The sequence below is a fragment of the Marinobacter fuscus genome (genome assembly GCF_003007675.1).
Classification (GTDB): domain Bacteria; phylum Pseudomonadota; class Gammaproteobacteria; order Pseudomonadales; family Oleiphilaceae; genus Marinobacter; species Marinobacter fuscus.
On the sequence record NZ_PXNP01000096.1, the window covers coordinates 1 to 57,671 of the forward strand.

General features: G+C 56.5%; 47 protein-coding genes and 1 riboswitch. Of the genes, 25 read left to right on the forward strand and 22 right to left on the reverse strand.

The genetic code is table 11. From position 1 onward, the window contains the following. From tnpC to tnpA, 3 genes are all read right to left on the reverse strand, one after another. The coding region (tnpC, locus tag C7H09_RS12545; RefSeq protein ID WP_106761478.1) for an IS66 family transposase at positions 1–1,571 on the reverse strand (1,571 nt) is incomplete at its 3' end. A gap of 57 nt (positions 1,572–1,628) precedes the next feature. Next, positions 1,629–1,997, reverse strand: coding sequence for an IS66 family insertion sequence element accessory protein TnpB (tnpB, locus tag C7H09_RS12550; protein ID WP_106761477.1), 369 nt, complete (start codon positions 1,995–1,997; stop codon positions 1,629–1,631). Beyond that, a complete protein-coding gene (gene tnpA, locus C7H09_RS12555; RefSeq protein WP_106761476.1) occupies positions 1,997–2,314 on the reverse strand; it encodes an IS66 family insertion sequence element accessory protein TnpA in 318 nt (105 codons plus the stop codon). Before tnpA ends, tnpB begins: the two co-directional genes overlap by 1 nt. 72 nt (positions 2,315–2,386) lie before the next feature. On the opposite strand from tnpA, the gene C7H09_RS12560 reads away from it, so the two are divergent. Further along, on the forward strand, positions 2,387–3,106 hold the full coding sequence (locus C7H09_RS12560) for a glycosyltransferase family 32 protein (protein WP_133166235.1): 720 nt from the start codon (positions 2,387–2,389) through the stop codon (positions 3,104–3,106). On the opposite strand, the gene C7H09_RS12565 is transcribed toward C7H09_RS12560, so the two are convergent. The 6 genes from C7H09_RS12565 to C7H09_RS12590 form a co-directional block, all read right to left on the reverse strand. After that, positions 3,103–4,017 carry a glycosyltransferase family A protein gene (locus C7H09_RS12565; protein ID WP_106763181.1) on the reverse strand — a complete coding sequence of 305 codons (915 nt, stop codon included), beginning with the start codon at positions 4,015–4,017 and terminating at the stop codon, positions 3,103–3,105. The genes C7H09_RS12560 and C7H09_RS12565 overlap by 4 nt on opposite strands. After that, a complete protein-coding gene (locus tag C7H09_RS12570) occupies positions 4,014–4,844 on the reverse strand; it encodes a glycosyltransferase family 2 protein (RefSeq protein WP_240616585.1) in 831 nt (276 codons plus the stop codon). Before C7H09_RS12570 ends, C7H09_RS12565 begins: the two co-directional genes overlap by 4 nt. Positions 4,845–4,886: 42 nt before the next feature. Continuing rightward, on the reverse strand, positions 4,887–5,495 hold the full coding sequence (locus C7H09_RS12575) for a sulfatase-like hydrolase/transferase (protein ID WP_240616586.1): 609 nt from the start codon (positions 5,493–5,495) through the stop codon (positions 4,887–4,889). Then, positions 5,464–6,438, reverse strand: coding sequence for a DUF3413 domain-containing protein (locus C7H09_RS12580; protein WP_106763188.1), 975 nt, complete (start codon positions 6,436–6,438; stop codon positions 5,464–5,466). Before C7H09_RS12580 ends, C7H09_RS12575 begins: the two co-directional genes overlap by 32 nt. Continuing rightward, a complete protein-coding gene (locus C7H09_RS20555) occupies positions 6,371–6,574 on the reverse strand; it encodes a DUF3413 domain-containing protein (protein ID WP_106763190.1) in 204 nt (67 codons plus the stop codon). Before C7H09_RS20555 ends, C7H09_RS12580 begins: the two co-directional genes overlap by 68 nt. A 141-nt stretch (positions 6,575–6,715) precedes the next feature. Then, positions 6,716–8,134, reverse strand: a complete 1,419-nt coding sequence (locus C7H09_RS12590) for a mannose-1-phosphate guanylyltransferase/mannose-6-phosphate isomerase (protein WP_106763349.1) — start codon at positions 8,132–8,134, stop codon at positions 6,716–6,718. Between the two features lie 127 nt (positions 8,135–8,261). On the opposite strand from C7H09_RS12590, the gene C7H09_RS12595 reads away from it, so the two are divergent. Then, positions 8,262–9,062 carry a glycosyltransferase family 2 protein gene (locus tag C7H09_RS12595; RefSeq protein WP_106763192.1) on the forward strand — a complete coding sequence of 267 codons (801 nt, stop codon included), beginning with the start codon at positions 8,262–8,264 and terminating at the stop codon, positions 9,060–9,062. Positions 9,063–9,121: 59 nt separating this feature from the next. Here C7H09_RS12595 and C7H09_RS12600 read toward each other — a convergent pair whose 3' ends face one another. Genes C7H09_RS12600 through lpxL form a run of 3 tightly spaced genes read right to left on the reverse strand, consistent with a single transcriptional unit; the run spans position 9,122 to position 12,140 of the window. Continuing rightward, on the reverse strand, positions 9,122–10,222 hold the full coding sequence (locus C7H09_RS12600; RefSeq protein WP_106763194.1) for a glycosyltransferase family 4 protein: 1,101 nt from the start codon (positions 10,220–10,222) through the stop codon (positions 9,122–9,124). Next, the gene (locus tag C7H09_RS12605; protein WP_106763196.1) at positions 10,219–11,178 is read right to left on the reverse strand and encodes a mitochondrial fission ELM1 family protein; all 960 of its coding nucleotides are present in this window, start codon (positions 11,176–11,178) and stop codon (positions 10,219–10,221) included. Before C7H09_RS12605 ends, C7H09_RS12600 begins: the two co-directional genes overlap by 4 nt. Then, positions 11,175–12,140: an LpxL/LpxP family Kdo(2)-lipid IV(A) lauroyl/palmitoleoyl acyltransferase gene (gene lpxL, locus C7H09_RS12610; protein WP_106763199.1), complete on the reverse strand. Its 966-nt coding sequence runs from the start codon at positions 12,138–12,140 to the stop codon at positions 11,175–11,177. Before lpxL ends, C7H09_RS12605 begins: the two co-directional genes overlap by 4 nt. Before the next feature lie 101 nt (positions 12,141–12,241). Between lpxL and waaA the strand changes: the two genes are divergently transcribed. Continuing rightward, complete coding sequence (gene waaA, locus C7H09_RS12615) at positions 12,242–13,495, forward strand: lipid IV(A) 3-deoxy-D-manno-octulosonic acid transferase (RefSeq protein WP_106763201.1); 1,254 nt, start codon at positions 12,242–12,244, stop codon at positions 13,493–13,495. 48 nt (positions 13,496–13,543) lie between these two features. On the opposite strand, the gene C7H09_RS12620 is transcribed toward waaA, so the two are convergent. Then, a complete protein-coding gene (locus C7H09_RS12620; protein ID WP_106763203.1) occupies positions 13,544–14,905 on the reverse strand; it encodes a TolC family outer membrane protein in 1,362 nt (453 codons plus the stop codon). A 196-nt stretch (positions 14,906–15,101) separates the two neighbouring features. Next, positions 15,102–15,215, forward strand: a riboswitch (TPP riboswitch). A gap of 77 nt (positions 15,216–15,292) precedes the next feature. Here C7H09_RS12620 and thiC point away from each other — a divergent pair. The 4 genes from thiC (at position 15,293) to cpdA (ending at position 19,335) form a co-directional block, all read left to right on the forward strand. After that, positions 15,293–17,170: a phosphomethylpyrimidine synthase ThiC gene (thiC, locus tag C7H09_RS12625; protein ID WP_106763205.1), complete on the forward strand. Its 1,878-nt coding sequence runs from the start codon at positions 15,293–15,295 to the stop codon at positions 17,168–17,170. Positions 17,171–17,319: 149 nt separating this feature from the next. Then, complete coding sequence (locus C7H09_RS12630) at positions 17,320–17,940, forward strand: NUDIX domain-containing protein (RefSeq protein WP_106763351.1); 621 nt, start codon at positions 17,320–17,322, stop codon at positions 17,938–17,940. Beyond that, positions 17,937–18,422 carry a DUF1249 domain-containing protein gene (locus C7H09_RS12635; RefSeq protein WP_106763206.1) on the forward strand — a complete coding sequence of 162 codons (486 nt, stop codon included), beginning with the start codon at positions 17,937–17,939 and terminating at the stop codon, positions 18,420–18,422. The genes C7H09_RS12630 and C7H09_RS12635 overlap by 4 nt, the downstream gene beginning before the upstream one ends. 106 nt (positions 18,423–18,528) lie before the next feature. Further along, positions 18,529–19,335, forward strand: a complete 807-nt coding sequence (gene cpdA, locus C7H09_RS12640) for a 3',5'-cyclic-AMP phosphodiesterase (protein WP_106763208.1) — start codon at positions 18,529–18,531, stop codon at positions 19,333–19,335. A 114-nt stretch (positions 19,336–19,449) separates the two neighbouring features. On the opposite strand, the gene metE is transcribed toward cpdA, so the two are convergent. Beyond that, positions 19,450–21,720, reverse strand: a complete 2,271-nt coding sequence (gene metE / locus C7H09_RS12645) for a 5-methyltetrahydropteroyltriglutamate--homocysteine S-methyltransferase (protein WP_106763210.1) — start codon at positions 21,718–21,720, stop codon at positions 19,450–19,452. Between the two features lie 113 nt (positions 21,721–21,833). Here metE and C7H09_RS12650 point away from each other — a divergent pair, with 113 nt between their 5' ends. Both C7H09_RS12650 and gcvH read left to right on the forward strand, forming a co-directional pair. Beyond that, positions 21,834–22,724 (forward strand): LysR family transcriptional regulator, encoded by an 891-nt coding sequence (locus C7H09_RS12650; RefSeq protein WP_106763212.1) that lies wholly within the window; start codon positions 21,834–21,836, stop codon positions 22,722–22,724. Positions 22,725–22,771: 47 nt separating this feature from the next. Beyond that, a complete protein-coding gene (gene gcvH / locus C7H09_RS12655) occupies positions 22,772–23,164 on the forward strand; it encodes a glycine cleavage system protein GcvH (protein WP_106763215.1) in 393 nt (130 codons plus the stop codon). Between the two features lie 54 nt (positions 23,165–23,218). On the opposite strand, the gene C7H09_RS12660 is transcribed toward gcvH, so the two are convergent. Next, a complete protein-coding gene (locus tag C7H09_RS12660; RefSeq protein ID WP_106763354.1) occupies positions 23,219–23,875 on the reverse strand; it encodes a histidinol-phosphatase in 657 nt (218 codons plus the stop codon). Positions 23,876–24,045: 170 nt separating this feature from the next. Between C7H09_RS12660 and C7H09_RS12665 the strand changes: the two genes are divergently transcribed. The 3 genes from C7H09_RS12665 to C7H09_RS12675 all read left to right on the forward strand — a co-directional run bounded on the left by C7H09_RS12665 (position 24,046) and on the right by C7H09_RS12675 (position 28,237). Beyond that, the gene (locus tag C7H09_RS12665; protein ID WP_106763217.1) at positions 24,046–24,576 is read left to right on the forward strand and encodes an RNA pyrophosphohydrolase; all 531 of its coding nucleotides are present in this window, start codon (positions 24,046–24,048) and stop codon (positions 24,574–24,576) included. Between the two features lie 12 nt (positions 24,577–24,588). After that, positions 24,589–26,895: a phosphoenolpyruvate--protein phosphotransferase gene (gene ptsP, locus C7H09_RS12670; protein WP_106763219.1), complete on the forward strand. Its 2,307-nt coding sequence runs from the start codon at positions 24,589–24,591 to the stop codon at positions 26,893–26,895. A gap of 100 nt (positions 26,896–26,995) precedes the next feature. Next, positions 26,996–28,237 (forward strand): patatin-like phospholipase family protein, encoded by a 1,242-nt coding sequence (locus C7H09_RS12675; protein ID WP_106763221.1) that lies wholly within the window; start codon positions 26,996–26,998, stop codon positions 28,235–28,237. Positions 28,238–28,335: 98 nt separating this feature from the next. Here the strand turns inward: C7H09_RS12675 and hslU are convergent, their stop codons facing one another. The 6 genes from hslU to C7H09_RS12705 form a co-directional block, all read right to left on the reverse strand. Then, on the reverse strand, positions 28,336–29,667 hold the full coding sequence (gene hslU, locus C7H09_RS12680) for an ATP-dependent protease ATPase subunit HslU (protein ID WP_106763223.1): 1,332 nt from the start codon (positions 29,665–29,667) through the stop codon (positions 28,336–28,338). 14 nt (positions 29,668–29,681) lie between these two features. After that, positions 29,682–30,212 (reverse strand): ATP-dependent protease subunit HslV, encoded by a 531-nt coding sequence (gene hslV, locus C7H09_RS12685; protein WP_106763225.1) that lies wholly within the window; start codon positions 30,210–30,212, stop codon positions 29,682–29,684. Positions 30,213–30,409: 197 nt separating this feature from the next. After that, entirely contained in the window at positions 30,410–31,060 is a 651-nt protein-coding gene (locus tag C7H09_RS12690) for an SPOR domain-containing protein (RefSeq protein WP_106763227.1), read from the reverse strand. A gap of 7 nt (positions 31,061–31,067) precedes the next feature. Continuing rightward, positions 31,068–32,753, reverse strand: coding sequence for an arginine--tRNA ligase (gene argS / locus C7H09_RS12695; protein WP_106763229.1), 1,686 nt, complete (start codon positions 32,751–32,753; stop codon positions 31,068–31,070). 213 nt (positions 32,754–32,966) lie between these two features. Next, on the reverse strand, positions 32,967–34,769 hold the full coding sequence (locus C7H09_RS12700; RefSeq protein ID WP_106763231.1) for an Ig-like domain-containing protein: 1,803 nt from the start codon (positions 34,767–34,769) through the stop codon (positions 32,967–32,969). Positions 34,770–34,977: 208 nt separating this feature from the next. Beyond that, positions 34,978–37,152 carry a primosomal protein N' gene (locus tag C7H09_RS12705; protein ID WP_106763233.1) on the reverse strand — a complete coding sequence of 725 codons (2,175 nt, stop codon included), beginning with the start codon at positions 37,150–37,152 and terminating at the stop codon, positions 34,978–34,980. 233 nt (positions 37,153–37,385) lie between these two features. On the opposite strand from C7H09_RS12705, the gene rpmE reads away from it, so the two are divergent. Both rpmE and C7H09_RS12715 read left to right on the forward strand, forming a co-directional pair. Then, entirely contained in the window at positions 37,386–37,607 is a 222-nt protein-coding gene (gene rpmE, locus C7H09_RS12710; protein WP_106763235.1) for a 50S ribosomal protein L31, read from the forward strand. Between the two features lie 215 nt (positions 37,608–37,822). Continuing rightward, positions 37,823–39,088: a malic enzyme-like NAD(P)-binding protein gene (locus C7H09_RS12715; RefSeq protein ID WP_106763237.1), complete on the forward strand. Its 1,266-nt coding sequence runs from the start codon at positions 37,823–37,825 to the stop codon at positions 39,086–39,088. A gap of 79 nt (positions 39,089–39,167) precedes the next feature. On the opposite strand, the gene C7H09_RS12720 is transcribed toward C7H09_RS12715, so the two are convergent. Then, the gene (locus C7H09_RS12720; RefSeq protein ID WP_106763239.1) at positions 39,168–41,717 is read right to left on the reverse strand and encodes a penicillin-binding protein 1A; all 2,550 of its coding nucleotides are present in this window, start codon (positions 41,715–41,717) and stop codon (positions 39,168–39,170) included. A 238-nt stretch (positions 41,718–41,955) separates the two neighbouring features. Between C7H09_RS12720 and C7H09_RS12725 the strand changes: the two genes are divergently transcribed. The 11 genes from C7H09_RS12725 (at position 41,956) to hemE (ending at position 57,590) form a co-directional block, all read left to right on the forward strand. After that, positions 41,956–43,020 carry a pilus assembly protein PilM gene (locus C7H09_RS12725; RefSeq protein WP_106763241.1) on the forward strand — a complete coding sequence of 355 codons (1,065 nt, stop codon included), beginning with the start codon at positions 41,956–41,958 and terminating at the stop codon, positions 43,018–43,020. Beyond that, on the forward strand, positions 43,020–43,583 hold the full coding sequence (locus C7H09_RS12730; RefSeq protein WP_106763243.1) for a PilN domain-containing protein: 564 nt from the start codon (positions 43,020–43,022) through the stop codon (positions 43,581–43,583). Before C7H09_RS12725 ends, C7H09_RS12730 begins: the two co-directional genes overlap by 1 nt. Continuing rightward, on the forward strand, positions 43,583–44,194 hold the full coding sequence (locus tag C7H09_RS12735; protein WP_106763245.1) for a type IV pilus inner membrane component PilO: 612 nt from the start codon (positions 43,583–43,585) through the stop codon (positions 44,192–44,194). The genes C7H09_RS12730 and C7H09_RS12735 overlap by 1 nt, the downstream gene beginning before the upstream one ends. 2 nt (positions 44,195–44,196) lie before the next feature. Continuing rightward, the gene (locus C7H09_RS12740; RefSeq protein WP_106763247.1) at positions 44,197–44,739 is read left to right on the forward strand and encodes a pilus assembly protein PilP; all 543 of its coding nucleotides are present in this window, start codon (positions 44,197–44,199) and stop codon (positions 44,737–44,739) included. 14 nt (positions 44,740–44,753) lie between these two features. After that, a complete protein-coding gene (locus C7H09_RS12745) occupies positions 44,754–46,871 on the forward strand; it encodes a type IV pilus secretin PilQ (RefSeq protein ID WP_106763249.1) in 2,118 nt (705 codons plus the stop codon). A gap of 129 nt (positions 46,872–47,000) precedes the next feature. Continuing rightward, positions 47,001–47,591: a shikimate kinase AroK gene (gene aroK, locus C7H09_RS12750; RefSeq protein ID WP_106763251.1), complete on the forward strand. Its 591-nt coding sequence runs from the start codon at positions 47,001–47,003 to the stop codon at positions 47,589–47,591. Continuing rightward, entirely contained in the window at positions 47,560–48,657 is a 1,098-nt protein-coding gene (gene aroB, locus C7H09_RS12755; RefSeq protein ID WP_106763254.1) for a 3-dehydroquinate synthase, read from the forward strand. Before aroK ends, aroB begins: the two co-directional genes overlap by 32 nt. Positions 48,658–48,687: 30 nt before the next feature. Then, positions 48,688–50,259 carry an AAA family ATPase gene (locus tag C7H09_RS12760; RefSeq protein WP_106763256.1) on the forward strand — a complete coding sequence of 524 codons (1,572 nt, stop codon included), beginning with the start codon at positions 48,688–48,690 and terminating at the stop codon, positions 50,257–50,259. 204 nt (positions 50,260–50,463) lie between these two features. Next, on the forward strand, positions 50,464–54,912 hold the full coding sequence (gene gltB / locus C7H09_RS12765) for a glutamate synthase large subunit (protein WP_106763258.1): 4,449 nt from the start codon (positions 50,464–50,466) through the stop codon (positions 54,910–54,912). A 69-nt stretch (positions 54,913–54,981) separates the two neighbouring features. Further along, positions 54,982–56,400: an FAD-dependent oxidoreductase gene (locus C7H09_RS12770; protein WP_106763260.1), complete on the forward strand. Its 1,419-nt coding sequence runs from the start codon at positions 54,982–54,984 to the stop codon at positions 56,398–56,400. Positions 56,401–56,525: 125 nt separating this feature from the next. Further along, positions 56,526–57,590, forward strand: a complete 1,065-nt coding sequence (gene hemE, locus C7H09_RS12775; protein WP_106763262.1) for a uroporphyrinogen decarboxylase — start codon at positions 56,526–56,528, stop codon at positions 57,588–57,590. The last annotated feature ends 81 nt before the right edge of the window (positions 57,591–57,671 follow it).

Consider the following 57,671-nt stretch of genomic DNA (forward strand, 5'->3'; position numbering starts at 1 on the left):
GGCAACTCGGCATTCCAGGGCAGCAACGCTTCGAGCTTCTCCAGCGTGTCGGACTCAGCAATGCGTTCCAACACATGGTGGATATAAGCTGAAGGCTCCAGGCCATTGGCCTTGGCGGTTTCGATGAGCGAATAGCAGGTGGCGCTGGCTTTCGCCCCTTGTGAGGTATCGGCGAAGAGCCAGGCCTTTCTGCCGAGGGCAAACGGGCGGATGGCGTTCTCGGCTCCGGCATTGCTGATCTTCAGGTCACCGCGCTCACAGTAGCCGACCAGGTAGTCCCATTGGTTCAGGGTGTAATCCATGGCCTGACGGGTAAGCAGGCCTTTCATCACCTTGGGGGCATTTTTCTCCAGCCAGGCTTTAAAGGCGTTCAACAACGGCAGACTCTTTTCCTGGCGAACCCGATATCGCTCCGCGTCGCTCAGATCCCGGGCGGCCTTTTCAATGGCGTACAGTTTGCGGATGTGGCTCAGGGCTACATCCGCCTTTGAGGGTTGGCCTTTTTTGCCTTTGGCCGGTGCCGCCCGGGACGCCTCCACGTACTTACGTCTCGCGTGATCCCAACACCCGATCCGCGTCAGCTTGTTCGTGGCACAGACCTGCCCATAGCCGGAATAGCCATCGGCTTGCAGAATGCCCTGGAAGTCATCCAGCAGACGCACCGGTACCTTGCCACCTCGTGATGGATCATACTCGAACAGAACCGAAGGTTTTCCCGGTGGACCACCCCGGGTGACCCACATCCATTTGTCGGATTGGGCGGTCTTACCGTCTTCCTTGAGCACCTGGATCCGGGTTTCATCGGCTTGCAGGTAATCACCGCTATTCTGGGTTTCCCGCATCAGGTTGATCAGCGGCTGGAAGACGTCATTCAGCCGGATGATCCAGTGAGCCATGCTGGTGCGACTCACTTCATGCCCCAGGCGCTGGAACATTTGTTCCTGACGGTACAACGGCAGACCGTCGGCATACTTGGAGGTAATGAGGTAAGCCAGCAGTGACGGGGTGGCGATGCACTTGCCCAGCGGGCGCGCCGGACGGGCAGCCGCAACAATGCGCTCTTCGCCGTCCTGCTCGAACACCGCCTTTTCCTGCCAGTACTCCAGCACTTTCAGTTGAGCGGGAATGTACTCCAGCTCTTCCTTCACCTTGGTGAAGAAGGTCTTGCTGGCACCGGCTTTCTCTTCGTCGCTGAGGGTTAATTCAATACGCTCACGCAGCAGCGTATCGGAGAAGCCACGTTGGCGGCGCTTGCGGGAACGGCGGGGCGTCTCTTCCTCTTCGACATCGTCCGGCAGCTCATCGCGCAGTTCATCAATCTCGACTTCCAGCTCGACCTCATCGAACAGCAGGATCTGATTGGGCAGCTTTTCACTGCTGGCGGCGAACTGCTGGATCTTCTTATGGCGCAGCAGTTCTTCGAGGATCTCGATGCGAGCGTCTCGTCGCTGGATGGCGTCTTCTTTGGAGGCGAGTTGCTGCTGAAGGCCGCTGATAACCGCCACCATCTCAGCGGTCGATAAACCGTTGAGATCCGGGGTTTTGAGGGCGTTATCAGGCGTTGATTTCATGGCGGAATTATAGCAAAAACAATGCCCTGGCACACCTAAAACGTAATGCAAAAAGGGCTATCCGACACTCTCATAGTGCAGGGTTTTATGGCCCCGCAACAGACTGATGTCGTAGCCGTCCAACAACCAGTTGATCTGTTCACCGGTCAGCGGCATCAGCTCATCCGCAGGCCCTGGCCACTTGAATTTTTCCTCAGCCAAGGCTTTGTAATAGAGCACAAAGCCGTTGTCTTCCCACATTAGACATTTGATCTTGTTCCGCTGCCGGTTGGTGAAGGCGTAAAGTGCACCGGAGAATGGGCTGTGCCCCAGTTCCTGTTCAACCAGCAGGGCCAGGCCGTTGGCCTGCTTGCGGAAGTCGATGGGCTTTCGGTACAGGTAGATCTCCGGCAAATCCCTGGAAGGGCGCAGATAGCGGTGACGCATCACAGCTGTCTCAAGACGGCACCCAGCAAATCGATATTACCGGCATGCAGACCGGTGATCGATACGCCGCCGGGCAGTGACACGGTCAAACTGACTCCGGCATCCGGAGTCGGAGTCGGAGTCACGCGAGTGAATCCGGATCGAGCGTGAACCGGTTCATCACTGGATTCGACACGACCGGTCAGCTTCTGCCGCCAGTAGACAAACCGATGATAAACAAGCGACTCTTGTTTGCAGTAGGCTGCACCGGACAGGCCCGAGGCCTGCCAGTCCGACAGCGTCTCTTGCCAGAACTGGTGTAAATCAGGGGTAGTCATCGGATTCCTCTTTAATGTGAAAGCAGGAATCAGTGTGGCGAAACTCGGGCGTCAGCTACAGGTGCGGATTTATTGGCGCTTACCTTTCACTTTATTTGGGTGGGTGATGAAAGTCGCCGCCCAGATGCCTGTTTTGAAACGTGGCGGTCATTGAATCCCGAATTTACATTGAAAGTGTGGGGGAATCGGGAATACGATGAATTTCCATGGCGAACCAAACGACACATGGATGCGATGAGGAAAACAGGGCAGCTTTTCGGCGTGGCAGACTTGATGCGGTGGGAAATACTTTTTAATGAGGGAGGTTTTGCTCTGGATGCTGATTCAATAGCCCTTTCTCCTTTGCCAGACTGGTTGTTTGATTGCACCGCATTTGCGTGCTGGGAAAATGAACTGATTTCCCCGGGCCTAATTGCCAACGGTTATTTTGCCTCCCACCCTGGTGATCGGTTGATTGGGCAACTACTGGAAAAGTTCCTTTCCAGCAAGTACTTGGCAAGCAAGTTTGTCTGGTACAAGTTGAAACATAAACCAGTTGCTGCTTGGAAAACAGTTGGTCCGAGAGTTTTGACCGAGACGGTTCGAGAAATGGGTTATAGTGACTTAACGGTTCTTCCAAGCAATTTTTTTTGCCCAAGGCATCTTAGCGGAGAAACCTATAGAGGATCGGGACCTGTCTTCTGCGACCAACTATTTGCAAGTAGTCGGCCTAACGGTTATCAAGAGCTAAAGTTAAATCAAGAAACTGCAGAATCACTGATCGCCATGGCACGAGAGCGCTTGGGGCGCTAATCTGAATTTTGCCGGATTCGCTTGATGAAAGCCTCGATTTTCGCCAGTTTTCGGAGAAGCCGATACCGCCTTAAGGGATCATAAATCCATGGTGATTTAAGGCCTTTTACTTTCACCGTCAGGAAGTCTTCCGCGATTGGAACCTGATCTGTTGGCCTGCTACGCAACCTTTGTATTGCTGACTCATCCATTATGTTGAAGGGATAAAAACCCGCCTTATTGACGATTTCAGCAAGCCGGAATGTGAAGCTTTTTTTCTTGTTTCGGTAAGCAGGCGGATTGGGTAGCCACATGGCAAACGGTGCAAAAAGGTAACCCATTTCCAGAAAATTCTGTTTTGCCTGTTGTTCGTTCTCAAATTCCCCCGGCACAAATTTCCAGTCAACTGAACGCAAGCGGTCGCTTCTGGTTACGGAGATGTCGGAATAGTAAACGCCTGCCACTTGTTTATTGCTGCGGTGCTCGCAGACGTAAACGCCACGATCATCGCGATATATAAATCGATCCAGCGTCCGCTGACGAGTAATTCGTTTCTGGAACACGGGTGCAAGAAATCCAGCATTCGGGAATTGGTCAAACTGGTTGTTCAGAAATTCCAGATCCTGATCATCGATAGGTCGTATTAGCTGCGTATCATCCTGGAGAAAGCATATCAGCGTGACTTCTTCCAAGGAATCAACGGCTCTCTGCATGTTCGTATAGAGAGCCCCGTGCTGGTCGCCGGATTTTTTATCATCTCTGGTGCGCACTTCGTGCTTTTTCGCAATCTCGCCAAGAATCTGAATAGTCTCAGGATCATTGCTGGCGTCGTCATAGATTATGATACGATGTTTCGGGGCGCAGATTTCAATCGATTCGACACAGTTTCGTAGGTGAGGCCCGCGATTGTAGGAGAAAACGAAAAATATCAAGAGATCGCTCCTTGTCGGGGCTCGCTGATGTGTAAATTGATACCATGTGGCGTTTGGGTGATGCCTTGGTTTTCAACTCGGATTCTGTGCTCCTTGTTCGCCCTGACAGTATCAGGATCAACATACCCCCTTGCATGATCGAGATGAATAACAATTGCGTTATACCTCACATGTTTCGGTTTGATGCCCAGATTAACTAACCGAACTCCAAATTCTCTGTCTTCACCGCCATAGGCCATGGTTTCATCAAAGCCGTTAACTGCAAGCACATCTTTTTTCCACGCCGATCCATTGGAGCCTTTGAAGCGGCAGCGTGTTGGGGTTAGGGTGTTGAACAATCGGGCCTTCCAGCCACGAGCAGTTAGCTTGCTGTTCTTGTACGTGGAACCCAGTCCATGCGCTTTGAGCCATTCGAGTTCGAAACACCGCCCGGCCAGAATGTCTTCACGAGTTATCGCTTTGCTCGTCGCCATGGGCAGCTTGTGGTAGCCGCCTGACAGGTAATAGCCAGGCTCTGCTTCGGTTGCATGTACCTCAAGAAAGTCTTTGCGAGGAATACAGTCGCCATCGGTGAATATCAGATATTCTGCCTGAGCTTTGAGTACCGCTTTATTCAGGATTCGGCACTTCTGAAAACCGTCATCCTCCTGCCATACATGGGTTATCGTGAGACCGGTCTCATCTCTCATGCGATCAATAAGCTGACGTGTTTCATCTTTTGAACCATCATCTGCAATGATGATCTCAAAATCCTTGTGGGTTTGTGCGCTGTATCCCCACAGGACTTTTTCCAGCCACTCAGGTGAGTTGTAGGTGCTGATGATCACAGAAAGCTTCATAAGTAGTGTTCGCGTACCTTGATATGACAGTTATTCATAAAACCGAGATATTTCCTCCAGAACCCGAATGGCTATAGAGGGCTTAAGCTCATAATTCCGGACCGGCTCCAAACTCCGGCTTACCACATCAACATTACCAGAAGCATGGGTAACGACGGCCAGCTCTTTCGTCAAAAGCGCATAGTCCATATAACTATGGGCTATGCTCCATGGACGTTCTTGAGGTTCGAACAAGCCATTTCCGGTAGCGTAATGGCTTGGGTCTGAACTCTGACAGCCCAGCAAGTCACCCATAAGCGTTGGAGCTATATCAAAATTCTCGGTTCTGTAATCAATTCGTTGTGCCGGTTTGTTAGGCCAGTGTACCACCATTGGCACCCTAAGCTGATAGTCGCCGAAGTTGCTGCCATGTCCCCAGTAGTTTTTCCCATAGTCGTTAAACTCCTGGCCGTGGTCGCCGGTAATCATAACTACGGTTTGATCAAGCAAGTCTCGGCCCATAAGGTCGTCAAGAACGCTGCCGATCAAATTGTCCACGAAGTGCAGGGTAGATTTGTAGTTATTTTTGATGAGCTCGGGGTCGAAGTCTGCATTGAGTTGCAGCTTATTAACGGACTCCCAGTAGGGCTGGAATTTCACAGGGTAATCGTCCGGCACCATATGGTTGTGGGGGGGCATAAAACAGAAAGCCGAAGAACGGGTTGGCTGGGTCAAGTTCATGCTCGGTGAATTCCAGCCAATCTTCGGTGATCCGGCGGTCCCTGTCCCATGGGTGGTTACCAGGTGTTTTGAGGCGAAGGTTTTTTATGGACGAGAATACGTTCTGATCAAAAGCGGGGCTTACCAGCGTGGCAGAACCCAGTACTTTGGTTTGATAGCCTAGCTCCTGCATTCTGTTGATGGTAACCGGCGGTTTTTTGCTCGCGGTGAAGGCGTCCCAATAACTGGCGGGCAACGAATAGAACAGGGTGAAAATGCCGGGCTTGGTGGCGTTTCCGTTGCTGTAATGCTGCTCGAACGTCAGGTTATTCTGAGCGAATTCATAAATGTTGGGCATCCAGCGCGGGTCGAGCATGTCCCATCGAGCCCCGTCTATGACGATCATCAGAACATTCAGTTTGCGGGCAGGTTCTGAGCATTGCAGTGGCTGAATCGGGTAGTTGAGCGGCCCTGTCTGATTGGAAGGGGCCAGCCCTTGGGCGGACTGATTATCTCGGGCTTTTTGCTGGTCAACCCATCCGTGTTTATTCATGAACCGCTTGGCGGTGGCGCCATAATAAAGCGGAACGTGTCGGGTGATGCCGGTAACTCGGGAGTCGTAGTTTGCGTCGGCCCATGCATGCCAGGCATGAGCGCCAACCTGCAGCCCGATCATGATTGCAAAGCTGGCTGCTAACCACAGACCGCGAGGGCGTCTGCGCCACAGCAGGACGGCTATGATGGTTTCAATGATGACAATGCCGCAAACAATGCCCAGGGTTGACGCCCAGAACTGCCAGGAGAACGCAAAGATTTCACTTCCACCGCGAAACGCCAGCTCCAAAACAAAGGACGAAAGGTGAAAACGGAAGAAGTCCAACATAGGCTGCGGTGCTGGTATCGGGGATGTTCATCCAGGGTAAATAACGCAGCCCGATCAGAAGTGCGATAACCCCGTTAGCAAAGATAAACCAGGATGCCCAGGCGGTTCTTTGCGCGGAAAGAGCGTGGCGTCGCATGATGTTTCGAACTCCGGTGATTTCGGGGGAGCGGGGCCCCAAAAAGTTCGATACTATCGTTTTTTTGTTAGGTAGCTAAGTCCGTGCTTTCCGCTAACGTACGTCTCTTCCATTGGCTGGCAATGTATGTGCAAAGTGGCGTTAGCCTCTGCCGTAAACGTCTTCGAGCCGCACAATATCATCTTCCCCGAGGTAGGAACCGGACTGAACTTCGATCAATTCAAGATCTATCACACCGGGATTTTCCAGTGAGTGAATCTGGCCCACAGGAATGTAGGTGGACTGGTTTTCGGTCACCAGGTAGGTTTTTTCCCCATTGGTGACTTTGGCCGTGCCACTAACCACAATCCAGTGTTCAGCCCGGTGGTGATGCATCTGTACCGAAAGCTTGGCGCCGGGTTTAACGGTGATGCGTTTTACCTGATAGCGCTTGCCGTTGTCGATGGAGTCGTAAACGCCCCAGGGGCGATACACTTCCCGGTGGTTCATGTGTTCATGTCTGCCATCGCTTTTGATGGCGTCGACCACCTTTTTAACGTCCTGAACCTGATTCTTGTTTGCAACGAGCAGGGCGTCTTTGGTCTCGATAATGACGAGATCTTCTACGCCAACGGTGGCAACCAGTCGGCTTTCGGCACGAACAAGCGAGTTTCTGGTGTTGTGGGTAATGACGTCTCCCGACGCACAGTTACCATTCGTATCTTTGGCGCTGGTTTCCCACAGTGCCGACCAGGAGCCGATGTCGCTCCAGCCAGCATCCAGGGCGACTACCGCCGCGTTGTCTGTGTTCTCCATAACGGCCGTATCGATGGCGTCTTCCGGGCATTCGGAGAAGATGCTTTCGTTCAGCCGGGTAAAATGCAGGTCTTCGCTGGCCTCGTCCAGGGCTGCCTGGCAAATGGCCAGTATACCCGGGCGGTGTTTTTGCAGTTCTTGCAGATAGGTGCGGGCGCCCAGCAGGAACATGCCGCTGTTCCAGAGGTATTCGTTGGAGTCCAGGTATGCCTGGGCTGTTTCCTGGTTTGGCTTTTCGACAAACCGGCTTACCTCAAAGCAACCGGACGCCAGCTCCGAACCCTGCTGAATATAGCCGTACCCGGTTTCTGCGTGCCCGGGCACGATGCCAAAGGTAACCAGTTTGCCTTGCCCGGCCAGGGGAATTGCTTTTTGAATGCCCGCCTGAAAGGCTGCCATGTCTTGGATGAGGTGATCCGCTGCCAGTACCAGCATCAACGGATCTCTGGTTTCTTCCTGGTTTTTGATGAGCTGCAGGGCTGCAAGTGCGATCGCCGGAGCTGTATTGCGGCCGCAGGGCTCAAGAATAATGCGGGCGTCCCGATAGCCGGATTGCCGCATTTGTTCAGCGGCAAGAAAACGATGTTCTTCGTTGCATATAAGCAACGGATCCGCCGTTTCCAGCCCGTCGAGCCGCGCAACGGTCAGTTGAAGCATCGACAAATGCTCGTCGGTCAGCTTCAGGAACTGCTTTGGGTTCAGTTGCCTGGACAGTGGCCAAAGGCGTGAGCCGGTGCCTCCGGCGATAATGACGGGGTGGATCATGGGATTGCTCCAAGACTGGCTTTCATTCAGCATAAGCGGGTTTTCAAAGGCGGGATATTAGCACATCCGGGGGGCTGCCACAGTGTTCTGATGTGCGTGATTTGTACGTTTTGACAGGATACCGTTCATGAGATTGCCTCTGTCTGTTTACTACATTACCTGTAATGAAGAAGCGCGTTTGCCGGAGTCTCTGGCCAGGGTGAAGGCACTGGCGGATGAAATTATTGTGGTGGATTCCGGTAGTACCGATCGAACCTGCCACTTGGCCGAAGCGGCAGGGGCCCGTGTGGTTCATCGAGACTGGGAAGGCTATGCCTCCCAGAAAGCTTATGCAGCCAGCCTGTGCCGGAACGACTGGGTTCTGGATCTGGATGCGGATGAAGTGCTGAGCGATGAGTTGGTTGCGAATATTCAGGAGCGTTTTTCTCAACCGATCAGCGAGCAGGTGGCCGGGTTTCGAATGACCTGGGTGTTGAGCCCGCCAGACCCGGAGCACCCTTTTCGTTATGAGCGGCCAAAGCGCATCCTGAGGTTGTACAATCGGCAAAGGGCGGTGATTCGCCCCGAGAAAGACAGCAATGATGATCGGCCGAAGGTGGTTTCAGGTAGGGTGTTGGATCTGCCAGGTAACGTCTTGCACAAAAGTGTTGTGTCACTGCAGCAGGCGGAGGCCAAGTTTATCCAGCTTTCTACCGAACAGGCCCGTTATCTGGCGGCCAAAGGGCGGAAGGTATCCACAGCGCGCCTGTTGTCTGAATTTCCCCTGAAGTTTCTCAAATACTATGTTCTGAGGCGCCAGTACCGTAATGGCTGGTTCGGCTTCAGCTACTCGATTCTGTCAGCCAACCGGAATTTCATGCGCCTGGCGAAGGCGCGGGAGCTCCAGCTGATGGCAGCTCTTCGCGCCAGGCGAGCCGCCGGGGATTAGCGTTTCGCCTGTTTGATTTGCGGTTTTGTCCCGTGGCCGCAGATCCAAACCGCTGCGCGTCAGCTGCTGACGGCTTTGGTATACACCTCCAGTGTGCGCTCGGTCTGGGATTCCAGCCAGAATTGCCTGGGTACGATGATGTCTGGTGACGGCACTTGCAGCAGGTGTAAAACAGTACTGGCGAAAGCGCCGGTGTCATCGGGGCTAACCAGTCCATCCCGAAAGCACGCCTGCAGGGTTTCCGCTGCGCCACCCCGATTATAGGCCACCACCGGCGTGCCGGATGCCAGAGCTTCTGTGACCGTTCGCCCGAAAGGTTCCGGTTTGGTGGACATATGGCAGACCACATCGGCCAGAAGGTACAGGTTGTTCATGTCATTTCTCTGGCCGAGGAAGGTCACCTTATCGGTCAACCCCAGCCGGGAGCGTTCCTTTTCGAGTTCCTGCAGGAAGCGCTCCTTGCCGGGCTCGGCGCCACCCACAATGATGCCGTGGCAGTCCGGTCTCTGGCGGGTAATGCGGGACATAGCTTCCAGGAAGTGCAGTTGGCCTTTCCAGCGTGAGATTCGCCCGGGCATCATAATGATTTTCTTGCCTGCCAGTTGCGGAAATCGCCCGAGAATATGCTGAAGCCACTGTTCATTGATCGCACGATCCCGAAACGCGGCAATGTCTACGCCCCGCTGAATGACGGTCAGCTTTTCTTCTGCGACTGGAAAGTGCTCTAGGACGTAGTCTTTTACGCAATTGGACACTGCAATCACCTGATCCGCTCTTGCCATGACTGCGCTGTAGGGGTTCACCGAGTACATGCCGTGAAAGCTCGACACGATGGCGGGGCGTTGCGCCTCCGGCAGGGTTTTCAGGGCCAGGTGGATGATCCAGGCGGGCATTCGGGAGCGGATATGGACAACATCCGGTTTGAGGTCCCGAAGCAGCTTGCGCATGGGCAGAACCTGCCCGAATGAAGACGGGGACTTGCGGTGAATGGGCATATGAATATGGGTTGAACCCTGGCCCCGCACCTGTTCTGCCATAGGCCCGCCATTGGACACTACAAAAGACTCATGGCCACGCTTTACCAGCTCTGCGGCAAACTCAACGGTGCCCCGCTCAACGCCGCCACTGTGTAGTGCCGGTAATGCCTGCAGAACTCTCATGCCTTTGGTTTCCTGTTGTTGTGTTGCGAGCGAAGGTAGCGATCAATAAGCCACCGGGCTGCCCGGTCGGCCTCCCAGAGTGTTTGGCGCTGCTCAGCCTGCGGCGCCATCACAGCGGCATGATCGGCCCAGGGAGCAATCATGCCCTGTTGCAGCAATCTCTCAATGCCTTTGACAACCCGGCTGCCGGGCCGGGCGGGCAGGGTCAGTAATCCGGTGGGTACGCCCGAGGTTGCGGCTTCGCATACCATCGACAGGCTGTCTGGTGTCACCCAGACGGCCCTAGACGCCGCCAACTGATGGTTAAGCCAGCTGTCATGGGTTTGCTGATGGGACACGACGGTCACCTTCAATCGCTGTAGTTCTGAAAGCCGTTGCGTGAGTGACTCGGGGGTGCGGCGGGAGTCACTGATGGTCCATCGCCAGTCGGGATACCGGGCCATCAGCTCACTGATCTGAGCCAGCAGTGTATCGTCGTCCCATTGATAATGCCGGGAAGGCCCGCCCAGCAGAATCAGTGCTTCCGGCTTGTCGGTCAGTCTGGCCAACGGGGTGACTGCATTGATCACCCCTTCGGTAATCAGGATGTTACGGGTTGGCTTTATATCATCATGGGCAGGAACAACGGCGGCATGAACCCACGCAAGCGGAAAAGCAGGCTTCATTAAAACAATTGAGCGGGCATGTTTGCTTCGTCGCAAGGCCAGCAACAGCCGGTGTGTGCCGGTGCCTGCCGCAATAATCAGATCCGGCGCTGGTAGTTGGGGCCGGGGTGAGGGCAGCCTGCCCACAAGGGCCCGCCACAGAGGAACGGCAAACTCCTGAGCATTTACCCAGTGCAACTCCGCACCGGCCAGCACGCGCAGTCGATTGCCCAGGCCTTTCAGCTGGTTTCTATGGCCTGCTTTGTGGTCGGTAATCAGCCAGACAACCGGAGCGCGGGTGGTGTCGTTCACGATTTTTTCTTTTTCCGTTTGGGCTTGTAGAAACCCGGGTCGTTGGGGTCTGGCCGGGTTTTGAAGCGGCGATGCATCCAGAGATACTGGTCTGGTGCTTTGCGAATTTCCTGTTCGATAACTGCGTTGATGCGGGTGGCATCTTCCAGGTCATCTCCGCTCGGGAAGTTTTCCAGAGCAGGGTGAAAGTAGATCTCGTAACCGGGGCGATCATCCCGCCGGAAGTGACTGAATGGTACCACTTTGCACTGGCTGCGCTCGGCAATGCGCGACGTGGCGGTAATGGTGCCGGTGGGGATATTGAAAAATGGCGCGAAAACAATATCTTTTCGCCCGTAATCCTGGTCGGTGGCGTACCAGACCGCCCGATTCTTTTTCAGTGACCGGAACAGCCCTCGCAGCTCTCTGGCCCCCAGTACGGTGCCGTAACGACGGCCCCTGGCGCGGGTCATCACGGCGTTCATCAGTGGGTTATTGTGGTCCCGCTGCATCACATCGGCTTCAATAAATTCCGTTACCAGACTTCCGCCGAGATCGAGGGTGCTGTAGTGCCCGCCCAACAACAGAACACCGTGGCCGGAGGCCAGAGCCTGCTCAAAATGCTCCAGGCCATAAACGCGGGTAATGCGGGTCAGTTTGGCCGGGTCGCGAAACCAGGCGATACCCAGTTCAATGGCGCCAATGCCATTGGCAATAAAGGCTTTGCGCACCAGGGCTGCCTGTTGTTGTTCGGTTAGCTCCGGAAAACAAAGCCGAATATTGGTCTCTGTGATCGCGCGGCGACTGCTCGCGAATTTCCAGGCCAGAAGACCAATACCTTTGCCTAGCCACCATTGAAACCGGAGCGGAAGTTGGGCGATCAGCCACATTGCACCGATGCCCAGCCAGGTTGGCCACCAGCGAGGGTGGCGGTAGGCTGAATAGTCGGTATTGCGGGGGAGTTTGCGGTACTTCTTTTTCAAAATCGTTGATCCTGCATCGACAAACGGTTTGCCGGGGGGCAAGATGCAACCCCTCGACAAATTTCGCCTATGATAACGCACTGTTTTGCCGGGAGTCCTGCGTGTTCCAGTTTATCTATTCCCAGCTTATTCGCCTTGCCTTGCCGTTTATTCTCGTCCGGCTCTGGTGGCAGGGCCGAAAAGCACCCGGGTTGCATCAGGATTGGCAACATCGCCTGGGGCGGGTGCCGCCTATGTCCGGCCCGGTTATCTGGGTGCACGCGGTGTCTGTGGGCGAGACGATCGCGGCCGGGCCTCTTGTGCGCCGGCTGTTGGCCCGCAATCTGGGTGCCACTATTCTGATGACGGCCATGACGGACACCGGCCTGGCGCAAGCGCGGAAAATGTTTGGCGACAAGGTCGCTTATGCCTACGCACCATACGATACACCGGGTGGCATCCGGCGTTTTCTCGAGCGTATCAATCCCCGGATTCTGGTTATCATGGAAACCGAAATCTGGCCCAATATGATAAGGCAGTGCCGTCGGCGCCGGGTGCCGGTATTTTTGATCAACGCCCGCCTTTCAGAGCGTTCTGCCGTGGGCTACGAACGTGTCAAAGGCCTGGCAGCGCCGATTATGAAGAGTATTACCTGGGTGGCCGCCCAGGCAGAACGGGACGCCGAGCGGTTTCGCCGGATAGGCGTTGCGGCCTCCCATGTAGAGGTAACCGGAAGCGTCAAATTTGATGTCGACATCCCCGAAGGCGTGCGTGGCGCTGCCCGGGCGTTGCGAAATGAACTGGGTGAGCGACCGGTCTGGATTGCCGGTAGCACCCATTCCGGTGAAGATCCGCAATTGTTGTTAGCTCATCGGCAGATACTGAACGCACACCCGGGAGCCTTGCTGATTATTGTACCCAGGCATCCGGAGCGCTTTGACTCTGTTGCTGAGCTCGTTGCAAAAGAGGGGCTTATCCTTGCGCGCCGATCGCTTGACCAGGCACCAGGTGATGCACAGGTTTACCTGGCGGATACCATGGGCGAGTTAATGACTCTGTATGGCGCCAGTGACATTGCTTTTGTGGGTGGTTCGCTGATCGAACGGGGAGGCCACAACCCTCTGGAACCGGCTGCCTGGGGTATCCCGGTATTTTCCGGCCCTCATGTGTTCAACTTTGAAACCATCTATGAGCGCTTGCTGGCGGACGGTGGGGTGCAGATGGTAGCGGGTACGGATGAACTGGCGGATCGGATTGGCCGTTTGATGGCCAACGACGACGAGCGGCGTGCCTACGGCGAGCGGGCGCTGGCAGTGGTTATGAAAAACCGCGGGGCACTGGATCGGGTGGTTGAAGGGATTATTGATCGGGTGTAGCCGGGCAGAGACCACTCCGACGGTTGTTTGTCGGAGTGGTCGCCGGGTTTACCGGGTGGGGTCGTCCAGTGTCTGGCTCTGCTCGGCCAGGGCCTCGATGCCCCGGGCGTCTTCGTTCAGCCAGTTGTTCAGGTCGATCAGGTCTTGCGGGCTAAGCGTGCCCGCCGCCTGTTTGAGCTGCAGGGTGTTGATTACATAGTCGTAGCGAGCGTTGGCATAGTCACGCAGTGCCACGTAGTATGCGCGCTCGGCGTCCAGCACTTCCACAATGTTCCGGGTGCCTACATCATAACCGGCCCGGGTGGCATCCAGGGCGCTGCGGCGGGAAATGATGGTCTGCTCCAGAGCAGAGGCTGTTTCCACGTTGTTGTTGACAGTCAGGAACAGGCTGCGGGTATTTACCTGTACGTCCCGGCGAACGGTTTGCAGATCCTGCTCGGCGGAAGTCACAAGTGCCCGTTGCTGGCGCACGCCCGCCTGGGTGCCGCCGCCCATATACAGGGGCACGTTAAGTTGCAGGCCGATCACGCCCTGCGTGCCCTCCTGCTGATTGGATTTGGCACCGTCCAGTTCGGTTTCGCCATAGGAGGCAGTCAGTGCCACTGTCGGCAGGTGGCCGGACTTGGCAACTTTCAGGTTGGCTTCACTGGCGTTCAGTTGGTACAGGGCAGACTGAATGGACCAGTTCTGATCCAGTGCCGTGGTTTCCCAGGCCGTTGGGTCCATCGGGTCCGGGCGGCCCAGGGGGAAGTTCTCCCGCAGGTTTTCCAGGTCAACGGCGTACTTGCCGGTCAGGCGGGCCAGTTGTTCCCGGGCTACGTTACGCTGGTTTTCCGCTGCGATACGGCGGCTCTTGCTGTCGTCGTAGCTGGCACGGGCCTCGTACACTTCCGTAATAGCAATCAGGCCAACATCAAAGCGCTCCTGAGCCTGCTCGTACTGGCGCTGAATTGCCGCTTCGGTGGCACGGGCGGTGGTTACCGTATCCTGGGCCCTCAGCACGTTGAAGTACGCGGTGGCAACCTGCAGGATCAGCTGTTGCTGTGCTAGGTTGTACTGGGCCTGGGCCGCTTCGGTCTGGAACTGGCTGGCGTCGTAGCGGAACCAGCTGTCGGCCCGGAACAGCGGCTGAGACAGTTGCACTCCGTAATTCAATGACTTGTAGCTGTCGCCCGGGCCATTCTTGGCGTCAAAATCGGTGTGGTTGGCATTGGCGTAGCCGCTTACCTGGGGCAGCAAGGCGCTTTTGCTGACGCTGCTGGCAGCCTGCTGGGCTTCAAACCGTGCCTGGGCCGATGCGATGCCGGAGTCGTAGGAAAGTGCCTGCTCGTAGGCTTCAACAAGATCCAGAGAAAACGCAGGCTGGGCTGCGAGCAAGGTGATCAATCCTGGAAGTAACCGTTTTTTCATCTTTTCTCCTGACAAACTATCTCCGGGCATCCGTGGTCTGGATACAGGAATCGGAAGGTCATGGCGTAGAAAGCGGGGCTTGTCCATCGGTGACCCAAAGGTATAGGTCGACCATTATGGACAATAAAGGTTCCCGTCTCTACACTTGTTAAGTTCATCCACTTGATCCACTTGGGTGAGTACAACAAAAATTTATCGCGTCTTGACGGGGTGCTGATACGCCAAAAACCGGCGATCGGCTGAGATTGTTCTGCAGAACCCGCAACCTGATCCGGATAATGCCGGCGTAGGAATTAAGACAGACCAACCAGTGCCTGCCCGTTCAGGGGCAATCTGCAGGCACCTTCCGTCATACGCGACCCAACTTCTGATTATCGGGAGCCTATGATGACGGATTTACCAGCCTACCTCAGCGATTCTGCCAAGGTAGATTCAGCAGCAATCAAACCATTACCAAGCTCACGAAAAATCTACGTGCAGGGTAGCCGACCCGATCTGCGGGTGCCTATGCGGGAAATTACGGTGGCGGATACGCCCACCGAGATGGGTGGCGAGAAGAATCCGCCGGTGGTGGTATACGACACCTCCGGCCCCTACACAGACCCGGAGGCCACCATAGACCTGCGTAAAGGCCTCGCCCCCATCCGCGCCAACTGGATTGCCGAACGGGGAGACGTCGAGCAGCTTGATGGCTATACCTCCGAATACACCCGCCGCCGGATGAAAGATCCTCAGCTTGACCCGCTGCGTTTTATGGACGAACGCAAACCGCTGCGGGCGAAGCCGGGCCAGAATGTCAGCCAGATGCACTACGCCCGCAAAGGCATTATCACGCCGGAGATGGAGTTTATTGCTATCCGCGAGAACATGAAGCTGCAGGAAGCGCGGGAGCAGGGGCTGTTGAATGATCAGCACCCGGGCCAGTCCTTCGGTGCCAGTATTCCCGCCGAGATCACCCCGGAATTTGTGCGCGAGGAAGTGGCCCGGGGCCGCGCCATCATTCCTGCCAACATCAATCATCCGGAAATTGAGCCAATGATCATCGGCCGCAACTTTCTGGTGAAGATCAACGGTAATATCGGTAACTCTGCCGTCACCTCGTCCATTGAAGAGGAAGTGGAGAAGCTCACCTGGGGCATTCGCTGGGGTTCCGACACCATCATGGATCTGTCCACCGGCAAGAACATCCATGAAACCCGTGAGTGGCTGATCCGTAACTCGCCGGTGCCGGTGGGCACTGTGCCCATCTACCAGGCGCTGGAGAAAGTCGGTGGCGTGGCCGAAGACCTGACCTGGGAAATCTTCCGCGATACCCTCATTGAGCAGGCCGAGCAGGGGGTGGATTACTTTACCATCCACGCGGGCGTGCGCCTGCATCATGTGCCGCTTACCGCCAAGCGGACCACCGGTATTGTCTCCCGCGGCGGCTCGATCATGGCTAAGTGGTGCCTGGCCCACCATAAGGAAAGCTTCCTGTACGAGCACTTTGAAGACATCTGCGAGATCATGAAAGCTTACGATGTCTCGTTCAGCCTTGGCGACGGCCTGCGCCCGGGCTCCATCGCCGATGCCAACGACGCCGCCCAATTTGGTGAACTGGAGACCCTGGGCGAACTCACCAAAATCGCCTGGAAGCACGACGTGCAGTGCATGATCGAAGGGCCGGGCCACGTGCCTATGCACCTGATCAAAGAGAACATGGACAAGCAGCTGGAGTGTTGTGACGAAGCACCGTTCTACACCCTCGGGCCGCTGACCACCGACATTGCACCCGGTTACGACCACATTACGTCCGGTATCGGGGCTGCCATGATTGGCTGGTACGGCTGCGCCATGCTCTGTTACGTCACGCCGAAAGAGCATCTGGGTTTGCCCAACAAGGACGATGTTAAAACCGGCATCATCACCTACAAGATTGCCGCCCACGCGGCCGATCTGGCCAAGGGGCATCCGGGAGCGCAAATCCGGGACAATGCGTTGTCGAAAGCCCGCTTCGAGTTTCGCTGGCAAGACCAGTTCAATCTGGCGCTGGATCCGGACACCGCCCGGGCCTTCCACGACGAAACCCTGCCCAAGGAATCCGCCAAGGTGGCGCACTTCTGCTCCATGTGTGGCCCCAAGTTCTGCTCCATGAAAATCTCCCAGGAAGTTCGGGATTACGCGGCAGAACATGGAATGGACGAAGTGTCAGCCATCGACGCAGGAATGCAGGCGAAATCCCGCGAGTTCTTGGATTCCGGAAGCAAACTGTACGATAAGGTCTGATCGTACTGGTGCGGTTCGCGGGGCAGATTGATGCTCCGCGAACCGCCGAACCTGCTCTGTACCGTCCTCCGCCTGCGGGTAAACGCAGGCTTGCAGCACCCCCTGCCAAGCGGCTATCGTTCAACATCGATTTCAGACAAGTTGCGATTATGCCCAAGCCGTTCCAGTTCACCGCAAACGACGTACAGGTACAAAAGCGCGATACCGTGTTTCAGGGCTTTTTCCGCATGGACAAGCTCTGGCTCAGCCATCCTCGCTTCGATGGCCGTGCGATGCCCCTGTTCACCCGGGAGCTCTTTATCCGTGGTGATGCTACCTGCGTGTTGCCCTACGACCCGGTGCGTGACGAAGTGGTGTTGCTGGAGCAGTTCCGTCTTGGTGCCCTGGGCCGTGATCAGTCGCCCTGGTTGCTCGAGCTGGTGGCGGGCATGAACGAAGACTGTGAAACTCCGGAACAGGTGGCCCAGCGGGAGGGGCAGGAAGAGGCCGGGTTGTCATTCCAACGCCTCGACAAAATCTGTGATTATCTGGTGTCGCCGGGTGGAAGCACCGAGATGATTCACCTCTATGCGGGCCAGGCCAGTACCGAATCCGCGGGCGGCATATTTGGCGTTGAGCACGAACACGAGGACATTCGTGCCCACGTGGTACCCGCCGACGAGGCGATAGCGATGATCCAGGATGGCCGCATCAACAACGCTGCGGCCATTATTGCCATTCAATGGTTGCAGTTGAACCGGGACAGGCTGCGCCGGGAGTGGCGGGCATGACCGAATGGGTGAAGCGGCCAAAGGCCTACGTGCCGGATCTTCGGCAGCTAGGGGCTTTGTGCGACGGCAACTACCAGCGCCTGAACAAGCTCCGGCAGTTGGAAAGTGCCGATGCGGCTGTGTGTGAGTTCGAGTTGCACCGGGAACACCAGTACCTCGGCCGTGTGCGAATTCAGGTGCTACAAACCGCCAAATACACCGAAACCTTGCTTCTGGAGCAGGTGCACAACAGCGGCCGCTGGCTCAACAACCCCCAAATCACGGTGCGGGTTTACCACGATGCCCTGATGGCGGAAGTGGTGAGCTGCTATCGCCAGCGCCAGATTGCACCGGTGAACGATTACCCCAACCGGTTTATGCACCACCCGGATGAAAAAGTTCAGGTAAATGGATTCCTGGCCGACTGGCTGGATTACTGCCTGCGTTTCGGGCATTTGCCACTCGAGCATGCGGCCTGGTCGGCGGGTGAAGGCGCAGATTAGATCGTCAGACTGTGACCTGTATTCCAATCGTAAACATTTAATCTGAACTTGGCTGTCGTACACTTGTCATGATTATCAACTGGTTGCATTGAATAGCAGGCCCGGCATGACTCAACCCGCAAACGCACGCCCGCTCAAGGTGCTGCAACTTACCGACCCTCACCTGATGGCGAATCCGGATGGCGCGCTGCTGGGCGTTAATACCCGGGCCAGTTTGTCGGCGGTGATTGCGGAAGCGCTGCGCCAGCATGGCCAGCCAGATCTGATTCTCGCCACCGGTGATCTCACCCAGGATGCCTCGGCCGAGGCCTATCGTTATTTTGGTGAACAGTTGAAGCGTTTTGATTGCCCCGCACTCTGGATTGCCGGCAATCACGACGACTCGGTACTGCTTGCGACGGTGGCGGCTGAATTTCAGGCCGAGCAAAGCCAATTGGTGCTGGGTGGCTGGCACTTCGTGATGCTGGACTCATCGGTGTATGGCAAAGTGCACGGAGAGCTCACCCAAGAGGAGCTGGCGTTTCTGGATCAGGCCCTTGGCCAGCAGCCAGAGTTGCCCACCATGGTCTGCCTGCATCATCACCCGGTGGATATCGGCTCAGACTGGATGGAAAAAATCGGGCTCAAAAATCGGGATGCCTTCTGGCAAGTGATTGACCGGCATCCGCAGGTTCGGGTAGTGCTGTGGGGGCATATCCATCAAGAGCTTGAACAGCAGCGCAACGGTGCCTGCTTGCTGGCCACGCCTTCTACTTGCATCCAGTTCGCCACAGGCTCCAGTGACTTCGCCGTGGAACCTCTGGCACCGGGGTATCGCTGGCTGGAACTTGATACTTCAGGCAACTTTAAGTCGGAAGTCCGCCGAGCGGAGAGTTTTGAGTTTGACCTGGATGAGGAAAGCTCCGGGTACTGATTAAGGCTAGCAACAGGCTGTTCTATCTGAGTCAAGCCCCGCTTATTCTGGGCAGCACTGCAACACGGCAGGTGTATTCAGCTCAGTACACCTGCCGTTTTGAATCCTCAGAATTCAGCTGCGCAGTTCCCGCGCTGCCGCTACCATGGTTTCCAGTGCCGGCGTCACTTCTTCCCATTTCCGCGTTTTCAGGCCGCAGTCCGGGTTAATCCACAGCCGTTCTGCGGGGATACGTTCAGCCGCCAGAGTCATCAGGTTGATGATGTGTTCCTTGTCTGGAATGTTGGGCGAATGGATGTCGTATACGCCCGGACCAATGTCGTTGGGGTATTCAAAGCTCCGGAACGCATCCAGCAGTTCCATGTCTGACCGAGAGGTCTCGATGGTGATGACATCGGCATCCATACGGGCAATGGCTTCGATGATGTCGTTGAATTCCGAGTAGCACATATGGGTATGGATCTGGGTGCTGTCATCTACGCCGTTGGCGGCGATGCGGAAGCTGTTGATTGCCCACTCCAGATACCTTGCCCAGTCCGACTGTCTCAGCGGCAGACCCTCGCGCAGAGCGGCTTCGTCGATCTGGATGATGTTCACGCCAGCTTTTTCCAGATCCTGAACCTCCTCGCGAATCGCGAGGGCCAGCTGCAGGCAGGAATCCTTGCGAGGCTGATCATCCCGCACGAAAGACCAGTTCAGAATCGTCACCGGGCCGGTCAGCATCCCTTTCACTGGTTTGTCCGTCAGCGACTGGGCATAGCGGATCCATTCCACGGTCATGGCCTGGGGTCGGCGGATATCGCCAAACAGAATCGGTGGTTTCACGCAGCGTGAACCGTAAGACTGAACCCAGCCGAAGCGCGTGAAGGCATAGCCGTCCAGTTGCTCGCCAAAGTATTCCACCATGTCATTACGTTCGGGTTCGCCGTGTACCAGGACATCCAGTCCGAGCTTTTCCTGCTCTTCCACGCAACGCACAATTTCTGCTCGCATTTGTTCGATGTAAGCCTGTTCGCTCAGCTCGCCCTTACGGTATTGCAGTCGCGCCTGTCGAATCTCGCGGGTTTGCGGGAAAGATCCGATGGTCGTGGTCGGGAAGGCGGGCAGATTTAGTCTCTCCCGCTGGCGGACGATCCGCTGAGGGTAGGGACTCTGGCGATTGCCAAGCTCGGACGTGGCGGCGGCAACGGCCTTTCGAACCTCCGGATTGGTCACGCGATGGGAGCTGCGGCGGCTATCGATGGCCAATTGATTGTCTGCCAGCTCGGCGCGCACGCTGCTGCGGCCCTCGTTCAGTGCTCTGGCGAGAATCTTCAGTTCATCGAGCTTCTGAACCGCAAACGCCAGCCAGTTGCGAATATCGCTATCAAGTTCCTGTTCCCGGGATAGATCGACAGGGACATGCAGAAGTGAGCAGGTCGGTGCCAGCCACAGACGTTGGCCCAGTCTTTCGTTCAGGGGCTCCAACCAGCCCAGAGTGCTGTTCAGATCCGATTTCCAGATGTTGCGACCGTTGACCACCCCGAGCGAAAGCACCTTGTGGCTCGGCAGCCAGTCTGCCACGCGACTGACCTCGGCCAGCGCACTGATGGCATCAACGTGCAGGCCTGCAACAGGCAATTCGCACGCCAGCTGAAGGTTGTCCCTGAGCTCGCCGAAATAGGTGGCCAATAGCAGTTTCGGGCGGTTCGTTTTTAGCTGGTGGTAAGCCAGATTGAAGGCATAACACCAGTTGGCGTCCAGATCCGTGACCAAGGCAGGTTCGTCAATCTGAACCCATTCCGCGCCAGCATCCGCCAGGGCTTTCAGGAGTTGGGAGTACACCGGTAGCAGGCGCTCCAGCAAATCCAGAGGATTGCTTCCATCCGAGGTTTTTCCCAGCCAGAGGTAGGTCACCGGGCCAATAATCACGGGTTTTGCGTTGAGTCCCTGTTTCCGTGCTTCGGACAGTTGTGTTAACAGTCGTTCCGGATTGAGTTCAAAGTGAGTGTCAGCTGTCAGCTCCGGCACAATATAGTGGTAGTTGGTGTCAAACCACTTGGTCATCTCGCCAGCGGCAGTGACGCAGCAGGGGCTATCATTGGCACCCCGGCCACGTGCGGCACGGAAGTAAGCGTCCAGCTCCGAGCCTTCTTTGCTGGCGGCCCGGATGGGGAGGTTTCCCAGAGTGACGGACATATCCAGCACCTGGTCGTAAAGGGAAAAATCGCCTACCGGCACGTAATCGAGCCCGGCCTGTTGCTGCCAGTGACGCTGGCGCAGATCGGCTGCCGTGATGGCCAGCTCCTGTTCGGTTTGCCGGCCGCCCCAATAGTCTTCCAGCGCGAATTTCAGCTCGCGCTGGCCACCGATACGGGGGAAGCCGAGGTTATGTGTGGTTGCCATGATCGAGTCCTTGAATCCTGTGTGTTGAGTCAGGCCTCAAGGTTAGGTGGGCTTTTGCATGAATAAAAATGGTATTATTTCACTAAATTATGAAAAAGGTTCACGGATAGGTCATGGTCGAGCGGCATCATCTGGAAATCATGCGAGCGGTGGAGCGCCAGGGTTCACTGACGGCTGCGGCGGAACAGCTACACCTCACCCAGTCGGCGTTGTCCCACGCTATTCGTAAGCTGGAGCAACAACTGGGCACGCCGGTCTGGCTCCGAGAGGGGCGTCAGTTGCGTTTGACTCAGGCTGGTCATCAACTGCTGGCATTAGCCAATCGTTTGCTGCCGCAGTTTGAACACGCTGAGATGCAGATTCACCAGATTGCCCAAGGGCAGCGCGGCAGCTTGCGAATTGGCATGGAGTGTCACCCCTGCTATCAATGGCTTCTGAAAGTAGTAGGCCCTTACTTGCAGCAGTGGCCGGATGTTGATGTTGATGTGAAACAGGAGTTCCAGTTCGGCGGCATGGGGGCGTTGTTTGGCCATGACATTGACCTGCTGGTCACACCAGACCCACTGCACAAGCCCGGGGTGCGTTTTGAGCCAGTGTTCGATTACGAGCAGGTGCTGGTGGTGCCCGAGCAACACCCGCTGGCGGAACAAGAGTGGGTAAGGCCGGAGCAGTTGGAAACAGAAACCCTGATTACCTATCCGGTGGCGGTAGAGCGGCTGGATATCTTCACCCGCTTTTTCTTGCCCGCCCATACCGCACCGGCCCGGCACAAAACCATCGAAACCACCGATATCATGCTGCAAATGGTGGCCGCTGGCCGGGGAGTCACGGCTTTGCCTCGCTGGCTGGTGCATGAGTACGCGCAAAAGCTGCCAATTCGGGCGTTGAGCCTGGGTGAACAGGGGATGCCCAAACAGATATTTCTTGGCTTTCGCGAGATCGACGAAACCGTGGATTACCTGTCGGCATTTGTAAAACTGGCCCGGGGGATTCGCTGGGGCTGAGATCTTCGGTTAAACTGCGCGAAAAATTCCAACAGGACACACGAATCATGAGCGATATCCCTGCAGATCTGAAATACATCGAGACCCACCAATGGGTGAGGGTAGACGCCGATGGCACCGCCACCGTGGGCATTACCGATTTCGCCCAGGAGCAATTGGGCGACGTGGTGTTTATCGAAGTGCCCGAAATTGGCGCAACGGTGAATGGTGGTGAAGAGGCTGGCGTGGCCGAGTCCGTTAAATCCGCTTCCGATGTGTTCAGCCCGGTCACCGGTGAGGTGATTGCGGTGAACGAAAAACTGGAGGACGAGCCGGAAACCGTTAACGAGGATCCCTACGGTGATGGCTGGATGTTCCGGGTGAAGCTGGCGGATGCCGGCGAACTGGAAGGCCTGATGGATTCGGTGGCCTACGGCGAACACGTGGCTGCAGAATCCTGAACGCAGGTTTCAGGCCCGGGCAGTCAGACTTGCGCCGGGCCGGGTGAAGCTCGATCAGTCCCGCAGAGACAGCACTGGCCAGCCCAGCTCTCGGGCCTGAGCTTCCAGTGTCGGGTCGGGGTCGACGGCCACCGGGTTGGGCACCTTCCGCAGCAGCGGCAAATCGTTGTGTGAGTCGCTGTAAAACCAGGCGTTTTCCAGGCTCTCGCCGTGGGCGGCAAGCCAGTCGTTCAGTCGTTCCACCTTGCCTTCTTGGAAGCTGGGCGTGCCCGCCACTTCACCGGTAAAGCGGCCGTTCACCAGTTCCGGCTCAGTGGCGATCAGATAATCCACGCCCAGCTTGTCGGCAATCCGCTCGGTCACAAACCGGTTGGTGGCGGTGATGATCATCAGGGTGTGGCCCTGGGCCCGGTGATCGGCCAGCAGTTTGGCCGCTTTATCCTGCATCATCGGCTGGATTTTCTTCGCCATGAAGACATCGCGCCAGGCGTTCAGCTCATCCATGTTATGGCGGGTTAGCGGCTCCAACACAAAGCGCTGATAGTGAAAAATGTCCAGTTCGCCGTTCAGGTATTCCTGATAGAAGCGATCGTTGGCCAGGCGATATTCTTCCGGGTCGACAATTTCCTCTTCCACCAGAAATTCGCCCCAGGCATGGTCACTGTCGCCAGCCAGCAGTGTGTTGTCCAGATCAAAAATCGCGAGCGTCACAAAGTTTCCTCCCAGTTCCACGGCCCGATCGCAAGCGCAGCAGTCTACCATGAAGCCCTGGGGACTGCGCCGTTTGCCGAAGTCTTGGGTTTCTGTAAGAATGATTGCAACTTGGACTAATTCCGCCGGTTGCATAGAGGCCGGCGCCGACACTTTGAGAGGACTGTACCGTGATTGACTCAGACGGTTTCAGACCCAACGTCGGAATCATTCTGGCCAACCACCGGGGCGAAGTGCTCTGGGCAAGGCGAATAGGGCAAGACTCCTGGCAGTTTCCCCAGGGTGGCATCAAGCACAATGAATCGCCCGAACAGGCGCTTTTCCGGGAGCTGGGCGAAGAAATCGGCCTGGCGGCAGACGATGTGGAAATCATCAGCTGTACCCGGGGCTGGCTGCGCTACAGGCTACCCAGGCGAATGGTGCGCCACAATTCCCACCCGGTGTGTGTGGGCCAAAAACAGAAATGGTTCCTGCTGAGGATGTTATCGCCAGACGCGCATGTACGCGTGGATAGCACGGACTCACCGGAATTCGACGGTTGGCAGTGGGTAAGCTACTGGTACCCGCTCGGACAGGTGGTTTCATTCAAGCGAGAAGTTTACAGGCGTGCGTTGAGGGAGTTGGCGCCCAGGCTGTTTCATAATATGGAGCAGTGGCAGCGGAGCGAGCCCCCAAAGCGTGTGAAGGAACATCAGAAATGACGGACTGACTCCATGCTGAGCATCCTGCGAAGTCTAGTACAAGAGGTGAACAGCGCCCGGGATCTGAAGGAGGCGCTGGATATCATCGTGTCGCGCGTGCAGGACGCCATGGGGACAGAAGTCTGCTCGGTGTACCTGCTCGACCCGGCCTCCAACCGCTATATCCTGATGGCCACCCAAGGCCTGTACAAGCAATCGGTGGGCGTGGTCAGCCTGGCTTATTCTGAAGGTCTGGTTGGGCTGGTGGGCTCCCGTGAAGAGCCCATCAACCTTGAAGACGCCCCATCCCATCCCCGCTACCGTTATTTTCCGGAAACCGGTGAAGAACGTTTTCGCTCTTTTCTTGGGGTACCTATCATCCATCACCGCCGGGTACTGGGCGTGCTGGTGGTTCAGCAGCGGGAGAGTTCCCGTTGCTTCGACGAAGGCGAAGAAGCCTTTCTAGTGACCGTCTCTGCCCAGTTGGCCGGAGTGATTGCTCACAGTGAGGCCACCGGCGCCATCAGTGGCCTGTCATTAACCGGTGAAGAAACCTGGGATGTCTGTTTTAACGGGGTTCCGGGCGCCCCGGGGGTCGCCATCGGTACCGGCGTGGTGGTCTACCCGGCGGCCGATCTTGATGCCGTACCGGAGAAGCCGGCAGAAGACCTGGAGCACGAGTTGGCGCTGTTCCGCTCGTCGGTGGATTCGGTGCGCGAGGACATCGAGCGGGTGGCCAACCGGCTGGCATCCCAGCTGCGCTCCGAAGAGCAGGCACTGTTTGACGTTTATCTGCGAATGCTGGGGGACGAAGCCCTGCCCGGGGAGGTGGAAAACCGCATTCGCGAGAATGTCTGGGCTCAGGGCGCACTCAAGCAGGTGGTGCAGCAATATATTCGCCATTTCGAGATGATGGACGACCCCTATCTGCGGGAGCGGGCGGTGGATATCCGGGATCTTGGTCGTCGCTTGTTGTCGTATTTGCAGGAAGGCGAACAGGAAACCTTGGAGTATCCGGAAAACACCGTGCTGGTGAGCGAGGAACTCACCCCTGCTATGCTCGGTGAGGTGCCCAAGGGCCGCCTGGTGGGCCTGGTTTCCATGAAGGGCTCCAGTAACTCCCACGTGGCCATTCTGGCCCGGGCTATGGGCGTGCCCACTGTGATGGGGCTGGTGGATACCCCAGTGAATCAGCTCAACGGCCGGGAGCTGGTGGTGGATGGTTTCGAGGGGCAGATTTTTGCCTCGCCCTCCACCGACCTTCGGGCGTTCTATCAGGCTATCTATGATGAAGAGAATGAACTGATTCGGGGCCTGGAAGCGCTGCGCGATTTGCCCTGCGAAACCACCGATGGCCATCGGATCTCGTTGCTGGTGAACACCGGGCTGATGACCGACGTGGTGCGCTCGCTCACCCATGGCGCCGAAGGCATTGGGCTGTACCGAACCGAAGTACCGTTCATGATCAAAGAGCGTTTCCCGTCCGAGCAGGAGCAGCGGGAATATTACCGTGAGCAACTGGAGGCCTTCGCCCCCAACCCGGTTACCATGCGCACTTTGGATGTGGGTGGCGACAAGGCGCTGAGTTATTTCCCGATTGAGGAGGAAAACCCGTTTCTGGGCTGGCGGGGTATCCGGGTAACCCTGGATCATCCGGAAATCTTTCTGGTGCAGGTTCGGGCCATGCTCAAGGCCAGCGAGGGCCTGAATAATCTGCAGATTATGCTGCCCATGATCAGTAACATTTCCGAAGTGGAAGAGTCGCTGCATCTGATTTACCGGGTCTATCACGAGGTGCGCGAGGAAGGCTATGACATCCGCATGCCGAAAGTCGGCGTGATGGTGGAAATCCCTGCAGCGATTTATCAAATTCGTGAGCTGGCCGAGCGGGTGGATTTTCTGTCTGTCGGCTCCAACGATCTGACTCAATACCTGCTGGCGGTGGATCGCAACAACCCGCGGGTGGCGCAGCTTTACCATTCCTACCATCCGGCTGTGCTGCAGGCGCTGGTGCGGGTAGCCCAGGATGCTCATTCCGTAGGCAAGCCGGTAGGTATCTGCGGGGAACTGGCGGGCGACCCTGGCGGCGCGCTGCTGCTCATGGCGATGGGCTACGACTCTCTTTCAATGAACGCAGCCAGCCTGCCCAAGGTCAAATCAGTGATTCGCAGTGTGGATCGCGAATGGGCCATTCAATTGCTGGAAGATGTACTGTTACTGGATTCCCCCCACGTGATCAAAAGCTGTGTTGACCTGGCGCTGCGCAATGCCGGATTTGGCCGATACCTTCGGCCTGATCGCAGCTCTGCGGCTGCGCTGGTGGAGCAGGCGGCTTCCTGAGTCCTGGGCATTTCTGGCGGTTTAGTGTGCTTACTCTAAAATCCACTGCTAGATTTTTATCAAGTGCATTTTCCGCAGTCGTCACTGAAAAGGACAAACCATGACAACAGCAACCGAACTCAAGCCGGCACCTCGCATCGGCCTCGCGCTCGGGGGCGGGGGTCCATTGGGCGGCATCTATGAAATTGGCGCTCTAAGAGCACTGGATGAAGCGCTGGATGGTGTGGATTTCAATGCTGCGGATGTGTATGTGGGGGTGAATTCTGGCTCCTTCGTCGCGGCCAACCTGGCCAACCAGGTGACCACCGCGCAATTGTGCCGGATTTTCGTGCGTAACGAGGCCGAGGTACACCCGTTCCGCCCGGAAGTCTTCTATCGCCCGGCGTTTCAGGAGTTCGGTAATCGTTTGCTGGCGGTGCCCGGGTTGGTGTCCACCGCGGTCAGCCGGTTTATCAACAACCCCTACGATCAGAGTTTTCTTGAAGCCATGACCATTCTGGCCCAGGCTGCGCCGTCGGGTTTGTTCGATAACGAGGGGTTGCAGGACTATCTGCTGCGAACATTCACCATGCTGGGCCGAACCAATGATTTCCGGCAACTGAAGCATCGGTTGTATGTGGTGGCGGCTGATGTGGAAAGCACCGAAGCGGTGTGTTTCGGTGCTCCGGGCTTCGATCATGTACCCATCTCCCGTGCGGTTCAGGCCAGTACGGCGTCGCCCGGGCTGTATGTGCCGGTGGAGATAGACGGTCACTATTATGTCGACGGCACCCTGCGCAAAGGCTTGCACGCCTCAGTGGCGTTTGAGGATGGTGCGGATCTGGTGCTGGCGGTGAACCCCCAGGTACCGCTGGATGCCCGCGCAGCGGTGCGAGCAGGCTCCATCAAGCCGGGTAAACTGACTCATTCGGGAATGCCCAATCTGCTCGCTCAAACCTACCGCACCATGGTCTATTCCCGCATGAAATCCGGTATCGCCCAGTATGCACGGGACTATCCCGATAAAGACATTGTGCTGTTCGAGCCCACCCGGGACGACGCCAAACTGTTTTTCTCCAATGTGTTCAGTTTCCAGGGGCGGCGCATGGTGTGTGAGCACGCTTATCAGATGACCCGGCGAGATCTGCTCCGCCGGGCTGATGATCTGGAGCCGAAGCTGCAAAAATACGGCATCACCTTGCGACGGGATCGCCTTGAGGATGAAGAGCGCACCATCAGCACCGGTCTGTATGGTGAAATGTTGCCGTTGCATGTGGCCAGGGAGCGTCAGGGCGGGGGTGAAAAGAGTGCGCTGGCCAGCGGTCTGAGCAACGTAACGCAGCTGTTTTCCAAAGCTCAGTAGTTCAGGGAATTAGCCCGGCGGGGCACTGGTGGTGTGAACACAAAAGGCCGAAGGTGTGTGACCTTCGGCCTTTTGTGTTTGCGGGTGCCAGCTTCTGATTAAAGGATGTAGCGGCTCAGATCTTCATCTTCAGACAGCTCGCCCAGTTTCTCGTCCACATAGGCGGCGGTTACCTCAAACGCTTCGGTGACCGCATCCCCTGCGTCGTAAGACAGGCTTTCCAGCAAGCGCTCCAGCACCGTGTGCAGGCGCCGGGCGCCGATGTTTTCGGTGCTTTCATTCACCTTCCAGGCAACCTCGGCAATGCGGGCAATGGCATCGTCGGCGAAGGTCAGCTTCACGCCTTCGGCGCCCATCAGGGCTTCATATTGTTGCACCAGTGAGGCATCCGGTTCAGTCAGAATGCGTTTGAAGTCGTCTGGCGTCAGCGCCTGCAGTTCTACGCGAATCGGCAAACGACCCTGCAGTTCCGGAATAAGGTCTGAGGGTTTGGACAGATGGAAGGCGCCGGAGGCGATGAACAGTATGTGGTCGGTACGGATAGAGCCGTACTTGGTGCTGACTGTGCTGCCTTCAATTAGCGGCAACAGATCCCTTTGGACACCTTCCCGGGACACATCTGATGAGGTGTTTTCCGAACGCTTGGCTACCTTGTCGATTTCATCCAGGAACACGATGCCGTTCTGCTCCACCGCCTGGATGGCCTTCTGCTTGATTTCTTCCTCGTTCACCAGTTTAGCGGCTTCTTCGTCTTTTACCCGCTTCATGGCATCGACGACTTTCATCTTGCGGGTTTTACGCTTGTCGGATGACAGGTTGGAGAACATGCTTTGCAGCTGGGAGGTCATTTCCTCCATACCCGGAGGCGCCATGATCTCGACGCCAGGGGCGGCGCTGCGCAGATCAATCTCGATTTCCTTGTCATCCAGCTCGCCCTCCCGCAGTTTCTTGCGGAACAGCTGGCGGGTGGAAGAGTCACTGCTGGAGTGCTGGCTATCTTCGTTAAAGTCCCGCGCTGGCGGCAACAGGGCGTCCAGGATGCGATCTTCTGCGGCATCCAGCGCGCGATGCTCGTGCCGCTTCATTTCCTGCTCCCGCAGCATCTTGATGGCCATGTCGGCCAGATCCCGGATGATGGATTCCACGTCCCGGCCCACGTAACCGACTTCGGTAAACTTGGTGGCTTCTACTTTCAGGAAGGGGGCGTCGGCGAGCTTGGCCAGGCGACGGGCAATTTCAGTTTTGCCGACCCCGGTGGGCCCGATCATCAAAATATTCTTGGGGGTAATTTCGTCTCGCAGGCTGGCATCTAGCTGCATGCGGCGCCAGCGGTTACGCAGGGCAATGGCAACGGCGCGCTTGGCTTCTTCCTGGCCCACGATGTGCTTGTTGAGCTCGTGGACAATTTCCCGTGGAGTCATTGTAGACATGGTTGCTCCGTTGGTCAGTCTTTAATGGGTAGCACTTCAAGGGTGCGGTGCTGATTGGTGTAAATGCAGATGTCGCCAGCAATCTCAAGAGCCTTCTCGGCGACTTCCTGAGCACTCAGGTCGGTGTTTTCGAGCAGCGCACGGGCCGCAGCCTGGGCAAAGGGGCCGCCGGAGCCAATGGCAATCAGCCCCTGCTCGGGTTCGATCACATCGCCGTTGCCGGTAATGATCAGCGAGGCGGTTTTATCGGCCACGGCCAACAGGGCTTCCAGTTTGCGCAGAGCCCGGTCGCTACGCCAGTCTTTGGCCAGTTCCACGGCCGCACGGGTAAGGTTGCCCTGATGCTTTTCGAGCTGGGCCTCAAAGCGCTCGAACAGGGTGAAGGCGTCGGCGGTACCACCGGCAAAACCGGCAATCACCTGGCCGTTGTAAAGCCGCCGAACCTTGCGGGCGTTGCCTTTCATTACGGTGTTGCCAAGGGATACCTGGCCATCACCACCCATGGCGACTTCATTCTCCCGGCGTACGGAAACGATCGTGGTCATTGGGGCTCCAGTTGCCTGTGTGAATTTGACATTCTGGCTTTATGGAGGCGGGTGGCAGGAATTCAAGTGCCTATTGGGGCTTACTTGTGTGCCAAGGTGGGGTCTGACCCCAAGGGGTCAGACCCCGCAGTTAGGCCCGCAGGTGAGATCCCGCAATCGACCCCCTGGGGTCAGACCCCACCTTGGCAGGCTAGCGCTTACCCCTCCTTGGGAATCTTCCGCACCAGCGGCTCAATATTAATGGACACCAGCTTATCCACCGCCGAGTTCATCTGGCTGCGGGAGGTGAACGGCCCCACATTTACCCGATACCACACGCTGCCGCTATCCAGATCAATGCGTTGGACATGAGCCCGCAATCCTTGAAAGGCAATCTGCGCCCGCTGTCGCTCAGCATCGTCCTTGCTGCGGAACGAGCCGGACTGCACCACGTAATCGAACTTCTGCAGCGCCGGGCCGGGGGTGTATTCCTCCACCTTGGGTGGAACCACCTCTGACTCCGGCAGCATCTCGTAAAACCGGAAGCGCTGCTCCTTGCTGGGGGGTTCCTGCTTTGCAGTGTTCTTGGCTGGAGTGGTGGGAGCTTTGGCAGGCTGTTGCACCTGTGGTGTGTTTGCAGGCTGGTCAGCACTGCCGCCGGGCAGGGTATTCAGATACACAATAAAACCAACAAAGCCGCCAACGGCGGCCAGGGACAAAATGGTTCTCATAGACAAACTGCCATGCTGGGGGCGTGACGGGTGCGTCTTTTTCGGTTCAGCCGCTTTTTGCTGCCGGGAGCGTGCTGCCGGTTTTCCGGCAGCCCCTCTCCCGGCGGGGCGGTCTTTCCTGGCGTAATCTCTGGCCATGGAGGAGTTACATCTCGTCCGGAGCGCTTACGCCGAGCAGGTCCAGGCCGTTGGCGATTACCTGACGCACGGCAAGATACAGGCTGACCCGGGCATCCCGCAGTGCGGTATCGTCAATCAACACTTTGTGGGCGTTGTAGTAGGTGTGGAATTGCCCGGCCAGCTCACGGAGATAATGCGTGAGGTGGTGGGGTTCACGCTGGGCTGCTGAATTGGCAATCAGCTCCGGATACTTCGCCAGCTGGTTTGCCAGTTCCTTTTCCTCATCCAGGGTCAACAGGCTCAGGTCGCCCAGGCACTCATTCATGCCCCGTTCAACCCCTTCTGCAGCCAGCTTGCGCAGCACGCTACAAATCCGGGCGTGGGCATACTGAATGTAATACACCGGGTTTTCGTTGGTCTGGGAGCGGGCCAGATCAATGTCGAAGGTCAGCTGGGAATCTACCCGGCGGGCTGCCAGGAAGAAGCGGGTGGCGTCGCGACCCACTTCGTCAATCAGATCGCGCACGGTTACGTAGCTACCGGCCCGCTTGGAGATTTTTACCTCCTGGCCGGAGCGGGTGACCATGACCATCTGGTGCAGCACGTAATCCGGCCAGCCCTGGGGGATGTCGGCTTTGAGTGCCTGCAGGCCCGCCCGAACCCGGGTGACCGTGGAGTGGTGGTCGGCGCCTTGCTCATTGATGACCGTGCTGAAGCCACGCTGCCATTTGTCCAGGTGGTAGGCCACGTCTGGCAGGAAGTAGGTATAGCCGCCATCTTTTTTGCGCATGACCCGGTCTTTGTCGTCGCCAAATTCCGTGGTCTTCAGCCACATGGCGCCGTCTTGCTCGTAGGTGTAGCCGTTGGCTTTCAGGCGCTCCACCGTGGCTTCCACCTTGCCGTCTTGGTATAGGGAGGACTCGAGGAAGTACACGTCGAACTGCACGCCAAAGGCTTTCAGGTCGAGATCCTGTTCCCGGCGCAGATAGGCCACGGCGAACTCACGGATGGCGTCACGGTCTTCCGGGTCGGCCTTGGCGGTTACTTCCCGGTCGTCGGCCACCACGGTTTCGCCGGCCAGATAGGCATTGGCGACATCGACAATGTAATCGCCCCGGTAGCCGTCGGATGGCCAGCTTTCGTGCTCCGGTGTCAGACCTTTCACCCGGGCCTGAACAGATAAGGCCAGATTGTTAATCTGGGCACCGGCGTCGTTGTAGTAAAACTCCCGGGTAACGTCGTAACCGTTGGCTTCCAGCAGGCGGCACAGGCAGTCGCCTATGGCGGCGCCGCGGCCGTGGCCCACGTGCAGTGGGCCGGTGGGGTTGGCCGAGACGAACTCCACCTGCACCTTTTCGCCCTTGCCGGACTGGTTTCGGCCAAACTGATTCGCTTCATCCAGAATGCTGTTCACGATGCCAAAAGCGCTGGCGGTGCTCATAAAGAAGTTGATGAACCCGGGGCCAGCAATCTCCACCTTCTCCACCGCCGAACTGTCGGGCAGGGCAGCGACCAGTGCCTCAGCCAGCTTGCGCGGCGGGCAACCGGCGGCCTTGGACGCCACCAGGGCAATGTTGCAGGCATAATCCCCGTGGGACTTGTCTTTGGTGTTGCCAACCTGCGGTGTAAAAGCCTGATCAGCTGGCAAAGTGCCTTCAGATTGCAGGGCTGCAAGAGCAGACTGGAGAAGCTCGGATACGGTCTCTTTCATGCGTCAGACGACTCGGTGTTCAGAAGAATGGATACAGGGCGGAGGGCCCGTGAAAAAAGAAGGGGGCTATTATCGCGGAAACTCGGGGCTTAAGCAAAATGATGCGCAGTCGGCTGATAAAGATCTGACTGTTGGCTTGATGCTGGGTTAGGTGTTTGGGTGATAGATGCGCGGTCTGGCACTGGCAGCGCCAGACCGCGAAAATGTAGAGGATTAGTTGTTGTAAGGGCTGTTGATGCCTCCCGGAGGCGTGACTGCCTGATCATTCAGATCATCGGACAGGCATGGCAAAGTGAATTCCCGTGAGTTAGAGCTCGAAAAGCCTTCGACATTCGAAGTTGCCGTCAGACGTACACGAACCCAGCTGCACTCCCCTTTTGGATATCGGATATTGAACTCGACCGATCCGACTGCGTCTGTCAGAACATCGTTCGGTGCGGATGCCGGGTTGGCAATTTCGGTACCGGCGGGGTCAGAGTGGTTTGTCGGGAAAGTGGCGGTGTAAACCGGAACCCACAATTCGCTAGCCTCGCTCCACACATAGTTGCCGGTGCTGAACTCCAGGGGCAATACGCTTAGCTGCACGGGCTGGCTCGCACTCGCGTTACCGTTTGCGTCGGTAACCAGAACGCTCCACGGCATGTCATAAGTTGATTCCGTGGGCGCTGAAATGGTATTGCCGGTACCAAGAATCAGAGTTAGTGCACGGCCAGCTACAGTCAGGGTAATAGACTGAGTCCGGGAGGTGCCGTCATTTCGTTCAATTTTCGCACTAACGAGGACGCCATCTTTATCACTGATGCTGGTGGTGGATTTGTAGGTTGAAATAGCTCTGCCCTGGCTATCCGTTTTTACGATGCCTGGTTCGAGAGTACCGCCGGTCGGGTCAGTTAGTGAGAAATAGACGTTTGCATTTTTGACGAGGTTGCCATTTCTGTCTCTTACCGTGGAAATAATACTTGCTTCACCGTTTGTTGATACCTGAGTTTTGGATGCGCGAATGCTGACGGTATACGGTGATGAGGATACGAACTCCAGGCTCTCCTTTGCTTCAATCTGGATTCCAGAAGAGCTATTCGCGAGAGCTGTAATCTCCGCCACGCCCACATCATTCGAAGAAAGCCTGACTGTTGCGATCCCTTGAGAGTTGGTGGTCGCCGTTCTTGGCGACAGTGAGCCTCGAGTTGTGGAGAAGGTTACGGTGCGGCCAGCGACGGGGGAGCCGTTTTGGTTCCAGGTAATAGAAATGTTCTGAGGGCGGTTAACTTCTACTTCGCTGGGAACGTTGCTGTCGAACGCAAAGTTGTCGGCTGAAACGCTCAGTTCCAACCGTTCCGTAATCCTGGATTCATTATTGAAGGCGCTTACTGAAAGTGTATCTGTGCCCCCGGTTTGTGCTACGACGGAAAACTGAACCCTGCCAGCGCTGTCGGTGGTAAGTGACGCGGCCGATACAGTGTTCCTGGTGCTTGAGATAGTAACAGGCGTGTTGCCAATGCCCTGGCCGGCTGAATCCAGTAGCCGCGCTTCATAGTTGGCGGAAGCGCCATTGCTGATTGCGGATGGCCCGGTCAGGTTGAGCGTTGTTCCTGTAACAGCCACATCAACAGACTTGGTCACGGAGCCTGCCGTGGCAGTCACTGAGATCGTCCGGTTTCTCGCGTCGCCTTCGGTTGAAAGTTCGGCGCTGGCCCGGCCTGTTTCCGAGGTGACGGGCGAGAGAATCGCCAGTGAGCCATTGTTTGATGCTACGAAATCAACCGGAACATCTGGTGTAAGTATGCCGTTTCTGTCTCGCACCAAGGCCGTGATCGTGGTTTTGTCCTGTCCTGAAGAGCCCATCGCGGGCGTGCTGGATAATAGCTGGATTGAGCCTACGGTGAACTGATCAGAGGGCGATCCACCGTTGCCATTGCCCGTGCCAGAGAGTGGGGTTGAGCTATCGTCACCCCCACATGCCGCCATGAATAGTGCCAGCGACATTGCCGCCGCTCGTGCAAGGAATTTCCCTGACATAATTGTGTCTCCAGTTTTCGTTTACAGCGCAAGCCTTTCGGGTGTGCGTCTCCGGCATGAGAGCCGCAACCTAAGGATTGATTCCAGGTTTCTTGGATAGATTGCTGAAAATCATAGCACAGTCAATCGAATCGCAATGCGTCGTATCGGTGATTTATGAATAAAGATTGTAACGTTTTGCAGAATTGGCCTTGCATCACGTTTCCGGTTAGCCGGTTTCCTGGGGATCCACATCCACCGCCCACTTCACACTCGCAGGCAGTTTCCGTATATCGAGCTGCTGGCAGGTTTGAGTAAGAAGCCGGTTAAGATGCTTTCTGCTATCACTGCAGACCACCAGTTGGGCCCGATGGCGATCGGCCTTGCGGGCGATAACGGCAGGAATCGGGCCCCATATTTCAACGCCGGGCCCCTGGATCAGCGACCTGATCGAGTCCAGCAACTGAAGGCTCTCCTGCATGGTGTTGGCATCTACCCGGAAGATCGCCATGGCCCTGAAAGGCGGTAGTTCGCCCGCCCGGCGTTCGGCCAGCAGTTGGTTGGCGAGGGTCGGATAGTCACCCCGACACAGCGCCTGCAGCAGTGGGTGGTCGCTATGGCAGGTCTGAATCAACACCTTTCCGGGCTTGTCGCCGCGCCCGGCCCGACCGCTCACCTGTAGTAGCGTTTGTACCATTTGTTCCGGCGCCCGGAAGTCGACACTGAACAGGCCGCCATCGGCATTAACCACTGTTGCGAGGGTAACGTTCGGGAAGTCATGGCCCTTGGCAAGCATTTGTGTGCCAACGAGAATGCAGGGGGCGCCACTATTTACCTGCGAGAGTATGCCCTGAATACTGCCTTTTCGCTGAGTGCTGTCCCGGTCTACCCGGATCACCGGGGTGTCCGGGAAGAGTCCGGCCAGGGTTTCTTCCGTGCGTTCAGTGCCCTGACCCACCGGTTTGAAATTATCGCTTTTACAGGCAGGGCAAGCATGGCTGGCGGCCATCTGGAAATCGCAATGGTGGCAGCGCATGGCTCTGTCTCTGCGGTGGTAGGTGAGCCGTGTGTCGCAACGGGGGCACTCCTCCATGTGGCCGCAGTCAAAGCACATCATCACCGGAGCAAAGCCTCGGCGGTTTATGAACACCAGCGCCTGCTCCCCTTTGTCCAGTGCTTCGGCGATGGCGCTCAGGGCAGGGCGTGACAGGCCGCTTTCCAGAGGGCGGCTGCGAATGTCCAGCAGTTCCATGGACGGTGGGCGGGCATTGCCAGCCCGTTGTTCAAGCCGGATCAGACGATACTTTCCCTGCTGCGCGTTGTGCCAGGATTCGAGTGATGGCGTGGCGGAGCCCAGAATGACCGGGCAGTGATTGAGGTGGGCGCGGTATACGGCAATATCGCGGCCGGAATAGCGGAAGCCCTCTCCCTGTTTGTAGGAGCTGTCATGCTCCTCATCGACGATGACTGTTCTGAGTCTGGTAAAAGGAAGCAGTACGGCAGAGCGTGTGCCAATCAGAATCACCGGTTCGCCATTTCTTATCTTGAGCCAGGTGTCGAGACGCTGGCTATCAGTCAACGCGGAGTGCCAGATCGCAATGCGTTGCCCGAAGTAACGCTGGAACCGGGCCAGGGTCTGAGGGGTGAGGTTGATTTCCGGCACCAGCACCAGAGCCTGATCCTGCCTGTGCAGATGGGTTTTCAGGTAGTGAAGGTAAAGCTCGGTCTTTCCGCTGCCGGTGATGCCGTACAGGAGTGTTGCGCTGAACCGACCGGTGTCGGCGGGCAATGACTCGGCCGCGGTGCGTTGCGCTTCAGAAAGCTGTGGTCCGGGCGTGCTGTTCTGGTTGCTGTCAGCATCGGTTCTGCCCCTATCCTGGCATTCGGTGATCAGCCCCTTGTTCTTCAATGCCCGAATTTGTGGGCGGCTGAAGCCTGCTTTCGTGAGTTCGCTGGATGTAATGCCTGGCGCATTCTTTATGGCGGTCAGTAATGCTAGCTGTCGATGTGCATTGGCGGGCGGCAATTCGCCGCTGTCTTTGGTTTGCCAGTGCTGATCGGCTTTTGCTTCTGCCGAACGGCCTCTGCGCAGTGCGGGAGGCAGGGCAGTGAACAGGCACTCGCCCAGTGGGTGCTGGTAGTAGTCACTGGCCCAGGATAGTAGTTTGCAAGTGCTTTCCGGTAGGGCTGGCCAGTCTTCCAAGGCACTTTGAACCGGTTTAAGGTTGATGCCGGATGGTGGCTCCACGCCGATTTCTGCGACCAGTCCGGTGAGTGTCTGGTGCCCGAAGGGCACTTTTACCCGCTGGCCGGGTGTCAGTGTCATAGGCTCGGGAACGAGGTAATCGAAGAGCCTTCGAAGCGGGCGATTCAGGGCGATGCGGGCTGTCCGGGGCCGTGTCACGGTAACTGCGTATCCTGAATAAGGGCATTGATCATCGGTTTGCGTGGCATCCGGCGGCGTGGCGCCACCAATATACTTGCCTGCGGCCGGCTTTGTCAGTAAGATTCGCGGTCTGTTTCTGGCCGGGCTCGATTGTGCACGGTCTTTTCAATTGATTCAAACATGCGGTGCCTGGCAAGAAAGCTGCCCTAAGGCGTGTGATCAGGTAGCGGCATGACCGTAAGAGGTTCGCCATGAAAGAAGGTATTCACCCCAAGTACGAGAACATCACCGCTACCTGTTCCTGCGGGAATGTGATTAATACCCGTTCAACTGTTGGTCACGACCTGCAGCTCGACGTTTGCTCCCAGTGCCACCCGTTCTACACCGGCAAGCAGAAGGTGATGGACACAGGTGGTCGTATTGACCGCTTCAACAAGCGGTTCGGTGGCCGTATTGGCGGTAAGAAAGACTGATTTTCGCCGAAATCGAAAAAAAGCGCCGAAAGGCGCTTTTTTTGTGCCTGTTCGATGGCTTGGATGCGAGCGTATACGCGAAATGCACTATTGACTGTATACAAAACATTCCATTCAGGCTTGTCGTTTGCCATTGAGCGAGCCATAATGTCGCGCTCCGTCGAGCGTTGCTCTGGCGGCTATTACCTTTAAACGTGACAAACGGAACAGTGGCAATGTCTCAAGATCTGAAAGAAGCAGCCCTTGAATATCACGCCAAGCCGCGGCCGGGTAAGCTTAGCGTTGAAATCACCAAGGCTACGAAAACCTCCCGCGATCTTTCTCTGGCGTATAGCCCGGGGGTTGCCGAACCGGTCCGCGAGATCGCGAAGGACCCCGAGAATGCATACAAATACACCGCCAAGGGTAACCTGGTAGCCGTGATTTCTGACGGTACTGCGATCCTGGGTCTGGGCAATCTCGGCCCTCTGGCGAGCAAGCCGGTGATGGAAGGCAAAGGCGTCCTGTTCAAGCGCTTTGCCGGTATCGATGTGTTTGATATCGAGGTGAACTCCGAGAGCCCTCAGGCGTTTATTGAAACGGTTGAGCGGATTGCCGATACCTTCGGTGGGATCAACCTCGAAGACATCAAGGCGCCTGAGTGCTTTGAAATCGAGCGCGCTCTGGTCGAAAAGTGCAATGTGCCGGTTTTTCATGATGACCAGCATGGCACCGCCATTGTAACTGCTGCGGGCATGATCAACGCACTTGAGCTGCAAGGTAAGAAAATTGAGGAAGCCACGGTCGTTTGCCTGGGCGCTGGTGCGGCGGCTATTGCCTGCATGAAGCTGCTGGTAAGCTGTGGAATTCGATCTGAAAATATCTACATGCTCGACCGCAAGGGTGTGATCCACTCAGGTCGTGACGATCTGAACCAATATAAGGCAATGTTTGCCAACGAGACCGATAAGCGTACGCTGGACGAAGCTATTGATGGTGCCGACGTATTCCTGGGTCTGTCCGGGCCGGATCTCCTGACTGCCGAGCAGTTGGCGAAGATGGCCCCGAACCCTGTTGTGTTTGCCTGCTCTAACCCGGATCCGGAAATCAGCCCGGAAGTCGCTCTCGCCACACGCGATGACCTGATCATGGCGACAGGTCGCTCCGACTATCCGAACCAGGTGAATAACGTACTGGGCTTCCCTTTCATTTTCCGGGGCGCACTGGATGTTCGTGCCACCTGTATTAACGAAGAAATGAAAGTTGCTGCCGTGCATGCGATCCGTGAGCTGGCCAAAGAGCCGGTACCTCAGGAGATTTGTGAGGCTTACGGTGTAGCGACGTTTGAGTTCGGTCGTGAGTACATCATTCCGAAGCCGATGGACGTCCGCTTGCTGGAAGTTGTGCCAGCAGCCGTTGCAAGAGCAGCCGTGGATTCCGGCGTTGCCCGCAACCCGTACCCGGCACACTACCCGTTGAAGTCTATGGACGACATTATCTGATCCTGATAGTTCGTCTTGCTTCATAGAAAAACCGGCGGAAGATCCCGCCGGTTTTTTGTATCTGCTGAGAATCTTCCGCTCAAAAAATCTGCCTTGATAAATCGTCGTCAGCATTCGTGCCCTGGTGGCCGTTGTCCCGGGCTTTCAGGGGGTCGGGCGCATCTTCCTGCTTGAACAGTTCAAAGAGGCCTTCTTCGCCGGGGCGTGCCCGCTCTCCGGTTTCCGGGTTAATCCGAATGTTGACGATGCCGTTGGGCCTTGGCATGTGGGCCGAAGGTCTATCCTTCAGTGCTGTTTTCATGTAGTCGACCCAGATTGGCAGGGCTGTGGTGGCGCCATATTCGCTTCGGCCAAGGGGGGCCGGTTGGTCGAAGCCAACCCATACGGTTGTCGCCAGGTTGTGATTGAAGCCTGCAAACCAGGTGTCTTTCTGTTCGTTCGTGGTGCCGGTTTTGCCGGCAATATCGTCTCGGTTCAGAGCCAGGGCTCTGCGGCCGGTACCCCGGCGCACAACATCTTTCATCATGGAGTGCATGATATATACCGAGCGCTCATCCGCCAGGCGTTCCATGATTCTGGGGGTGGTCGGCTGGCCGTCAGCGTTTGAGGCGGGGAGGGTCATGCCGTCAATGGTTTCCGGAGTTTCTGTGCGCTCTCGCGTTTCGTCGGGTTTGCCGGTGTCTGCAGTGCAGGGCGAGTCACACAGTTTTGTTTCCGGAGCCTGGTAGACAACTTCGCCGGTAGAGGCTTCGATGCGCTCAATCAGATAGGGTTGGACGTCGTAGCCGCCATTGGCAATCACGGCGAAGCCTCTGGCCAGCTCCATTGGGGTAAGCAGGCCGCTGCCGAGGGACAGGGACAGGTTGGCGGGCATGTTTGCTGTGGGTAGCTTCAATTGCTCAAGGTACTGCAGGGTGGTTTGAATGCCCAGGTCCCGAAGCAGTCTGATGGACACCAGATTGCGGGAACGGTAGAGGCCCTTGCGCAATGTGGTGGGGCCGTAAAATTGCCCTGAAGAGTTCTGAGGGCGCCAGGCGGTTTCGAGTTCCGAGTCCTCGAAGACGATAGGCGCATCATTGTAGATCGTGGCAGGCGTTCTGCCGTTCTCCAGCGCGGACAAATATAGAAAAGGCTTGAAGGTCGAGCCGGGCTGGCGACTGGCCTGGGTGGCGCGGTTGTATTTGCTCTGGCTGAAGCTGTAGCCGCCAGAAAGTGCTTCAATGGCCCCTGTCTGCGCTTCCAGGGAAATCAGTGCGCCTTCAACTCGGGGAATCTGGGCAAGTGAGGCCTGGATCGTCTGAGATTTCTTTTGGCTGCTGTTGTCGTCCTCGGGCTGAGGCTCATCGCTTACGGGCTGTTTTGCATCTGGTTGCCCGGACAGGCTGGCTTTCACGTATACCACATCGCCAGGTGAAACAACGTCCGATGGCTTTTCCGGCTTGGGGCCGGTAAATCGTTCGGTGCGGTAACGGCTCGCCCAGCTCATGGTGGCCATAGGCATGGTGCCGGCGCCCAGGTTTCGCAGGTGCAATCGGGCGATTCCTTTTTCATCATCGATGCTGGTAACGACGGCGGGGATCAGATCCTCGACCTTCGGATAGCTTTGTATTTTGCCGGACAGGTCTTCTTCCGACATGCCGTCGATATCGAGCTGGCCGATGGGGCCGCGAAACCCGTGCCGGCGGTCGTAATTTTCCAGGCCGGCCCGAAGAGCATCTGTGGCTGCCTGCTGTTTTTCGCCGCCGACAGTCAGGAAGACGCTGTAGCCTTCTGTGTAGGCCTCTTCTCCAAAGCGTCGAACCATTTCCGATCGCGCCATTTCAGCAACATAGTCAGCATCAACCTCCATTTCGCGTGTATTGTAGCTGGCCGTAAGTGGTGCGTCCTTGGCCAGCGACCAGGCGTCGGCGGTGATGTATCCAAGCTCTTTCATTCGTCCGAGAATCCAGTTGCGACGGATCAGGGCTCGCTCGGGGTTGGCCAGCGGGTTGTAAGCGGAGGGGGCTTTGGGTAGCCCGGCAAGCATCGCCATCTGGGCAAGATCGAGTTCTGTCACGGGCTTGTCGTAATAGACCTGGGCCGCGGCGGCGATCCCGTAGGCGCGATTGCCCAGATAAATTTTGTTAAGGTAAAGTTCCAGGATGCGCTCTTTGTCCAGTTCACGTTCAATCTGAAGAGCCAGCAGTATTTCATTGAATTTACGAATGAACGTACGGTCGCGTGACAAAAAGTAATTTTTTGCAACCTGCATGGTGATGGTGCTGCCGCCAGACTGGATGCTGCCGGTGGTGACCAACTCCACGGCAGCCCGCACCAGCCCTTTGATGTCGACTCCGTAATGGGTGTAAAAGCGGGCGTCTTCAGCGGCCAGGAAGGCTTGTAACTGAATTGTAGGGATCTGTTCGATTGTGATGGGTGCCCTTCTCTTTTCACCGAATTCTGCTATTAATCTGTTGTCTCTGCTATACACCCGCAGCGGGGTCTGCAGTCGCACATCGAGCAACTGTTCGACCGGGGGAAGGTTTGGACGGAGATAAAGGTAAAAACTCGAGGCAAGAATGATGGCGACACTCAGGCCGGTAAGAATGAACCAGGCTAAAACGCGAGTTGTACGCAGCAATTGAGACATTTTTTTCTGACAACTGTTGGATATAGGTCTATTATTTGAGAAATTGCTTTAGGAAGGTTTGGTCGCCTCGCCGCCTGCAATGTCTCCCAGGAACATAAGAGACGTTATTGTAGACGGAAAAAACAACAAATTCTCTTACATAAAAAACACATAGAACGCTCTTTGGGTGACCGTTTTCACAATAAACGGCCGAGGGGTTTCAACGCCGGGTGGATTTAACCAGGTACAGGGTGAGCGCGTGTTCGGATTGCTAGGAAAAAAATCCAGCGCCGTTCTTGGAGTGGATATAAGCTCCAGTTCGGTCAAGCTGTTAGGGCTGTCAAAAAATGGCGATCGATATAGGGTCGAAAGCTATGCGGTTGAGCCATTGCCAGCCAATGCAGTTGTAGAGAAAAATATCACGGATGTGGAGGCGGTAGGGGAAGTCCTGAAGCGTGTAGTATCCAAGTCTCGCACCAGTGTGAAGCAGGCGGCCGTTGCGGTCTCTGGTTCCGCAGTGATCACCAAAGTGATCCAGATGGGCGGCGGGCTCAATGAGTTCGAAATGGAAGACCAGATTGCTCTCGAGGCGGATCAGTACATTCCGTATCCGCTGGATGAGGTCGCCATTGACTTTGAGGTTCAGGGCCCTTCCGAGTCGAATCCTGATGACGTGGATGTGCTGTTGGCAGCATGTCGCAAAGAAAACGTCGATATAAGGGAAGATGCACTCGAAATTGCTGGCCTCGACTCAAAAATTGTCGATGTTGAGGCCTATGCGCTGGAGCGTGCCTACACGCTCATCGAGCCGCAGCTTGAATCTCAGGGTGAAGAATTGGTCGTGGCGATCGTGGATATCGGTGCCACCATGACGACCCTGAGTGTTCTTGCAGAAGGCAAGACTGTCTACACCCGGGAGCAGATTTTCGGAGGCAAACAGCTGACCGAAGAAATCCAGCGCAGGTATGGCCTGTCGGTGGAAGAAGCCGGTCTGGCGAAAAAACAGGGCGGCCTTCCCGATGATTACAACGATGAAGTTCTGATGCCATTTCGTGAAGCCGTGGTTCAGCAGGTTGCACGGGCACTGCAGTTCTTTTTCGGGGCCAGTCAGTACAATGCGGTGGACTACGTGGTTTTGGCTGGCGGTACCGCTTCGGTTCAGGGTCTGGTCGACATGGTTGAGGAGAAAACCGGGACGCCCACGGTGGTGGCCAATCCATTTGCTGATATGTCTGTAGGCTCCAAGGTTAATGCCTCCGCGCTCAGCAATGATGCCCCTTCACTGATGATCGCCTGTGGCTTGGCAATGAGGAGTTTTGACTGATGGCCAAAATTAACCTCAGGCCCTGGCGTGAAGAGCTTCGGGCTGAAAAGCAGAAACAGTTTGTTGTTCTGATGTTGGGCGCCGTGATTATTGCGGGTGGCCTGGCTTTTTTGTGGAAGTCTGACTTGGACAGCCGGATTGCCTATCAGCAATCACGGAATGCCTACATCGAGACTGCCACCAAGGAGCTGAACAAGCAGATCAAGGAGATTGAGGATCTGAAGCGTCAGCGGGATGAGTTGCTGGCACGAATGCAGGTTATCCAGGATCTTCAGGGCAAGCGGCCCGTCATTGTTCGGGTGTTCGACGAATTGGTAAAGACTTTGCCAGATGGGTTGTTCTACACGGATCTCAAGAAAACGGGTGAGCGATTGGAAATCGTGGGCATGGCAGAGTCCAACAGTCGTATTTCTAACCTGATGCGGCAGTTCGAGGATTCCGAGTGGTTCGCAAACCCCAGTCTGTCTAATGTTGCAGCGACAGACAGCGAGCGCGCAGGGTATAGCCAGTTCAATCTCGCGGTACAACAGAAAACACCAGAGCCCGAAGGGGAGGATAAGTAATGAGCCTCGCGGACTCACTGAAAAGTCTCAATGAATTCGATATCAATGATCTGGATATCAACAATGCGGGTATCTGGCCTGCTCCGGTCAAGGCGATCGTTGCTTTGATTGTGTTTGGTCTGATTCTTGGTGGCGGCTACTGGTTTTTCGTCAAAGATCAATATGCTCAGTTGGAAGCTGTTGAAAGACAAGAGCAAGAGCTCAAGCAGCGCTATGAGCAAAAAGCCTATCAGGTTGCCAATCTGGAAGTGTTCAAGGCGCAGATGGCAGAGATGCAGGAAACATTTGGTGCGCTGGTTCGTCAGTTGCCAAGTGATACCGAAGTGCCGGGATTGCTCGAAGATATTACCAATACCGCTCTGGGTAGTGGTCTGGAGCTGCAGGAAGTAAAGTTGCAGCCAGAGCAACAACGGGACTTTTATTCAGAGCTCCCGATTAATATTCGGGTTTCAGGCTCCTATCATGAACTTGCATCGTTTGTGAGTAGCGTTGCCAGTTTGCCCAGGATCGTGACATTGCATGACCTGACCATAAAACCAATCGGCGGTGACGGCGAGCAACTGGATATGCAGGTTGTTGCCCGTACCTATCGCTACCGGGCCGGAGAATGAGCATGACAGGAAAGCATGCGGGAAAAGCCTGGCTGGGTGTTTGTCTGGCATCGTTGCTGACGGCCTGTTCCCAGGGAAGCGGATTTTCGGATCTCGATAAATTTATGACCGACACCAGGGCTAAACCCCGGGGGCATGTAGAGCCTCTGCCAGAGTTCAAGGCGTATGAAGCCTTCAGCTATTCGGCAGCAGATCGTCGTGCACCGTTTGAACCGCCGGTGGACGTGCAACTGACGATGGTGGACGATGAACCGGTCAGTGATATCGAGCCTGACTTGGATCGTCCCAGAGAAGTGCTTGAAAACTTTGACCTCAAGTCGCTTGCTATGGTCGGCACTCTGCAAGGCAACGAGGGCAACCTTTATGCGCTCGTGCGTGATAACACCGGAGGTATTCACCGGGTGCGGACAGAGAATTATATGGGGCAGAATTACGGCCGCATTGTCGGAATCAGTGAAACCCGGATTGAGCTGATCGAGATCGTTCCCAATGGTCGGGGTGGCTGGGTTGAACGCCCGCGCTCCCTGTCTCTGGATGAAGGCTGAGGAGCGACACGGATATGAACGAAAGAAACATGCACGAAAAAACAGTTTTAGGGTCGAGGCTAGCGATGTTCAAAAAACTCAATGTCTGCGCAGGTGTGATTGCCCTGGGTTTATGGAGCAGCCTGGCCGGTGCGGTCACGCTGCAAGACTTGTCGTTCTCGTCGCTACCGGGTGAACGACTGGAAGTCACCATGCAGTTTGATGGAGCGCCGCCGGAACCCTCCGGGTACACCATAGAGCGGCCAGCCAGAATTACCGTTGATCTCAAAGACACGACCAGTGCCCTCAATAAACGTAGCATTCCTTTGGGAACAGGTAACGCGCAAAGTGTCACGATTGTCGAGACTAAGGATCGGACACGCCTTATCTTTAACCTTGTTGAGTTGGTTCCCCACGAAACGATGCGGGGTGCTGACTCTTTGGTGATGACGATTGGCGGAGGTTCCGAAGCAGTCGCAGATTCAGGCGGAAATGCAAGGCCTGTTTCAACGCAAGCTCCAGCGAGGGCTACTGCCCGCACTCTGGCGGGAGTGGATTTTCGTCGTGGCAATAAAGGCGAAGGGCGGGTTGTTGTTGACCTTGGTAGTAGCGCGACAGAAGTCAATCTTAGTGAAGTGGCAGGGCGCATTCGCCTGAGTATGCCTGATCTGACAGTTCCAGAGAACCTGCGACGCAGGCTGGATGTTACTGATTTTGCAACGCCTGTATCCCGCATCGACACCTATATTGAAGATGGTTCGGCGATTGTTGAAATCCGGCCGGAAGGGGATTACGACTATATTGCCTACCAATCCGGGAAAGAGTTTACGGTGAGTGTGGAGGCGCTGTCCCAGGAAGAGGCGGAAGCGCGTCGGGAAGAGAAGTTCCCCTACACCGGAGAAAAATTGTCGCTGAACTTCCAGGATATCGAGGTTCGTTCGGTATTGCAGCTGATTGCCGACTTTACCGGGCTGAACCTTGTAGCCAGTGATACCGTGGGTGGTAGCATAACCTTGCGACTGCAGAATGTTCCCTGGGATCAGGCTCTGGATCTGATATTGAAAACCAAGGGGTTGGATAAGCGTCAGATCGGTAATGTTCTGCTGGTTGCACCCGCAGATGAAATCGCTGCCCGTGAAAAGCTGGAGCTCGAAACCAGTAAGCAGATTGCAGAGCTGGCTCCTGTTCGGTTGGACATTATTCAGGTCAACTACGCCAAAGCAGCTGATATTGTTGCTTTGATTCAGGCAGATAAAGAACTGATTTCCTCCAGAGGCTTTGTGTCTTCGGATGGCAGGACGAATACGATCAGCGTGCGCGAGACGGCAGAGAAGTTAGAGGAAATTCGCCGACTGGTTACTACTTGGGATGTGCCGGTACGCCAGGTTTCGATTGAGGCGCGTATTGTTCGTGCGCAGACTAACGTTGCCGAAGACCTCGGCGTTCGTTGGGGTGGTGCCGCATATAACGTTAGCGGTAACGACGTGATTACAGTGGGCGGTTCTCTGGGCACTCTGGAAGAGGCTCGAGGTGCCGCAAGTGGTGGTAGTGGAGGCATCTCGTTCCCCGGCGCACTTGGAGTGGACTTGGGAGTGACAGGAGCAGGGGCCTCATCCTTCGCAATCGGGTGGGGTAGTGATGACTTTCTGGTTGACCTTGAGCTATCCGCACTGGAGAGCGATGGCAGGGCAGAGGTGGTCTCCCAGCCGAGAGTTGTAACCGCAGATCGCCAAAGCGCTTCTATCAAGTCTGGTGAGGAGATCCCTTATCAGGAGGCAACTTCCAGCGGTGCAACCAACATTGAGTTCAAAGAGGCCGTGCTGTCTCTGGAAGTGACTCCTCAAATCACTCCGGATGACAAGATCATTATGGATCTCGTTGTAAATCAGGATTCTCGTGGTGAAGTTACCGCAGGTATACCTTCTATCAACACCAACGAGGTAACCACACAGGTGCTGGTTGCTAATGGAGAAACGGTCGTTCTCGGTGGCATCTTCCAGTCTGAGGTCGCGACCCAGACAACCAAGACGCCATTCCTTGGTGATATTCCGTACATCGGCCGGTTGTTCAAGCGTACCGAGCACATCGATGAGCGTAGTGAGCTATTGATCTTCATTACGCCGAAGATCATCAAGAGTGATCTGGTCCAGTAACTTGGGTGTTGAAAAAAACCGCCGGATTGTCCGGCGGTTTTTCGTTATGGGGTAGAACCGGCTTTGCCGCTTATGGATTGCAGGCCTGTGTGCTATTCTCACCCGCTTGAATTTTGTTGAGCGGAAATTATGTCTTTGCCCAAACGAGTTGTTCTGGTTGGGCCCATGGGGGCTGGAAAAACGACCATTGGCCGGTTGCTTGCCAAAGAGCTGGGATACCGGTTTATGGATACCGACCGGATCATCGAAGAGCGCTGTGGGGCGAATATTCCCTGGATTTTCGATGTGGAAGGTGAGGATGGTTTCCGTCAGCGGGAAACAGCCATGCTGGAAGAGCTGTCCAGCGAAGCAGAAACGGTGCTGGCGACGGGTGGCGGTGCGGTGATGCGGCCGGAAAACCGTCCGTTGTTGCGTAAAGATTCAATAATTGTCTATTTGCGTACGTCTATTGAGCAGCAAGTGGAGCGAACCCGTAAGGATCGCAACCGGCCGTTACTGCAGAGTGAAGACCCGGAGGCTGTTCTGCGTACACTGTTCGCTTTGAGAGACCCTATCTATACCGAGTTGGCGGATATCATTATGTACACCGACCGCAAGAGCCCCCGCCTGGTCGTTCGTCAGTTGGCTAATCGAATTAACCCGAAAACACCTCGCCACAAGCGTCAGCGGCGGAAAGAAGGAAGGGAACATGCACAAGGTGCTTCACGAGCTCAAGGTTGATCTTGGCGATCGCAGTTATCCGATTACCATCGGGCAGGGATTGCTGGGTGTCATTGATCTGACCCCCTGGGTAGCGGGTCAACAGGTGATGATCGTAACTAACAACACAGTTGGACCACTGTATCTTGAGAAGGCCAGAGCCAGTTTCCCGGGGAAAACAGTGGATGTGGTGGTTTTGCCAGACGGTGAAAAGTACAAGGACTGGCAGACACTGAACCTGATTTTCGATGCCTTGCTGGAAAATCGCCATACCCGGAAAACGACGCTGGTCGCGCTTGGTGGTGGTGTTGTGGGTGATATGGCGGGCTTTGCCGCTGCCAGCTATCAGCGTGGCGTACCATTCATTCAGATTCCGACGACATTGCTTTCGCAGGTAGACTCGTCCGTTGGCGGAAAAACCGGTATCAATCATCCCTTGGGCAAAAATATGGTAGGGGCATTTCACCAGCCCCAGGCGGTTCTGATTGATACCGATAGCTTGCAGACGCTTCCTGCCAGAGAAGTGTCTGCGGGCCTGGCAGAAGTGATCAAGTATGGCCTTATCCGGGATGACGCTTTTCTGTTATGGCTAGAGGCGGAGATGGATAAACTCGTCGGGTTGCAGCCGGAGGCGCTTGCTGAGGCCATTTTCCGTTCGTGTCAGTGTAAGGCCGATGTGGTGGCACTGGATGAGCGGGAAGGTGGCATTCGGGCCATTCTCAACCTGGGCCACACCTTTGGGCATGCCATTGAAACCTTCGCCGGATACGGCAGTTGGTTGCATGGAGAAGCTGTGGGTACCGGGATGATGATGGCCGCAGACTTATCTGTGCGCGAGGGCTTTATTTCATCCGCCGATTTCCGGCGCACTGCGGCTTTGATAAAACGAGCCGGGCTACCGGCCTTTGCACCAGCCAGTATGAAAGAAGCGGATTTTCTGAACCTGATGGCGGTAGATAAAAAGAATGTGGATGGCCAGCTACGGCTTGTGCTGCTTCGTGCGTTGGGCGATGCATTTGTAACAGACGAGGCAAAGCCGGAACATCTCCGCCAGACGCTCGGAGCATTCTTGCCCGAAGCGGGTTGATTTGTGTTTGTCGGAAGACAGGGAAGCATTGTGACTGAAGAAAGCCTGAGCACGGCAGAGCTGGGCGGCCTGTTTGCACGGCTGCAACAACGCTATGGCTTGCGCGAAAATCCACTTGAAATGGAAGCGCCATTCTTTCCCGATGCCATGCGCCAGCACTCACTGGAAGCACTGCGCCACCTTTGCGGGTTTGGAGACCTGGCACTGGTGCTGACTGGCGCACCAGGCTGTGGGAAAACGCGAATCCTTGCCGAGTTGGTGCGAAGTGAGTCTGCACGACTGGAACTTCACTCCCTGCCGGCTTCTGCTTTAACCAGTGCGGCGGCTTTGGCACGGCATTGCAAAGCGCTTGCGAAAGCCGGTGTCCCTGTTGATGTTGATGCCCGTGAAGCGGTCTACCGGTTTTTCAAGTGGTCCGAAAGTGCCCTTCGTCGCGGGCGACGCCTGGTTCTGTTGATTGATGATGCGGATCGGGTGAGTGAAGAGGTGCTCAATCTTTTGCTGGCAGCTTTCGTAGCCGCAGATCGTGCTCAGGCTGCAGTGCCGGTATTTTCGGGCGGCGATAGCCTTTGGACGGTATTAGAGCGGGGCAGCGACGCCGCGCATACCCACCATATTTCACTTCCGCCGTTAGCGCCAGGCGATATACGGAGTTATCTGGAGCCCCGAATCCATAAAGCGGGCGGGCGTGTTGACGAGCTTGTGTCTCCGGCTCGCCTGAAGAAACTGCACCACCTCAGCCAGGGAAGCTTTGGCCGTCTCAAGCGTGTGGCTCCCGGGGTCTGGCTGGACCGGATTCCTGATTCTGCCATGAGGCCAGAACAAGCCCGCTTCCGTTTTTCTCAGCTTCGTTGGCCCGCAATCGGACTTCTGCTACTCGGGGGTTCCTGGTGGTTTGTTTCGCAACAATACGAGCAGTCGGTTCGAAACCAGGCCAAAACGGACGAAGCGCCTGAACCGGTTCGTCGGAGTATTACTGTCGGGCCCGGGCCTGAAGTTCCGGTAGCGCCGGATGAGTCAAACTCAAGCACCCCTCAAGCACCTGAAAACACGCCGGGTGAAGAGGGCGTGGCGCAGGACTTGCCCGCGTCTCTTGAGCTTGACTCAACCCCGGTGATTTCCCCGAAGACTGTTCCAGAGCCAGAGCCAGAGCCAGAGCCAGAGCCAGAGCCAGAGCCAGAGCCAGAGCCAGAGCCAGAGCCAGAGCCAGAGCCAGAGCCAGAGCCAGAGCCAGAGGTTAACTCGCAGACAGAGCAACGCGACAGGGATGAGGCTGCGCTATCGCCGGAGTCGCCACCTCGGCCAGCTTTTGTACCCAGTGTGCCTGAACGGTTTGTGGCTCTGGAAGATCTCAAAACCCGCAATGGGTGGACCCTGCAACTGGTCGCGGGCAACCAGGAGCAAACGGTATTGAATGTCCTTCAGCGGGCGCCCGATGATGCCCGCCTTTCCTACACATTGGGAGAGCGTCAGGGGCAGCCATGGTTCATGCTGGTGTATGGTCAGTACCCCGACAAGGGCGCGGCAAGGTCTGCCGCTGGTGCATTACCAGAGAAACTCGGCATTTCTGCCCCATGGTTGCGCAGCTACAGCAGCTATTAAGGTTTTTTGTACGTAAATTGGTCAAAATGCACCAAATCGGTGCGGTCTAGCCTGTTTGTCAAGCACTATTTCAGAAAAAGTTTGTCTACGTACTAGTACGTGTGTAGACTCCCTTCCCCATTTTTTTTGGTGTCGGCTTTTTCTACGCACCATCGCAGTGCGGGAAAGGTTGGCGGGAACGCTTTTTCATGCGAGGTTATGCTTATGACAACAGGCTTGTATCATCCTGATGAATTCAGGGACAACTGCGGTTTCGGCCTGATTGCCCACATGAAGGGCGAGGCGAGCCATAAACTCCTGCAGACAGCGATCGAGTCTTTGACCTGTATGACCCACCGGGGTGGTATTGCCGCGGATGGCAAGACAGGCGATGGCTGTGGGCTGCTGTTACAGAGCCCCAAGGCCTTCCTCCAAAAAGCTGCTGAGGCAGCGTTCAACAAAAAACCTGGCGACTTGTTTGCAGTTGGCCAGGTTTTTTTGGCTAAGGACGATCAAAAAGCCACGGCAGCCCGGGCGGCGCTTGAAAAGCGACTGTGCGAGCAGGGGCTCGAGATTCTTGGCTGGCGTGATGTTCCGGTTGACGACAGTTGCCTTGGGCCCATGGCACTGGACTGCCTGCCGCGTATACAGCAGGTATTTGTAGAGCCAGCCGGAAAGACGGAAAAAGATTTTGCCATTAGCCTGTTCATTGGGCGGCGCCATGCCGAGCGGGATCTGGCAGACGATCCGGACTTCTATATCTGCAGCCTTTCTCATCGAACTCTTGCTTACAAGGGATTGATGATGCCCGCGGATCTGGCCAACTTCTATCTGGATCTGGGCGACCCGGATCTGCAAACGGCGATCTGTGTTTTTCACCAGCGTTTTTCGACCAACACGATGCCGCGCTGGCCGCTGGCCCAGCCGTTCCGCTTTCTGGCCCATAATGGTGAAATCAATACCATTGACGGCAACCGCAACTGGGCCATTGCCCGGGCGGCGAAATTCAGCTCACCGGACCTGCCGGATCTGCAAACCCTGCAGCCCCTGGTGAACCTGGCCGGGTCAGATTCTTCCAGCATGGACAATATGCTGGAGATCTTGCTGGCCGGTGGTGTCGACCTGTTCCGGGCAGTACGCATGATGATTCCGCCCGCCTGGCAGAACGTGGATACCATGGATTCCGAGTTGCGGGCGTTCTACGAATACAACTCCATGCACATGGAGCCCTGGGATGGCCCGGCAGGGCTGGTCATGTCCGACGGCCGCTATGCTTTGTGTATGCTCGACCGCAATGGCCTGCGCCCGGCCCGCTGGGTGATTACTAAAGACGACTTTATTACGTTGGCTTCTGAAGTGGGTACCTATGGTTACCAGCCGGAAGATGTGGTGGCCAAAGGCCGGGTAGGGCCGGGCCAGATGCTGGCCATTGATACTGAGTCTGGAGAAGTTCTGCACACCCGCGATATCGACCTGCGGCTGAAAAAGGCCCAGCCTTACAAGCGCTGGCTGAAGGAAAATGCCCTGCGGGTGGAAACCACCCTGAATCAGGCGACGCCTGAGTTCAAGTTGATGGATGCGGAAGACCTGCTGGTTCACCAGAAGATGTTCAACATCTCCTTTGAAGAGCGGGATCAGGTGTTGCGGCCGTTGGCAGAAAATGCTCAGGAGGCCGTGGGTTCCATGGGCGACGATACGCCCATGGCGGTATTGTCGAGCAAGGTTCGCCACGTGGCGGACTATTTCCGCCAGAAGTTCGCCCAGGTGACCAATCCGCCGATTGATCCTCTGCGGGAAACCATCGTGATGTCTCTGGAAACCTGCCTGGGCGCGGAGCAGAACGTGTTCGAGGAAACCCCTGAGCATGCCAACCGGATTATCCTGACCACGCCTGTGTTGTCTCCGGCCAAGTTTCTGCGCTTGAGCAATAACGACCGCCCCGGTTTCGAGGTACAGAAAATTGCTCTTGGCTATCGCCCGGAAGAGGGGCTGGAGCAGGCGGTGTGCCGGGTGTGTGACGAGGCGGAGCAAGCCGCCCGTGATGGCAAGGCGCTGCTGATTCTGAGCGATAAGGATCTGGTGCAGGGCGAGTTGCCGGTCAACGCGTTGATGGCCACAGGTGCAGTGCATCATCATCTGGTGGCCAAGGGCCTGCGCTGTGATTCGAACATCATTGTTGAAACCGGCTGGGCAAGAGATCCCCATCACTTCGCCGTGTTGTTCGGGTTTGGGGCGACGGCGGTCTATCCGTATCTGGCGTATCAGGTAATGAATGACCTGATCCGTACCGGTGAAATACTGATGGATCCGATCGAGGCCAAGAACAACTATCGGAAGGGCATCAATAAAGGGCTGCTCAAGATACTTTCGAAAATGGGTATCTCGACCATTACCTCCTACCGTGGCGCTCAACTGTTTGAAGGCATTGGCCTGGCGGATAATGTTGTGGATCTTTGCTTCAAGGGCGTGCCGAGCCGAATTCAGGGCGCTGACTTTTACGATTTTCAGCAGGATCAGGAGCTACTGGCGTCGGTTGCCTGGAAGCCGCGTAAACCTTTGTCGCAGGGCGGATTGCTCAAGTACGTTCATGGCCAGGAATACCATGCCTTTAACCCGGATGTGGTGGGCAAACTACAGGATGCGGTGAGTGCCGGGGACTATGGCATCTATAAAGAATATGCTGGCCTGGTGAACGAGCGCCCGGTGGCTACCTTGCGGGATCTGCTGGTGTTCCGTGACGGCATCCAGCCGATTGACCTGTCGGACGTAGAGCCTGTGGAAGGCATTTTCCCCCGCTTCGACTCGGCGGCTATGTCTCTGGGGGCTTTGTCGCCCGAAGCTCACGAGGCACTGGCGGTTGCCATGAATACCCTGGGCGGTCGCTCCAACTCGGGTGAGGGCGGAGAAGACCCGGTGCGCTACGGCAACAACAAGCGCTCGAAGATCAAGCAAGTTGCCTCTGGTCGTTTTGGCGTGACTGCTGAATACCTGCGTAGCGCAGATGTCATGCAGATCAAGGTGGCCCAGGGTGCCAAGCCTGGCGAGGGCGGGCAATTACCCGGTGGCAAGGTGAACGATCTGATTGCCCGGTTGCGCTATTCGGTGCCGGGTGTGACGCTGATTTCTCCGCCGCCGCACCACGATATCTATTCGATTGAGGATCTGGCGCAGCTGATTTTCGATCTGAAACAGGTTAACCCGCAGGCGCTGGTGTCGGTCAAACTGGTATCAGAACCCGGGGTGGGCACGATTGCGGCGGGTGTGGCCAAGGCCTATGCCGACCTGATTACCGTATCTGGCTATGACGGTGGTACCGCTGCCAGCCCGCTGACCTCCATCCGTTATGCCGGTTCGCCCTGGGAGCTCGGGCTGACCGAAACCCAGCAGGCCCTGCGGGCCAACGATCTGCGGGGCAAAATCCGCCTGCAGACCGATGGCGGCATCAAAACCGGCCTGGATGTTGTGAAAGCGGCCATTTTGGGAGCCGAGAGCTTTGGCTTTGGCACAACGCCGATGGTGGCCCTGGGTTGCAAATATCTGCGCATTTGCCATCTGAACAACTGCGCCACCGGTGTCGCCACCCAGAACGACTACCTGCGGGAAGAGCACTTCAAGGGCACCGTGGAAATGGCCATGAACTTTTTCCGTTTTGTGGCGGAGGAAACCCGGGAATGGCTGGCCAAGCTGGGCGTTCGCTCCCTGCAGGATCTGGTGGGACGCGTCGACTTGCTGGAGCGCCTGCCCGGCGACACCGAGCGCCAGAAGAAACTGGATTTAACGCGCTTGCTGCAGAACGACCACATTCCGGCCGATAAGCCGCATACCTGCCAGAGTGAGCGCAACGAGCCCTTCGATGAGGGCAAGCTGGCCGAACAGATTGTGGCAGACACGGCTGCGGCCATTGCGGAGAAGTCCGGAGGTGCCTGGAGCTACCGGGTAACCAACTGCGACCGCTCCATCGGCGCCCGCCTGTCGGGCGAGATTGCCGCCCGCTATGGTAACCAGGGTATGGCCGATGCGCCCATCACCCTGGACCTGACCGGAACCGCAGGCCAGAGCTTCGGCGTATGGAACGTGGGTGGCCTGAACCTGATTCTGCAGGGCGATGCCAACGACTACGTGGGCAAGGGCATGACCGGTGGCAAGCTGGTGATCAAGCCACCCCGGGGCAGCGATTTCAAAACCCAGGAAACCTCAATTGCAGGCAATACCTGCCTGTATGGCGCCACCGGTGGCAAGCTGTTTGCGGCAGGCACCGCCGGCGAGCGGTTTGCGGTGCGTAACTCCGGCGCCCATGCGGTGGTCGAGGGTGCGGGCGATCACTGCTGTGAATATATGACCGGCGGCCTGGTAACCGTGCTGGGCACCACCGGGCACAACTTCGGTGCGGGCATGACCGGCGGCTTTGCCTACGTATTGGATATGGATAACACCTTCGTGGACAAGTACAACCACGAGTTGGTGGAAATCCAGCGGATTTCCCGCGAAGACATGGAAGCTTACCGCAACCATCTGCGGGGCGTGATCCGGGAGCACATTTCCGAAACCGGAAGTGCCTGGGCCGAGCACCTGCTTGAAGATTTCGACGACTACATCGGCCGTTTCTGGCTGGTCAAACCCAAGGCCGCCAATTTGCGCAGCCTGTTGGCCAGTACCCGGGCCAGACCGGAATAACCGGTGGGCGGACTGCGTCAGGTGGGCCAAGAGTGGCCTGGTCGAAATTGAGTTGATGAGAGTAGCACTATGAAAGAACGTCTCAGTAATGATTTTCAGTTTGTGGAAGTCGGGCGGGTTGATCCGAAAAAAGTACCGGCGAAAAAGCGCAAGAAAGAATTCGGAGAGATCTACCATCCGTTTACCCAAACCCATGCCAGCTCACAGGCCCACCGGTGCCTGGAATGCGGCAACCCATACTGTGAGTGGAAGTGCCCGGTACACAACTACATTCCAAACTGGCTGAAGCTGGTGGCCGAAGGCAACATCATGAAAGCTGTGGAGCTGTGTCATCAGACCAACTCCCTGCCGGAGGTGTGTGGTCGGGTGTGCCCTCAGGATCGGTTGTGTGAGGGTGCCTGTACCCTGAATGATGGATTTGGTGCCGTCACCATCGGTTCGGTGGAAAAGTACATCACCGACACCGCCTTTGCTCTGGGCTGGAAGCCGGATATGTCAAAGGTGAACTGGACAGACAAGAAAGTGGCAGTGATCGGAGCCGGCCCCGCGGGCCTGGGGTGTGCCGACATTCTGGTGCGTAATGGCGTGAAGGCTGTGGTGTTTGACCGCTATCCGGAGATTGGTGGATTGCTGACCTTCGGCATTCCCGAATTCAAACTGGAAAAGTCCGTGATGGCGCGCCGTCGCAAGGTATTCGAGGAAATGGGCGTGGAGTTCTGCCTGAACACCGACGTGGGCAGAGACGTGCAGTTCATGAAGCTGCTGGCGGACTATGACGCCGTGTTTATCGGCATGGGCACCTACACCTACATGAAAGGCGGCTTCCCGGGAGAGGATCTGCCTGGCGTGTACGATGCCCTGCCGTTCCTGGTGTCCAACGTCAATCGTCGCCTTGGCTTTGAGAAAAAACCTTCTGAATTCATTGACATGAAAGATAAGCGGGTGGTGGTTCTGGGTGGTGGCGACACCGCCATGGACTGCAACCGCACCTCTATCCGGCAGCAAGCCGAGAGTGTGACCTGTGCCTACCGTCGGGATGAGGCCAACATGCCCGGCTCCCGCCGCGAAGTGGCCAACGCCAAGGAAGAAGGCGTGAACTTCCTGTTCAATCGCCAGCCGGTTGCCATTGTTGGTGAGGGTAAGGTGGAAGGGGTGAAGGTGGTCACCACTCAGCTCGGTGAGCCGGATGAGAACGGGCGCCGTCGCCCGGAAGTTGTACCCGGCAGCGAGGAAGTGATTCCGGCAGATGCGGTGCTGGTTGCCTTCGGCTTTCGCCCCAGTCCTGCCCCCTGGTTCGATGACATTGGCATTAATGCCGACGAGTCTGGCCTTGTCACTGCGCCGGAGCAGGCCGAGTTTCCGTTCCAGACCAGTAACCCGAAAGTGTTCGCTGGCGGTGATATGGTGCGAGGTTCCGACCTGGTGGTTACCGCAATTTGGGAAGGGCGCCAGGCGGCGGAAGGCATCCTGGATTACCTGGATGTGTGAATAATCCGTTGACCGGTGTCAGAAGGGCGGCGCTCAAACAGAGGCCGCCCTTTTTTATTGCCGCAAACGGGGTATCATTGCTGCCTATTGTCTCTGACCATTTACCGACGAGAACGGAACCGATTATGACTGAGCTGAAAAACGATCGCTTTCTACGCGCCCTGATGCGCCAGCCTGTAGACCGCACGCCGGTATGGATGATGCGCCAGGCTGGCCGCTACCTGCCGGAATACCGCGCAACCCGGGCCAAGGCGGGCGATTTTCTCAGCCTGTGCAAGAATACGCCGCTGGCCTGCGAGGTTACCTTGCAGCCGCTGGAGCGCTACCCTCTGGATGCGGCCATTCTGTTCTCCGACATCCTGACCATTCCGGATGCGCTGGGGCTTGGCCTCTACTTCGAAACCGGTGAAGGTCCCAAATTTCGCAAGGTCATCCGCACCGAGGCCGATGTTGACGCACTGCCCGCCATCAAAGCCGAATCCGACCTGGATTACGTGATGAACGCGGTTTCCACCATCCGCCGTGAACTGAATGGCCGGGTACCGCTGATCGGCTTCTCCGGCAGCCCGTGGACACTGGCGACCTACATGGTGGAAGGCGGCTCGTCCAAAGATTTTCGCGAGACCAAAAAGCTGGCGTATGGCCAGCCTGAAGTGATGCACCGCCTGCTGGATCACCTGGCAGACTCGGTAATTGATTATCTGAACGGCCAGATCAAAGCCGGTGCCCAAGCGGTACAGATTTTCGATACCTGGGGTGGGGTGCTGAGTGGCTGGGCCTATGAAGAATTTTCCCTGCGCTACATGAAGAAAATCGTCGCTGGGCTGATTCGCGAAAACGAAGGGCGCCGTGTGCCGGTCATCCTGTTCACGAAGAACGGCGGCCAGTGGCTGGAATCGATTGCCGATTCAGGCTGCGACGCCGTGGGCCTGGACTGGACCACCGACATCGGCAACGCACGCGCCCGGGTTGGCGACAAAGTTGCCCTGCAGGGCAATATGGACCCGTCTATGCTGTACGCGCCGAAGGCGCGTATCCGCCAGGAAGTGGCGGATATTCTGGCACGCTATGGCGCCGGTTCCGGCCATATCTTCAACCTCGGCCATGGTATTACACCAGAGGTAGACCCGGAGCACGCGGGTGCGTTTATCGAGGCGGTTGTGGAGCTTAGTGGGCAGTATCACCAGTAGATTCGGAGCCGTCTGCAGAGTTCCCAGCCAGCCGTTCATGGCAGGCCGGGACTCGCCCTGTACTCAGTAAGGCGTCCGATC

Coding starts and splice junctions, on each gene's coding strand:
- tnpB (WP_106761477.1), bottom strand. CDS start 1,997: ATGCGTCACCGCTATCTGCGCCCTTCCAGGGATTTGCCGGAGATCTAC.
- tnpA (WP_106761476.1), bottom strand. CDS start 2,314: ATGACTACCCCTGATTTACACCAGTTCTGGCAAGAGACGCTGTCGGAC.
- C7H09_RS12580 (WP_106763188.1), bottom strand. CDS start 6,438: ATGTTGGACTTCTTCCGTTTTCACCTTTCGTCCTTTGTTTTGGAGCTG.
- C7H09_RS20555 (WP_106763190.1), bottom strand. CDS start 6,574: ATGCGACGCCACGCTCTTTCCGCGCAAAGAACCGCCTGGGCATCCTGG.
- C7H09_RS12590 (WP_106763349.1), bottom strand. CDS start 8,134: ATGATCCACCCCGTCATTATCGCCGGAGGCACCGGCTCACGCCTTTGG.
- C7H09_RS12595 (WP_106763192.1), top strand. CDS start 8,262: ATGAGATTGCCTCTGTCTGTTTACTACATTACCTGTAATGAAGAAGCG.
- C7H09_RS12600 (WP_106763194.1), bottom strand. CDS start 10,222: ATGAGAGTTCTGCAGGCATTACCGGCACTACACAGTGGCGGCGTTGAG.
- C7H09_RS12620 (WP_106763203.1), bottom strand. CDS start 14,905: ATGAAAAAACGGTTACTTCCAGGATTGATCACCTTGCTCGCAGCCCAG.
- thiC (WP_106763205.1), top strand. CDS start 15,293: ATGACGGATTTACCAGCCTACCTCAGCGATTCTGCCAAGGTAGATTCA.
- C7H09_RS12630 (WP_106763351.1), top strand. CDS start 17,320: ATGCCCAAGCCGTTCCAGTTCACCGCAAACGACGTACAGGTACAAAAG.
- C7H09_RS12635 (WP_106763206.1), top strand. CDS start 17,937: ATGACCGAATGGGTGAAGCGGCCAAAGGCCTACGTGCCGGATCTTCGG.
- cpdA (WP_106763208.1), top strand. CDS start 18,529: ATGACTCAACCCGCAAACGCACGCCCGCTCAAGGTGCTGCAACTTACC.
- metE (WP_106763210.1), bottom strand. CDS start 21,720: ATGGCAACCACACATAACCTCGGCTTCCCCCGTATCGGTGGCCAGCGC.
- C7H09_RS12650 (WP_106763212.1), top strand. CDS start 21,834: ATGGTCGAGCGGCATCATCTGGAAATCATGCGAGCGGTGGAGCGCCAG.
- gcvH (WP_106763215.1), top strand. CDS start 22,772: ATGAGCGATATCCCTGCAGATCTGAAATACATCGAGACCCACCAATGG.
- ptsP (WP_106763219.1), top strand. CDS start 24,589: ATGCTGAGCATCCTGCGAAGTCTAGTACAAGAGGTGAACAGCGCCCGG.
- C7H09_RS12675 (WP_106763221.1), top strand. CDS start 26,996: ATGACAACAGCAACCGAACTCAAGCCGGCACCTCGCATCGGCCTCGCG.
- hslU (WP_106763223.1), bottom strand. CDS start 29,667: ATGTCTACAATGACTCCACGGGAAATTGTCCACGAGCTCAACAAGCAC.
- hslV (WP_106763225.1), bottom strand. CDS start 30,212: ATGACCACGATCGTTTCCGTACGCCGGGAGAATGAAGTCGCCATGGGT.
- C7H09_RS12690 (WP_106763227.1), bottom strand. CDS start 31,060: ATGGCCAGAGATTACGCCAGGAAAGACCGCCCCGCCGGGAGAGGGGCT.
- argS (WP_106763229.1), bottom strand. CDS start 32,753: ATGAAAGAGACCGTATCCGAGCTTCTCCAGTCTGCTCTTGCAGCCCTG.
- C7H09_RS12700 (WP_106763231.1), bottom strand. CDS start 34,769: ATGTCAGGGAAATTCCTTGCACGAGCGGCGGCAATGTCGCTGGCACTA.
- rpmE (WP_106763235.1), top strand. CDS start 37,386: ATGAAAGAAGGTATTCACCCCAAGTACGAGAACATCACCGCTACCTGT.
- C7H09_RS12715 (WP_106763237.1), top strand. CDS start 37,823: ATGTCTCAAGATCTGAAAGAAGCAGCCCTTGAATATCACGCCAAGCCG.
- C7H09_RS12720 (WP_106763239.1), bottom strand. CDS start 41,717: ATGTCTCAATTGCTGCGTACAACTCGCGTTTTAGCCTGGTTCATTCTT.
- C7H09_RS12730 (WP_106763243.1), top strand. CDS start 43,020: ATGGCCAAAATTAACCTCAGGCCCTGGCGTGAAGAGCTTCGGGCTGAA.
- C7H09_RS12735 (WP_106763245.1), top strand. CDS start 43,583: ATGAGCCTCGCGGACTCACTGAAAAGTCTCAATGAATTCGATATCAAT.
- C7H09_RS12740 (WP_106763247.1), top strand. CDS start 44,197: ATGACAGGAAAGCATGCGGGAAAAGCCTGGCTGGGTGTTTGTCTGGCA.
- C7H09_RS12745 (WP_106763249.1), top strand. CDS start 44,754: ATGAACGAAAGAAACATGCACGAAAAAACAGTTTTAGGGTCGAGGCTA.
- aroK (WP_106763251.1), top strand. CDS start 47,001: ATGTCTTTGCCCAAACGAGTTGTTCTGGTTGGGCCCATGGGGGCTGGA.
- aroB (WP_106763254.1), top strand. CDS start 47,560: ATGCACAAGGTGCTTCACGAGCTCAAGGTTGATCTTGGCGATCGCAGT.
- gltB (WP_106763258.1), top strand. CDS start 50,464: ATGACAACAGGCTTGTATCATCCTGATGAATTCAGGGACAACTGCGGT.
- C7H09_RS12770 (WP_106763260.1), top strand. CDS start 54,982: ATGAAAGAACGTCTCAGTAATGATTTTCAGTTTGTGGAAGTCGGGCGG.
- hemE (WP_106763262.1), top strand. CDS start 56,526: ATGACTGAGCTGAAAAACGATCGCTTTCTACGCGCCCTGATGCGCCAG.